The sequence below is a fragment of the Paenisporosarcina sp. genome (assembly GCF_057785155.1).
Genome location: NZ_JBYNRN010000023.1, coordinates 172598 through 229382, shown reverse-complemented (window position 1 = coordinate 229382; position 56785 = coordinate 172598). Strand labels below are relative to the sequence as shown.

General features: G+C 37.1%; 68 protein-coding genes and 1 pseudogene (2 of these 69 cut by a window edge). 58 read left to right on the top strand and 11 right to left on the bottom strand.

Translation table 11 applies throughout. The features are described 5' to 3' along the window. The 5 genes from purM to pcp form a co-directional block, all read left to right on the top strand. A protein-coding gene (gene purM / locus AC3EA5_RS09980; RefSeq protein ID WP_488608197.1) for a phosphoribosylformylglycinamidine cyclo-ligase crosses the window boundary here: on the top strand, positions 1–874 show its 3' portion. Its footprint begins 191 nt before the window's first position; the window shows 874 of its 1065 coding nt (coding positions 192–1065); its start codon lies off the left edge, out of view; it ends in the stop codon at positions 872–874. Next, positions 864–1433, top strand: a complete 570-nt coding sequence (gene purN / locus AC3EA5_RS09975; protein ID WP_488608196.1) for a phosphoribosylglycinamide formyltransferase — start codon at positions 864–866, stop codon at positions 1431–1433. The genes purM and purN overlap by 11 nt, the downstream gene beginning before the upstream one ends. A 98-nt stretch (positions 1434–1531) precedes the next feature. After that, entirely contained in the window at positions 1532–3067 is a 1536-nt protein-coding gene (gene purH, locus AC3EA5_RS09970; RefSeq protein WP_488608195.1) for a bifunctional phosphoribosylaminoimidazolecarboxamide formyltransferase/IMP cyclohydrolase, read from the top strand. Between the two features lie 41 nt (positions 3068–3108). Continuing rightward, the gene (gene purD, locus AC3EA5_RS09965) at positions 3109–4365 is read left to right on the top strand and encodes a phosphoribosylamine--glycine ligase (RefSeq protein WP_488608194.1); all 1257 of its coding nucleotides are present in this window, start codon (positions 3109–3111) and stop codon (positions 4363–4365) included. Positions 4366–5173: 808 nt separating this feature from the next. Next, positions 5174–5779: a pyroglutamyl-peptidase I gene (gene pcp / locus AC3EA5_RS09960; protein ID WP_488608193.1), complete on the top strand. Its 606-nt coding sequence runs from the start codon at positions 5174–5176 to the stop codon at positions 5777–5779. A 59-nt stretch (positions 5780–5838) separates the two neighbouring features. On the opposite strand, the gene AC3EA5_RS09955 is transcribed toward pcp, so the two are convergent. Then, positions 5839–6012, bottom strand: coding sequence for a hypothetical protein (locus tag AC3EA5_RS09955; protein WP_488608192.1), 174 nt, complete (start codon positions 6010–6012; stop codon positions 5839–5841). Between the two features lie 381 nt (positions 6013–6393). Here AC3EA5_RS09955 and AC3EA5_RS09950 point away from each other — a divergent pair, with 381 nt between their 5' ends. After that, entirely contained in the window at positions 6394–6708 is a 315-nt protein-coding gene (locus AC3EA5_RS09950; RefSeq protein ID WP_488608191.1) for a putative quinol monooxygenase, read from the top strand. A gap of 34 nt (positions 6709–6742) precedes the next feature. Here the strand turns inward: AC3EA5_RS09950 and AC3EA5_RS09945 are convergent, their stop codons facing one another. After that, positions 6743–6925, bottom strand: a complete 183-nt coding sequence (locus tag AC3EA5_RS09945; protein WP_488608190.1) for a DUF4083 family protein — start codon at positions 6923–6925, stop codon at positions 6743–6745. 566 nt (positions 6926–7491) lie between these two features. Here AC3EA5_RS09945 and AC3EA5_RS09940 point away from each other — a divergent pair. Then, positions 7492–7936: pseudogene (locus tag AC3EA5_RS09940) on the top strand (YciI family protein). A gap of 50 nt (positions 7937–7986) precedes the next feature. Continuing rightward, positions 7987–8271 carry a DUF5316 domain-containing protein gene (locus AC3EA5_RS09935; RefSeq protein ID WP_488608189.1) on the top strand — a complete coding sequence of 95 codons (285 nt, stop codon included), beginning with the start codon at positions 7987–7989 and terminating at the stop codon, positions 8269–8271. A gap of 328 nt (positions 8272–8599) precedes the next feature. On the opposite strand, the gene AC3EA5_RS09930 is transcribed toward AC3EA5_RS09935, so the two are convergent. After that, on the bottom strand, positions 8600–9151 hold the full coding sequence (locus AC3EA5_RS09930; RefSeq protein ID WP_488608188.1) for a YgaP family membrane protein: 552 nt from the start codon (positions 9149–9151) through the stop codon (positions 8600–8602). A gap of 189 nt (positions 9152–9340) precedes the next feature. Between AC3EA5_RS09930 and AC3EA5_RS09925 the strand changes: the two genes are divergently transcribed. From AC3EA5_RS09925 to AC3EA5_RS09875, 11 genes are all read left to right on the top strand, one after another. Beyond that, on the top strand, positions 9341–11074 hold the full coding sequence (locus tag AC3EA5_RS09925; RefSeq protein WP_488608187.1) for an adenine deaminase C-terminal domain-containing protein: 1734 nt from the start codon (positions 9341–9343) through the stop codon (positions 11072–11074). 13 nt (positions 11075–11087) lie between these two features. After that, entirely contained in the window at positions 11088–12152 is a 1065-nt protein-coding gene (locus AC3EA5_RS09920; protein ID WP_488608186.1) for a DUF3048 domain-containing protein, read from the top strand. 26 nt (positions 12153–12178) lie between these two features. Beyond that, on the top strand, positions 12179–12499 hold the full coding sequence (locus AC3EA5_RS09915) for a YerC/YecD family TrpR-related protein (protein ID WP_394189312.1): 321 nt from the start codon (positions 12179–12181) through the stop codon (positions 12497–12499). A gap of 104 nt (positions 12500–12603) precedes the next feature. Further along, positions 12604–13296, top strand: coding sequence for a heptaprenylglyceryl phosphate synthase (gene pcrB / locus AC3EA5_RS09910; protein ID WP_488608185.1), 693 nt, complete (start codon positions 12604–12606; stop codon positions 13294–13296). Positions 13297–13354: 58 nt separating this feature from the next. Then, positions 13355–15586 (top strand): DNA helicase PcrA, encoded by a 2232-nt coding sequence (gene pcrA / locus AC3EA5_RS09905; protein WP_488608184.1) that lies wholly within the window; start codon positions 13355–13357, stop codon positions 15584–15586. 69 nt (positions 15587–15655) lie between these two features. After that, positions 15656–17662: an NAD-dependent DNA ligase LigA gene (gene ligA / locus AC3EA5_RS09900; protein ID WP_488608183.1), complete on the top strand. Its 2007-nt coding sequence runs from the start codon at positions 15656–15658 to the stop codon at positions 17660–17662. 16 nt (positions 17663–17678) lie between these two features. After that, positions 17679–18818: a CamS family sex pheromone protein gene (locus AC3EA5_RS09895; RefSeq protein ID WP_488608214.1), complete on the top strand. Its 1140-nt coding sequence runs from the start codon at positions 17679–17681 to the stop codon at positions 18816–18818. Positions 18819–19027: 209 nt separating this feature from the next. Beyond that, positions 19028–19318, top strand: coding sequence for an Asp-tRNA(Asn)/Glu-tRNA(Gln) amidotransferase subunit GatC (gene gatC / locus AC3EA5_RS09890; protein WP_394189304.1), 291 nt, complete (start codon positions 19028–19030; stop codon positions 19316–19318). Positions 19319–19340: 22 nt separating this feature from the next. Next, positions 19341–20807, top strand: coding sequence for an Asp-tRNA(Asn)/Glu-tRNA(Gln) amidotransferase subunit GatA (gatA, locus tag AC3EA5_RS09885; protein WP_488608182.1), 1467 nt, complete (start codon positions 19341–19343; stop codon positions 20805–20807). Continuing rightward, positions 20807–22237, top strand: a complete 1431-nt coding sequence (gene gatB, locus AC3EA5_RS09880; protein ID WP_488608181.1) for an Asp-tRNA(Asn)/Glu-tRNA(Gln) amidotransferase subunit GatB — start codon at positions 20807–20809, stop codon at positions 22235–22237. The genes gatA and gatB overlap by 1 nt, the downstream gene beginning before the upstream one ends. 293 nt (positions 22238–22530) lie before the next feature. Next, positions 22531–23370: a hypothetical protein gene (locus AC3EA5_RS09875; protein ID WP_488608180.1), complete on the top strand. Its 840-nt coding sequence runs from the start codon at positions 22531–22533 to the stop codon at positions 23368–23370. A 333-nt stretch (positions 23371–23703) separates the two neighbouring features. On the opposite strand, the gene AC3EA5_RS09870 is transcribed toward AC3EA5_RS09875, so the two are convergent. After that, positions 23704–25032 carry a TrkH family potassium uptake protein gene (locus AC3EA5_RS09870; RefSeq protein ID WP_488608179.1) on the bottom strand — a complete coding sequence of 443 codons (1329 nt, stop codon included), beginning with the start codon at positions 25030–25032 and terminating at the stop codon, positions 23704–23706. A gap of 200 nt (positions 25033–25232) precedes the next feature. Here AC3EA5_RS09870 and AC3EA5_RS09865 point away from each other — a divergent pair, with 200 nt between their 5' ends. The 3 genes from AC3EA5_RS09865 to AC3EA5_RS09855 all read left to right on the top strand — a co-directional run bounded on the left by AC3EA5_RS09865 (position 25233) and on the right by AC3EA5_RS09855 (position 27334). Beyond that, positions 25233–26171, top strand: coding sequence for a hypothetical protein (locus AC3EA5_RS09865; protein ID WP_488608178.1), 939 nt, complete (start codon positions 25233–25235; stop codon positions 26169–26171). Positions 26172–26275: 104 nt separating this feature from the next. Beyond that, positions 26276–26938 (top strand): aminoglycoside adenylyltransferase domain-containing protein, encoded by a 663-nt coding sequence (locus AC3EA5_RS09860; protein WP_488608177.1) that lies wholly within the window; start codon positions 26276–26278, stop codon positions 26936–26938. A 12-nt stretch (positions 26939–26950) separates the two neighbouring features. Further along, entirely contained in the window at positions 26951–27334 is a 384-nt protein-coding gene (locus AC3EA5_RS09855; RefSeq protein ID WP_488608176.1) for a hypothetical protein, read from the top strand. A gap of 117 nt (positions 27335–27451) precedes the next feature. Here AC3EA5_RS09855 and AC3EA5_RS09850 read toward each other — a convergent pair whose 3' ends face one another. Then, positions 27452–27820: a DUF5412 family protein gene (locus AC3EA5_RS09850; protein WP_488608175.1), complete on the bottom strand. Its 369-nt coding sequence runs from the start codon at positions 27818–27820 to the stop codon at positions 27452–27454. Between the two features lie 156 nt (positions 27821–27976). On the opposite strand from AC3EA5_RS09850, the gene AC3EA5_RS09845 reads away from it, so the two are divergent. From AC3EA5_RS09845 to AC3EA5_RS09810, 8 genes are all read left to right on the top strand, one after another. Continuing rightward, on the top strand, positions 27977–28702 hold the full coding sequence (locus AC3EA5_RS09845) for a hypothetical protein (RefSeq protein ID WP_488608174.1): 726 nt from the start codon (positions 27977–27979) through the stop codon (positions 28700–28702). Between the two features lie 23 nt (positions 28703–28725). After that, positions 28726–29463 (top strand): hypothetical protein, encoded by a 738-nt coding sequence (locus AC3EA5_RS09840; protein ID WP_488608173.1) that lies wholly within the window; start codon positions 28726–28728, stop codon positions 29461–29463. Positions 29464–29490: 27 nt separating this feature from the next. Further along, entirely contained in the window at positions 29491–30258 is a 768-nt protein-coding gene (locus AC3EA5_RS09835; RefSeq protein ID WP_488608172.1) for an HAD family hydrolase, read from the top strand. A 2-nt stretch (positions 30259–30260) separates the two neighbouring features. Beyond that, a complete protein-coding gene (locus tag AC3EA5_RS09830; RefSeq protein WP_488608171.1) occupies positions 30261–30815 on the top strand; it encodes a hypothetical protein in 555 nt (184 codons plus the stop codon). 545 nt (positions 30816–31360) lie between these two features. Beyond that, entirely contained in the window at positions 31361–31843 is a 483-nt protein-coding gene (locus tag AC3EA5_RS09825) for a DUF4871 domain-containing protein (RefSeq protein WP_488608170.1), read from the top strand. 65 nt (positions 31844–31908) lie between these two features. Continuing rightward, positions 31909–32421: a GNAT family N-acetyltransferase gene (locus tag AC3EA5_RS09820; RefSeq protein WP_488608169.1), complete on the top strand. Its 513-nt coding sequence runs from the start codon at positions 31909–31911 to the stop codon at positions 32419–32421. Between the two features lie 16 nt (positions 32422–32437). Next, positions 32438–33253, top strand: coding sequence for an aminoglycoside adenylyltransferase domain-containing protein (locus AC3EA5_RS09815; RefSeq protein ID WP_488608168.1), 816 nt, complete (start codon positions 32438–32440; stop codon positions 33251–33253). 61 nt (positions 33254–33314) lie between these two features. Further along, positions 33315–34010 carry a hypothetical protein gene (locus AC3EA5_RS09810; protein ID WP_488608167.1) on the top strand — a complete coding sequence of 232 codons (696 nt, stop codon included), beginning with the start codon at positions 33315–33317 and terminating at the stop codon, positions 34008–34010. Positions 34011–34176: 166 nt separating this feature from the next. On the opposite strand, the gene AC3EA5_RS09805 is transcribed toward AC3EA5_RS09810, so the two are convergent. Then, positions 34177–34941 (bottom strand): alpha/beta fold hydrolase, encoded by a 765-nt coding sequence (locus tag AC3EA5_RS09805; RefSeq protein ID WP_488608166.1) that lies wholly within the window; start codon positions 34939–34941, stop codon positions 34177–34179. Between the two features lie 284 nt (positions 34942–35225). On the opposite strand from AC3EA5_RS09805, the gene AC3EA5_RS09800 reads away from it, so the two are divergent. The 7 genes from AC3EA5_RS09800 to AC3EA5_RS09770 all read left to right on the top strand — a co-directional run bounded on the left by AC3EA5_RS09800 (position 35226) and on the right by AC3EA5_RS09770 (position 39818). Beyond that, on the top strand, positions 35226–35759 hold the full coding sequence (locus AC3EA5_RS09800; protein WP_488608165.1) for a DinB family protein: 534 nt from the start codon (positions 35226–35228) through the stop codon (positions 35757–35759). A 37-nt stretch (positions 35760–35796) separates the two neighbouring features. Then, positions 35797–36747 carry a GNAT family N-acetyltransferase gene (locus tag AC3EA5_RS09795; RefSeq protein ID WP_488608164.1) on the top strand — a complete coding sequence of 317 codons (951 nt, stop codon included), beginning with the start codon at positions 35797–35799 and terminating at the stop codon, positions 36745–36747. 64 nt (positions 36748–36811) lie between these two features. Beyond that, entirely contained in the window at positions 36812–37558 is a 747-nt protein-coding gene (locus AC3EA5_RS09790) for a class I SAM-dependent methyltransferase (protein WP_488608163.1), read from the top strand. Positions 37559–37593: 35 nt separating this feature from the next. Beyond that, on the top strand, positions 37594–38388 hold the full coding sequence (locus AC3EA5_RS09785) for a class I SAM-dependent methyltransferase (RefSeq protein WP_488608162.1): 795 nt from the start codon (positions 37594–37596) through the stop codon (positions 38386–38388). Between the two features lie 7 nt (positions 38389–38395). Then, the gene (locus AC3EA5_RS09780; protein ID WP_488608161.1) at positions 38396–38764 is read left to right on the top strand and encodes a hypothetical protein; all 369 of its coding nucleotides are present in this window, start codon (positions 38396–38398) and stop codon (positions 38762–38764) included. Between the two features lie 32 nt (positions 38765–38796). Continuing rightward, positions 38797–39405, top strand: coding sequence for a hypothetical protein (locus tag AC3EA5_RS09775; protein WP_488608160.1), 609 nt, complete (start codon positions 38797–38799; stop codon positions 39403–39405). Positions 39406–39593: 188 nt separating this feature from the next. Further along, positions 39594–39818: a hypothetical protein gene (locus tag AC3EA5_RS09770; RefSeq protein ID WP_488608159.1), complete on the top strand. Its 225-nt coding sequence runs from the start codon at positions 39594–39596 to the stop codon at positions 39816–39818. Between the two features lie 265 nt (positions 39819–40083). On the opposite strand, the gene AC3EA5_RS09765 is transcribed toward AC3EA5_RS09770, so the two are convergent. Next, positions 40084–40341, bottom strand: a complete 258-nt coding sequence (locus tag AC3EA5_RS09765) for a hypothetical protein (RefSeq protein WP_488608158.1) — start codon at positions 40339–40341, stop codon at positions 40084–40086. A gap of 188 nt (positions 40342–40529) precedes the next feature. Between AC3EA5_RS09765 and AC3EA5_RS09760 the strand changes: the two genes are divergently transcribed. The 11 genes from AC3EA5_RS09760 (at position 40530) to AC3EA5_RS09710 (ending at position 46309) form a co-directional block, all read left to right on the top strand. Further along, positions 40530–41003: a hypothetical protein gene (locus tag AC3EA5_RS09760; protein WP_488608157.1), complete on the top strand. Its 474-nt coding sequence runs from the start codon at positions 40530–40532 to the stop codon at positions 41001–41003. 21 nt (positions 41004–41024) lie between these two features. Then, entirely contained in the window at positions 41025–41423 is a 399-nt protein-coding gene (locus AC3EA5_RS09755) for a hypothetical protein (RefSeq protein ID WP_488608156.1), read from the top strand. Between the two features lie 48 nt (positions 41424–41471). Then, on the top strand, positions 41472–41882 hold the full coding sequence (locus tag AC3EA5_RS09750; protein WP_488608155.1) for a hypothetical protein: 411 nt from the start codon (positions 41472–41474) through the stop codon (positions 41880–41882). Between the two features lie 45 nt (positions 41883–41927). Further along, on the top strand, positions 41928–42122 hold the full coding sequence (locus tag AC3EA5_RS09745) for a hypothetical protein (RefSeq protein WP_488608154.1): 195 nt from the start codon (positions 41928–41930) through the stop codon (positions 42120–42122). Between the two features lie 11 nt (positions 42123–42133). Further along, positions 42134–42487: a VOC family protein gene (locus AC3EA5_RS09740; RefSeq protein ID WP_488608153.1), complete on the top strand. Its 354-nt coding sequence runs from the start codon at positions 42134–42136 to the stop codon at positions 42485–42487. A gap of 61 nt (positions 42488–42548) precedes the next feature. After that, on the top strand, positions 42549–42905 hold the full coding sequence (locus AC3EA5_RS09735; RefSeq protein WP_488608152.1) for a hypothetical protein: 357 nt from the start codon (positions 42549–42551) through the stop codon (positions 42903–42905). A 349-nt stretch (positions 42906–43254) separates the two neighbouring features. Further along, complete coding sequence (locus tag AC3EA5_RS09730) at positions 43255–44289, top strand: serine hydrolase domain-containing protein (RefSeq protein WP_488608151.1); 1035 nt, start codon at positions 43255–43257, stop codon at positions 44287–44289. A 57-nt stretch (positions 44290–44346) separates the two neighbouring features. After that, positions 44347–44808 carry an SRPBCC family protein gene (locus tag AC3EA5_RS09725; RefSeq protein WP_488608150.1) on the top strand — a complete coding sequence of 154 codons (462 nt, stop codon included), beginning with the start codon at positions 44347–44349 and terminating at the stop codon, positions 44806–44808. Positions 44809–44838: 30 nt separating this feature from the next. Next, the gene (locus AC3EA5_RS09720; protein ID WP_488608149.1) at positions 44839–45324 is read left to right on the top strand and encodes a tetratricopeptide repeat protein; all 486 of its coding nucleotides are present in this window, start codon (positions 44839–44841) and stop codon (positions 45322–45324) included. 138 nt (positions 45325–45462) lie between these two features. Next, positions 45463–46125: an NUDIX hydrolase gene (locus AC3EA5_RS09715; protein WP_488608148.1), complete on the top strand. Its 663-nt coding sequence runs from the start codon at positions 45463–45465 to the stop codon at positions 46123–46125. Further along, positions 46118–46309 (top strand): hypothetical protein, encoded by a 192-nt coding sequence (locus AC3EA5_RS09710; RefSeq protein ID WP_488608147.1) that lies wholly within the window; start codon positions 46118–46120, stop codon positions 46307–46309. Before AC3EA5_RS09715 ends, AC3EA5_RS09710 begins: the two co-directional genes overlap by 8 nt. 121 nt (positions 46310–46430) lie before the next feature. On the opposite strand, the gene AC3EA5_RS09705 is transcribed toward AC3EA5_RS09710, so the two are convergent. Then, the gene (locus AC3EA5_RS09705) at positions 46431–46613 is read right to left on the bottom strand and encodes a hypothetical protein (RefSeq protein WP_488608146.1); all 183 of its coding nucleotides are present in this window, start codon (positions 46611–46613) and stop codon (positions 46431–46433) included. 224 nt (positions 46614–46837) lie between these two features. Here AC3EA5_RS09705 and AC3EA5_RS09700 point away from each other — a divergent pair, with 224 nt between their 5' ends. Together AC3EA5_RS09700 and AC3EA5_RS09695 are read left to right on the top strand one after the other, a co-directional pair. Further along, positions 46838–47407, top strand: a complete 570-nt coding sequence (locus tag AC3EA5_RS09700) for a thioredoxin family protein (protein WP_488608145.1) — start codon at positions 46838–46840, stop codon at positions 47405–47407. 144 nt (positions 47408–47551) lie between these two features. Then, positions 47552–48463 (top strand): diacylglycerol kinase, encoded by a 912-nt coding sequence (locus AC3EA5_RS09695; protein WP_488608144.1) that lies wholly within the window; start codon positions 47552–47554, stop codon positions 48461–48463. A 49-nt stretch (positions 48464–48512) separates the two neighbouring features. Here AC3EA5_RS09695 and AC3EA5_RS09690 read toward each other — a convergent pair whose 3' ends face one another. Continuing rightward, the gene (locus AC3EA5_RS09690) at positions 48513–48938 is read right to left on the bottom strand and encodes an NUDIX hydrolase (RefSeq protein ID WP_488608143.1); all 426 of its coding nucleotides are present in this window, start codon (positions 48936–48938) and stop codon (positions 48513–48515) included. A 289-nt stretch (positions 48939–49227) separates the two neighbouring features. On the opposite strand from AC3EA5_RS09690, the gene AC3EA5_RS09685 reads away from it, so the two are divergent. The 8 genes from AC3EA5_RS09685 (at position 49228) to AC3EA5_RS09650 (ending at position 55369) form a co-directional block, all read left to right on the top strand. Beyond that, positions 49228–50574 carry a cytochrome ubiquinol oxidase subunit I gene (locus AC3EA5_RS09685; protein WP_488608142.1) on the top strand — a complete coding sequence of 449 codons (1347 nt, stop codon included), beginning with the start codon at positions 49228–49230 and terminating at the stop codon, positions 50572–50574. Continuing rightward, entirely contained in the window at positions 50571–51602 is a 1032-nt protein-coding gene (locus AC3EA5_RS09680) for a cytochrome d ubiquinol oxidase subunit II (RefSeq protein ID WP_488608141.1), read from the top strand. Before AC3EA5_RS09685 ends, AC3EA5_RS09680 begins: the two co-directional genes overlap by 4 nt. Before the next feature lie 14 nt (positions 51603–51616). After that, on the top strand, positions 51617–51724 hold the full coding sequence (gene cydS / locus AC3EA5_RS09675; RefSeq protein WP_394189220.1) for a cytochrome bd oxidase small subunit CydS family protein: 108 nt from the start codon (positions 51617–51619) through the stop codon (positions 51722–51724). 475 nt (positions 51725–52199) lie between these two features. Continuing rightward, the gene (locus AC3EA5_RS09670; protein ID WP_488608140.1) at positions 52200–52598 is read left to right on the top strand and encodes a hypothetical protein; all 399 of its coding nucleotides are present in this window, start codon (positions 52200–52202) and stop codon (positions 52596–52598) included. Positions 52599–52902: 304 nt separating this feature from the next. Beyond that, complete coding sequence (locus AC3EA5_RS09665) at positions 52903–53298, top strand: sporulation protein (RefSeq protein ID WP_488608139.1); 396 nt, start codon at positions 52903–52905, stop codon at positions 53296–53298. Positions 53299–53327: 29 nt separating this feature from the next. After that, positions 53328–54110, top strand: coding sequence for a TerC family protein (locus AC3EA5_RS09660; RefSeq protein ID WP_488608138.1), 783 nt, complete (start codon positions 53328–53330; stop codon positions 54108–54110). 379 nt (positions 54111–54489) lie between these two features. Continuing rightward, positions 54490–55089, top strand: a complete 600-nt coding sequence (locus AC3EA5_RS09655) for a protein kinase (RefSeq protein ID WP_488608137.1) — start codon at positions 54490–54492, stop codon at positions 55087–55089. A gap of 118 nt (positions 55090–55207) precedes the next feature. After that, positions 55208–55369: a hypothetical protein gene (locus tag AC3EA5_RS09650; protein ID WP_488608136.1), complete on the top strand. Its 162-nt coding sequence runs from the start codon at positions 55208–55210 to the stop codon at positions 55367–55369. Between the two features lie 692 nt (positions 55370–56061). Here AC3EA5_RS09650 and AC3EA5_RS09645 read toward each other — a convergent pair. After that, the gene (locus AC3EA5_RS09645; protein ID WP_488608135.1) at positions 56062–56577 is read right to left on the bottom strand and encodes a DinB family protein; all 516 of its coding nucleotides are present in this window, start codon (positions 56575–56577) and stop codon (positions 56062–56064) included. Between the two features lie 38 nt (positions 56578–56615). Continuing rightward, positions 56616–56785, bottom strand: the end of a protein-coding gene (locus AC3EA5_RS09640) for an SRPBCC family protein (protein WP_488608134.1). Its footprint extends 304 nt past the window's final position; 170 of the gene's 474 nt are visible here — the last part of the coding sequence; its start codon lies off the right edge, out of view; the stop codon is at positions 56616–56618.

The following is a 56785-nucleotide window of genomic DNA, read 5'->3' as shown; positions in this document are numbered from 1 at the left end:
CGGAACGAAACTGAAATTAGCTTTTATGACGGATACGCACGATACAATCGGCATTGATTGTGTCGCGATGTGTGTAAACGATATTGTCGCTCAAGGCGCAGAGCCAATGTTTTTCCTCGACTATTTAGCAGTTGGAAAAGCGGAACCTGCCAAAATCGAGCAAATTGTTAAAGGTGTAGCAGATGGATGTGTACAGTCTGGTGCTGCTTTAATCGGTGGAGAAACGGCTGAAATGCCAGGACTTTACGAAGAAGATGAGTATGATGTTGCTGGCTTTGCAGTTGGAGTTGCTGAGAAGTCTCGACTAGTGACTGGCGAACGAATTCAAGCGGGTGACGTTTTAGTCGGTCTTGCATCAAGTGGAATTCATTCCAATGGATTTTCGTTAGTGCGTAAAATCGTATTTGCAGACCAAGGTTATGAAATCGATTCGTATGTTGCGGGTTATGAAGAACTTGGCCGTATTGGTAAGGGGCTTCTTGAACCAACGAAGATTTATGCAAAACCAGTTCTTGATATTCATCAAAACTTAGATGTCCATGGAATGGCTCATGTTACAGGTGGCGGTTTCTATGAAAACTTGCCACGTATGATGCCTGCAGGGCTTGGCGTTGAAATCAATCTTGGCTCATGGCCAGTGCTTCCTGTCTTCCAAATGTTGAAGGATAAAGGTTCTTTATCAGATCGAGATTTATACAATGTCTTCAATATGGGCATTGGGTTTGTTATTGCGCTTCCTGCTGAACAAGCGAAGAATGCGATTCGATTAGCGCTTCAACATGGTGAAAAAGCTTATGAAATCGGACAAGTAGTGGATGTCACAGGTGTTCATTTCAACGGAAGACATGACGGGAGTCTAGGCGATGAAAAGTAAGCCGAAAATTGCCGTTTTCGCTTCAGGAAACGGCAGCAATTTTCAAGCGATAGTTGACGCATCTAAAAAGCATGATTTACACGCGGACGTCGTTGCAGTAGTAACCGATCGCCCTCAAGCGTATGTAGTTGAGCGTGCAGCAGCAGCGGGAGTTCCTGCGATTGCCATTCGACCAAAGGACTTTATTTCTAAAACGGAGTATGAGCAGGCAATTTTAACTGAATTGACCAAACTAGATGTTGAATGGTTGATATTAGCTGGATACATGCGTCTTATTGGAGAAACATTGCTTGAGGCTTATGCGAATAAAATCGTCAATATCCATCCGTCGCTCCTTCCTTCATTCCCAGGAAAAGACGCCATTGGGCAAGCACTTGCTCACGGTGTCAAAGTAACAGGTGTAACGGTTCATACGGTTGATGCCGGCATGGATACTGGTCCGATTTTAGCGCAAAAAGCCGTCGATATTGAAGGCTGTAATCGAGAACAAGCAGAACAACGCATTCATTCCATCGAGCATGAGGTTTATACAAAAACGTTACAACAACTATGGAGTTAACGGCCCGCGTGTTGTGGGTCATGAAGGCATTGCGAAACGGTATCGCGAACTTAGTCTTCGTTCCTTTATAAAATCTTTTCTAAAATGGAGGTCTTTGGGTGTCGAAACGAGCGCTTATCAGTGTATCAGATAAATCAGGAATTCTTGACTTTGCAAAAGAGCTTGAACAGTTAGGCTATGAAATTTTATCAACAGGTGGAACGAAAGCTTATTTACAAGAAAATGGGGTAGCTATTACACCAGTTGATCAAGTAACAGGTTTTCCTGAAATTTTAGGTGGGCGTGTCAAAACGTTGAACCCGATGATTCATGGTGGTCTTCTTGCTAAACATGACGACACCGATCACCAAGCACAAATGCTTGAACATGGCATTCAACCTATCGAAGTAGTCTGCGTGAATTTATACCCTTTCCGTGAAACGATATCTAAGCCAGATGTCACGGCAGAAGATGCCATTGAAAATATCGATATCGGTGGCCCAGCAATGCTTCGTGCATCCGCGAAAAACCATGCCTACGTAACGGTCATCACAGATGCAACAGACTATCCTGCAGTTTTGGCTGAATTAAAATCGGATGGCAAAACAACGATTGAAACCCGTCGACGTTTAGCGGCGAAAGTATTCCGTCATACCGCTTCTTACGATGCCTATATTTCAGGCTTTTTAACAGATCTTGCTGGCGAAGAATTTCCAGAGCAAGTTACATTTACATATGAATTAAAACAGCCACTACGTTACGGTGAAAATCCACATCAAAAAGCGGCGTTTTACAAGCGAGCTCTAGGTTCGGATTTCTCCATTGCATCAGCTCAGCAGTTACATGGGAAAGAACTGTCTTACAATAACATTCAAGATGCCAATGCGGCGATTCAAATCGTAAAAGAATTTGACTTAGCAGCAGCCGTTGCTGTCAAACACATGAATCCATGTGGCGTGGGAACGGGGCGTACAATTTCTGAAGCATTCGCGAAGGCGTATGAAGCGGATAGCATGTCCATTTTCGGTGGCATTGTGGCACTAAATCGCGAAGTCGATGTGGAAACGGCGGAACAACTTTCAGGCATTTTCTTAGAAATTATTTTAGCGCCTTCATTTACAGAAGAAGCACTATCGATTTTAATGAAAAAGAAAAACATCCGTTTGTTAACGATTCCTTTTGAACAAAATAAGCAAGATCAATGGAACACAGTGTCCATTGAAGGTGGTTTATTGCTACAAGAACCTGATCGCTATGGATTTGCTGAAGCTGACGTGCGAGTAGTAACGGATCGCGAACCGACTGAAGAAGAGTGGGCAGCATTAAAACTTGGATGGAGTGTCGTCAAACACGTGAAATCCAATGCTATTGTGGTAACGGATGCTCAAATGACTCTTGGAATCGGAGCGGGTCAAATGAATCGCGTCGGTGCAGCCAAAATTGCGTTAGAGCAAGCGGCGAATAAAGCGCAAGGTGCCTCACTCGCATCCGATGCCTTTTTCCCAATGAATGACACAGTAGAAGCTGCAGCTAAAGCTGGAATCACGGCTATTATTCAACCAGGTGGATCTGTGAAAGATGACGATTCCATTCAAAAAGCAAATGAGTATGGAATTGCGATGGTGTTTACTGGCGTTCGTCATTTCAAACACTAAAGTACGTCCGATTTAGCTTAGGTCTGAAGGAGGAAACACGAATGAAAGTATTAGTAATTGGTAGTGGTGGACGTGAACATGCAATCGTTCGTCAATTTAACAATTCTCCGTCTGTAACAGAGGTATTTGTAGCACCAGGAAATGACGGCATGAAACAAGACGCTACTTGTGTAGCGATTGAAGCGTTAGAGTTTGATATGCTGGTTGCCTTCGTTCAAGAAAATGCGATTGATCTTACATTCGTCGGACCTGAACAACCACTCGCTGCAGGAATCGTCGATGTTTTTGAAGCTGAAGGATTGCGCATATTTGGTCCTACAAAAGCAGCTGCTCAAATTGAAGGAAGTAAATCATTTGCGAAAGAACTTATGAAGAAATACGGAATTCCTACAGCAGGTTACGAAACATTTACGCATGTTGAAGAAGCGAAAGCATATATTCGTGAAAAAGGTGCACCTATCGTTATTAAGGCAGATGGCTTAGCGGCAGGCAAAGGCGTAATCGTTGCCATGAACATGGAAGAAGCATTGAATGCAGTTGAAGATATGATCGGCAATCAAAAATTTGGTGAGTCCTCTTCACGCGTGGTGATCGAAGAGTTCCTTGAAGGTGAAGAATTTTCATACATGTCATTTGTCCACAAAGGACAAATCTACCCAATGGTCATCGCACAAGATCACAAGCGAGCATATGACGGAGACCGTGGGCCAAATACAGGCGGCATGGGGGCATATTCACCAGTTCCACATATCTCAGAAGATGTGATTAGAGAAGCTTATGAGTCTGTCATCGAACCGACTGTAGAAGCAATGGCAACAGAAGGTCATGCCTTTACGGGCATTTTATATGCCGGTTTAATTTTGACTGACGAGGGTCCAAAAGTGATCGAATTCAATGCACGTTTTGGCGATCCGGAAACACAGGTTGTCCTTCCTCGTATGGCATCCGATTTCGGTGAATTCATGGACGCTCTTCTGAATGAAAAACCATACGATTTAAATTGGTCGGATGATGAAATGTTAGGTGTTGTGATCGCTGCAGATAACTATCCAAACGATGTGAAAAAGGGTGCAGCATTGCCTGATTTATCGAAATTCGATAGTAGCTTGCAAATTTTCCATGCCGGAACGAAAGAAGTCGATGGGAAATTTGTCGGAAACGGTGGTCGCGTACTTTTAGTCACCGCCAAGTCACCATCTCTACAGGAATCACAAGAAAAAGTATACAAAGCGTTATCTGAAATATCATGGGATGGATTCTTCTATCGTCACGATATTGGCTGGCGTGCTTTTAAATAAAATATGGAGACCCTTGAAAAACGATTGTTTTTCGAGGGTCTTTTTGGTGAGTGGGTGAGTGGCCGCTCAGTTAGAATTTTGGGATTCTTGGTAAAAATTATGGCGATCTCAGTTAGAATAATCGCCATCTCAGGTGTAATTACGTAAAAGTAGAACATCGGCTCGTCACAGAAAACGGCTGCGAAAACGAAGTGTGCAGCCCAAATTATGTTTTTAAATGCCTGGAATGCCCCGCACGCTGTCGCTATGCGGGTGTTGCTGTTGGTGAGGGGCCGCTCAGTTAGAAGAAATGGAGTCTTGGTTAGAATTATGGCAATCTCAGTTAGAAAAACAGCGATCTCAGTTAGAATAATCGCCATCTCAGTTGTAATTACATAAAAGTAGGACAACGGCTCGTCACAGAAAACGGCTGCGAAAACGAAGTGTGCAGCCCAAACTATGTTTTTAAATGCTTGAAATGCCCCGCACACTGTCGCTAAGCGGGTATTTCTGTTGGTGAGTGGCCTAGGAAAATTCTTTGGTAGCACTATTAAGAGTTGCTATATGGAAAATAATTGTTAATCTTAAAGTATCTATAACAACTGAAATAGGTGAGCGGTATAAAAATAAAAAAATTGCCATTTAGATTAGGAATAACCTTTTTGATGTTTTTCCAAATGTACATCATCATAACAAATTGGAATGATGATTTTCAGACAACCTTGTTTGCGATTATTATCCTTGTAGCATGTGTGTTGTTGTTTCTGTTCGATCTTTTCTTTATTGGAAATCCAAGTGAATAATAGATTAATTTGATGAGGTGTTTAAGATGAAAACATTATTATTAACAGGTTTCGAACCGTTTCTTTCATTTACGATCAATCCTACAATGAAAGTTGTCGAAGAATTAGATGGTCAAACGATGGGGGAGTATCGAATTGTTGGAAAGACAATGACTGTAGATTTCGCTCGTTCTGGCAAACAGTTACTTGAATTTATTCGAGAAATCAAACCCGATGCTGTTGTTTCACTTGGTCTTGCGGGTGGTCGGACGAAAATTACGCCAGAACGTGTTGCCGTGAATGTGAAGGATGGCGATGCAGACAACGAAGGACATAAACCCGTCGATGAACCGATTCAAACGGACGGTCCTGTTGCGTATATGTCGACGTTGCCGATTCGTGAGATGGTAGACAAATTAAATGAGTCTGGATTCCCGGCAGCTATTTCGAACACTGCTGGCACATACTTATGCAACAACGTCATGTACGAGGCGCTTCACTATGTACAGACAAATAATCTAGCGATTCCCAGTGGGTTCATTCATATCCCTGCATCTCACGAACTTTCGATTGAGCATGGCAATGTTGCTAGCTGGTCACACAAAGATTTATTGGAAAGTATCTCGATTTGTATTTCAGTTCTTTCAAAGTAACTTCTAACAAATAAAACGGTTTCTCCCGCATTGGAGTAACCGTTTTTTTAAGAATGTAATTAGTCATTATCTAAGTCTTTATCTAGAAATGAAGATTTCTTGGTTTCAACAATACCTAACTTTGCCTTAATCTCAGATAGCTCTCTGAGTATAATTTGTGTATTTAGCCAAGCTGCAATTGATGCAAAAATAGCCAAAACTAAAGCGATGGTAATAATAATGTTAATTGTCATGTGTTGTGCCCCCTTGCTGCTTATTGTTTCATATAACCAATGTATATGTGGAATTTATACTTTGAAACCTTTCTGCGATTGAAAGCGTATTCTATTCAAACATTAAATGAATCTTCTAGTGGAAGAAATATATTTAAATAAAAAAAGAACTACGAATCTAAAAAAGGAGATTAAATAATTTACTTTATCTAATATTGCTATATTCAGTAATTGCAGTTCTATGGTTTTTGAATCTAGTGACATTGTTAGAGAAAATGAAAGATGGTAAGAATAATCATAACCAAAAATTACTTGGAGCTGTCTACTCCTTTTTCCTAGCGGTACCCGTACTCATGATTTTGATTAGAGTTAATGAATAAAGAAAATATGAGGAGGATTATTATGAAATTCGGTTTATATGGGAAGTTCGTTATAAAAGAAGGCGAGCGTCACACGATGGTGAATATATTGTTAGATGCAGCGAAATCAATGGAAGATTTGGATGAATGTGAAGTTTACCATGTGCACATTTCCGAAGATGAGCCAAATTCTGTATTTGTATACGAAGTGTGGAGCAATGAATCAGCTCATCAAGCATCTTTAAACTTGGAATCCACCAAAACCTTAATTAAACAAGCGATGCCACTCATTACGGGAATGGAAAGAATTAGTACCTTAACACCAATGGGCGGAAAAGGTTTTGCGAAGTTTGATTGAAATAAGAAAAGACATCAATAGATGCCTCTATAAACTACTTAGAATCTTTTTCGAGTAGATCAATGATTCGATCTAGTTTTAGTTCAATTTCTTTCGAATGATTGTTTCGCAATGTTGCATTTATTAATAATCTTTTAATAAATAGTGTAAAAGAAATTATCCCGATTACTGATACTGCTAATAAAACGATTATGTAGAAAAATGAAAGTATGTCCATATGCGCCTCCTAAAAAGTGGATTTACTAATTATACCATATTTATAAAAATTAATTTTTAATTCTTGATATAATGAAGCAGCTGACTATGTTAAAAAAGATATCTTTATTCCAATCATAATCTATTTAATAGCACACAGTATTATTAATTCCGGAAATTATTAATCTCTTGAAATGACGAACAAGGTATCATCATTTGCACTAATGACATGGGATTGTGGGTGATTAAGTGACTGAATTATTTTTCATTTTAATTTTCATTGGACCCTTAATTGGAATTCTGATTTGGAGTTACAGAAATCCCAAGGAAAGTATTTTATGGGGAAGACGATGGGCTTATAAAGAAGAACCGAAAATAACTGAAGGTGCAATAAGTTATGTAAAATTCACTTCGATGATTGGTATTGGAGTATTGATATCTATGATATTTATTATTTTGATTGAGAGCAGAAGATAAAGTTGATTAGCGGGGCTTTAATGAAATTAATGATTTTGATTCAATAAATTAGCAGAACATTGAGAGAATATTCAAAAGGGGATTTGCCTCTTAAAAAAGGAGGGAATTATTATGCTGTTTATGATGATTGTCAACGCCTCGAAAAATTCGGAGGCCGGAAAGCTCCCGAGCTCTGAGCTCATTGAAGCCATGACGAAGTACAATGAAGAATTAGTTAAGGCTGGTGTGCGGGTTATGGCTAAAGGGCTTCATCCAAGTTCAAATGGGATTCGCATTTCGTATCCGAATCCTGGGGAAAAGCCAGTGGTTACGGAAGGACCATTTAAGGAATCGAAAGAATTGATTGCCGGGTTCTTTCTAATTGATGTGAAGTCAAGAGAAGAAGCCATCGAGTGGGCCATGCGTGTACCGGATCCGCAAGGACATGGGGAAGGTCAGATTGAATTGCGTCAAGTATTTGAGTGAGCCGGAGCTGACCGAGAATCCGGAACCTTTTAGGCAACTAACTAATGCTACTGTTGAATATAGAAAAGCTTGTTTTCATCCGAATAAATGAAACGAATTCCCATTCAATATCGTATAGCAATATATGGGAGGTGAGTTCGGATGAAGTACTTTTTAGTTGGCGTCATTGTTGCTGTGGTTGCTTTATTTATTTCATACATCACGTTGGGCAGAGACATGGCTTATATAATTCCAGGAGGAATAGGACTTTTCTTTATTGTCATTTCATTGCTGTTTTCGGGGTTGATGGTAAATGGTGATAAAATGAGAGCAAATTTCGCCACTGAATCTGATGTTGATCGTCGTGAAAGAACTCAGACAGCTGTTCGAACAGGCTTAATTGGGCTACCAAATATACTTTTAGCAGGATTTCTATATTTTTTATGAAATGAAAGCGAAAAACAGCTACTCCTCGAAAAATTAGGAGTGGCTGTTTTCTTTTTATTGGCGATACATGTGTATAATTTGGCGCTAAAAGTAGATAATTTGGCGTTACGCGATCATAATTTGGCGTTACAGCCAATTTTTTTGGCGCAACTCATCCATATTTTGGCGTTAGGCATTCAAGAGCAAGAAAATCGATCATCAACATCAATCCATTTCGAAAACAACCACTCCTCGAAACTTTGGGAGTAGCTGTTTACTTTTTATTGGCGAAACATGTTTATAATTTGGCGATAAAAGTAGATCATTTGGCGTTACTCCGCAGCCACCATCAAGAACTCGACCAGCCAGCTTTCGTTCCAACTACACCAGTTCCATTACCCATACCGGTGTTGTTTGTTGATGAACCATTCGACTTATTAGCAGTAGAATTCCCATTGTTCCCTCCATTGCTCCCCGATCCCATGCCAGTCCCAGTAGAAGTATTGCCGCTCATAGCGTCAGCAGCCATACCAGCTACGCCCATGGCAGCATTCGCCATTGTTCCACCAGCCATGCCACCACCAGATCCACCTGTCGTCCCACCAGCCGTGCTTCCACCGCTAGCCATATTCATTCCTTTGTTTGCGAAATCTTTCATTAGTTGGCCGACTTCAGGTACGCCAGTATGACCTGTCATGCCACTTTGTTGCATCATGGCTTTCATTGGACAATATTTGACGGTGCCTTCTGCGGCTTTCATTGCGCCTAGAGCTACCATTAAGCGACCTTTGTTGCATTGTGGGTTTCGAGAGAGTTTAGCTGTGCCATAAGCGAGCATACTAAGACCCATCGTAAGTCGTGCGAGTGCGTTGCGTGTGCTGATGTTTTGAGATTGTGACATTTTCGTGTTTCCTCCTATCTGAATTTTCAAAATTGTGTCCTTGCCGTCTGTATTTTCCAATATTGCTATGCTAAGATAAAGGATATACAGCTTGTCCGGAACTTAGGATGGGCTGCTATCTTTTCTAATACGGATAATCGATTCGTATGGAATCCTTAAAATCCGGCACATGAAAGGAGAATGGAATCGTTGCAACATCCATTGTGGAAAATCGAAGAAATTCGTCATCAACTTAAAATTGTTGATGGAAAAGCTTGTCCTGATAAGGTCATTACAAATGCAACATACTTACATAGTGTTTTTAAAAAATGGGTACAAGGGAATATTTGGATTTCCAAAGACCGAATTGTTTATGCTGGACCTGAACTCCCAGCTTCAACTGATGGGGCGGAAGTGATTGATGCCAGTGGACAATATATTGTGCCTGGTTATATCGAGCCTCATGTTCATCCATTCCAGCTTTATCATCCCCAATCTTTTGCTGATTATGCGTCGCAATTAGGAACGACTACTTTTCTATCAGACAATTTAATTTTATTTTTATTGCTTGAAAATGAGAAAGCGTTTTCAATTTTAGATCAGTTAAATGAAATGCCATTTTCGTTTTATTGGTGGGCTCGGTTTGATTCGCAAACGGAACTCGAAAATGAAGATGAGTTGTTTACCACGAAATCAATTGGTGAGTGGTTAGAGCGACCTGAAGTGTTGATGGGCGGCGAATTAACCGCGTGGCCACGACTTTTAGCTGGAGATGACCAGATGCTGTATTGGTTACAATCAGCGAAAATGAAAGGCAAGAAAATCGAGGGTCATTTCCCAGGTGCATCTGAGCGAACTCTTGCACGCATGCGCTTACTTGGTTCAGATGGTGACCATGAAGCCATGACGGTTGAGGAAGTGGAACGCCGTTTGCTTCATGGATATGCGGTTACGTTAAGACATTCATCGATTCGTCCAGACTTGCCAAATCTATTAAAAGAAATGGTCGAGAAGGAAATGAACGTCTTCGATCATGTGATGATGACAACAGATGGTTCGACACCATCATTCCATCTAGATGGCGTGATGGATAAGTGTATTCAAGTGGCGCTTGAAGCTGGGGTAAAACCAATTGATGCGTATTTAATGGCTTCATACAATGTGGCGAGGTATTACAATATGTCCAATCTACATGGTTTTATTGCCACAGGTAGATTTGCCACGATGAACTTCCTGGAATCAGAAACAAATCCAGTGCCAGTGAGTGTTCTTTCAAAAGGTGTTTGGTTAAAACGTGATGGGGAGAGAGTGATAAATCTTCCGAAAATCGATTGGTCTGGGCTTGGTGAACTTGAGCTGCCGTTTGATATGCACGAAGGCGATTTCGAATTCTCGATGCCGTTTGGAATTGAGATGGTCAACGATGTGATTACGAAACCGTATAGTGTTTCTATTCATATTGGGGAGGATCGATTAAGCAGTGATCATGATGAAAGCTTTTTAATGCTCGTGGATCGACAAGGCAAGTGGCGTGTAAATACGATGATTAAAGGGTTTGCCACAGCTGTGCAGGGGTTTGCCTCGTCTTACTCGAATACAGGGGATATCATTCTGATCGGAAAGAGTCGAAGAGACATGCTGACAGCTTTCAATGAAATGAAACGTCGCAAAGGTGGAATAGTGTTAGTTGAAGAAGGCGAAGTGGTAGCAGATATTCCTCTGACGATTGGTGGGGGTCTTTCATCAGAGAGTGTTGAAGTACTGATTGAACAAGAATTAGCCTTGAAAAAAGCACTTTCAGAAAGAGGCTATAAATATGGCGATGCCATCTACACTTTGTTGTTCTTACAATCTACGCATCTACCATACGTTCGGATTACACAACGTGGCATTTATGACGTAATGAAAAAATCAGTATTGTTCCCTTCGTTTATGAGATCGTAAGGGGGATGGGGAAATGAAGAAGTATTTAATAGCTGTGTTCGCGGTGTTACTTATTTCAGGTTGTTCAAAAGACAAAGAAGAATCAACCGAAATAGCAAAAGACGATGAAGAAAAAGAAATTGAAGTCGTCGACATGACAGATGAAGAAGAAAAAGAAGTCGAAGTTGTTCTTCCCTATCAAGCGCCATTTACTGGCGTTCGCGGAGAAGAAGAGTTCACGAATCGTCCAGTCCTAGTCACGATTAATAATCATCCACACGCTCGTCCGCAATCGGGCATTGCGCAAGCAGACATTGTCTACGAAATGGTAGCGGAAGCTAACGTAACGAGATTACTAGCTTTATATCAAAGTGAACTTCCTGAACGAATTGGACCGGTTCGAAGCGCGCGTGATTATTTCATTGAAATCGCAAATGGACTTGATGCGTTTTACGTAGCACATGGATACAGTCCGGAAGCTCGCCAAATCCTGGCATCAGGTGTCGTCGATCATATAAATGGGATGCAGTATGATGGCACGCTTTTTAATCGATCGAAGGATCGAAAAGCGCCACATAATTCATATACGACTGGGGAACACGTTTTGCAAGGGATGGAAAAAGTAGGAGCGAGCATCGAAATCGAAAAGATTCCGCCTTTTTCTTATTATGAGTCTGCAGAAGGGGCGAAAATGGGTGCGATTGCGAGTGTGATTGATGTACGGTTTGGTGTAAGTGAAGACTTCCACCATGTCTACACGTATGATACACTTACTCAACAATACTCGCGTTCTTCAGGTGGTCATTTAACGACGGATAAAGACACGCTTGAACAAGTGAGTTTGTCGAACGTACTCTTTTTTGAAGTTCCGCACCAAACCATCGATGACCAAGGAAGACAACAGCTTAACCTAACATCAGGCGGTCGTGCATATTTATTTCAAGCAGGCATTATGAAAGAAATTGAATGGCAACAAATAGATGGCATTCTCGTTCCAATGGAAAACGGATTGCCGGCCATGTTAGTTCCAGGAAAGTCTTGGGTTCACTTAGTGAAAACAAAACCGGGTATGGAACAGATGGTGACATTTAGTCCTTAAGAAACATAAGAAAGGAGGGTCCATTCATGCAAATAGAAAAAATTCGCGGACATCAAACCGAACAATTGTTTAAAGCTGTTTTAGAATTAAAAGACATCGAGGAATGTTATCGATTCTTTGACGATCTGTGCACAATTAGCGAAATTCAATCTCTTGCTCAACGATTTGAAGTGGCCCATTTACTTCGTCTGAAAAAGACATATGAAGTCATTAAAAACGAAACTGGAGCAAGTACAGCAACTATCTCGCGTGTTCGACGCTGTTTCGATTACGGCAATGATACATATGATGAGATGCTTGGAAGATTATATCCTGACGAAAAACCATTTCAATTCCCTAAAGACTGATTAGAGACCATCTCTAGTCAGTTTTTTTGTTATACTAATAAGATAGGTAAAAATTGATTTTCGTATTGGATTTTAATACCGAATTTAACGATAGGTGGCTGACCATGGACTACTTGAAATGGCGACATGTGTTTAAACTAGATCCTGCAAAAGAGATATCTGACGAAAACTTAAGTAAAGTGTGTCAGTCTGGAACCGATGCTATCATCATAGGCGGTACAGATGGAGTGACACTCGAGTTAGTTTTGGATTTACTCATGCGTGTACGTCATTATAAGCTCCCAGTCGTCCTAGAGATTTCAAATGTAGAGTCAATCTCACCAGGGTTTGACTATTATTTTATTCCCACTGTACTCAATAGCTCGAACACGAAATGGGTGAAGGAACTCCATCTGGATGCCATAAAAGCATATGGCGATTTTATGGATTGGGACGAGCTCATCCCTGAGGGCTATTGTATTTTGAATAAAGATTGTAAAGCCGCCATTGTGACGGATGCGAATACAGAACTTTCACAAGAGGACGTCGTTGCTCATGCACGATTAGCCGAGAATTTCTTCAAGTTACCGATATTCTACATGGAATACAGCGGTATATATGGAGATCCTCAAATGGTTGCAGCAGCCAAAGATGTGCTAAACCACACGCGTCTATTTTATGGTGGTGGAATTACGACCATCGAACAAGCGAAAGAAATGGCCACTTACGCAGATACAATTGTCATCGGAAATCATCTATATGACAATCTTGATGAAGCTTTATTAACAGTAGATGCAGTTAAATCAGAGGCTTTTTGACATTGATTCAAAACAGCTTATAATAGAAGAACAAATGTTTGGTAAAGGACGGTGCAAAATGGAATTACTCGTAAAAAACTTATTAAACGGGATGAATCCTGAACAAGAACAAGCAGTAAAAGCAACTGAAGGACCCCTTCTAATAATGGCAGGAGCGGGATCTGGTAAAACGCGTGTCTTAACGCACCGCATCGCTTATTTAGTTGTGGAGAAAGACGTGTATCCTTCAAAAATTCTAGCGATTACATTTACGAATAAAGCGGCTCGTGAAATGCGAAATCGGATCGATGGATTACTTGGGAATGGAACAGGCGACCGTATGTGGGTTTCAACCTTCCACTCCATGTGTGTTCGAATTCTTCGAAGAGATATTGACCGCATTGGCTATTCGAAAAGTTTTTCGATTTTAGATACAAGTGATCAATTAACCGTCATTAAAAGAATCTTAAAAGATCAAAATATCGACCCCAAAAAATATGATCCACGCTCGATGTTAAATGCCATAAGTTCAGCGAAAAACGAATGCATTGATGCGGCAACATTCCAAAGCCAAGCCAATCAATTCAATCCTTTCGAGAAAACAGCGGCGGAAGTGTATACTGCCTACGACAAACGCCTACGGAAAAACCAGTCACTCGATTTTGATGATTTGATTATGACGACGTTGACACTCTTTAAACGTGTTCCTGAAGTACTGGAATTCTATCAAAACAAGTTTCAGTATATTCATGTGGATGAGTACCAAGATACAAACAAAGCTCAGTATGATCTAGTTCAAATGCTGGCGAAAAAGTTTGGCAACCTTTGTGTAGTAGGAGATTCCGATCAATCCATATACAGATGGCGTGGAGCGGATATTCAAAACATCATGTCGTTTGAAAAAGATTATCCTCAAGCACGCGTGATTATGCTTGAGCAAAACTATCGTTCGACGCAACGCATCCTAAAAGCAGCCAATGACGTCATTGTAAATAATACGGGTCGTTACCCGAAAGAACTTCGAACCGAAAATAAGTCGGGTGAACCGATTCGAGTGTATAAAGCTTACGATGAGCAACAAGAAGCGCAATTTGTTGTGAAAACCATTCAAGAAATCATGGAAACCGATGGTCGTAAATTAAACGACTTTGCGATTCTTTACCGAACAAATGCACAGTCTCGTGTAATGGAGGAAGTTTTAGTGAAGTCGAACATGGGTTACACCATTGTCGGCGGAACGAAGTTCTACGATCGAAAAGAGATTAAAGATTTACTCGCATATTTACGTCTTATCGCGAACAATGAGGACGATTTGTCGTTGTCACGTGTTATTAACGAACCTAAACGTAATATTGGCGCTACTTCGTTTGAGAGAATGGCTCGATTTGCGATTGAACAAGATCGTTCAATTTTTGATGCACTTAGAGAAGTTGATTTCATGGGACTCCCTGCACGCGCAGCAAATGAAGCGGCCAAATTTCATGCATTAATTGAGGGTTTTTCGAAAATGCAGGAATTTTTATCGGTAACAGAGCTTGTAGAACAAGTGCTAGACAAAACCGGTTACCGTAATATGCTTCGCAATGAAAAAACCATCGAAGCTGAAAGCCGTTTAGAAAATATAGAAGAGTTCTTATCCGTAACGAAAGCTTTTGAAGAGCGCAGTGATGATAAATCGCTCGTTACTTTCTTAACTGACTTAGCTCTTATTTCCGATTTAGACAAGCTAGGAAGCGAAGAAGATGAGTCAAAAGGCAATATCGTATTAATGACAATGCATGCTGCAAAAGGACTCGAATTCCCAGTGGTCTTTATCGTAGGTATGGAGGAGAATGTGTTTCCTCATTCAAGGTCTATTGGCGATACCGACGAAATGGAAGAAGAACGTCGACTTGCTTACGTAGGTATTACACGTGCTGAAGAGCGCTTGTATTTAACATGTGCACAGTCCCGTACATTATTTGGACGTAGCGGTTACAACAACCCATCTCGATTTATCGCTGAAATTTCAGATGATATTATGGAGCAAGTGGTCTTAAAACAAAAAGCCGGGTCGAATCGCATGACGACAACAAGTCGCTCGACGGGCACCACAACACGTGCTGCCGTTCAACGTCCCGTTTATAAAACTTCTGGTGGAGACAAACTGGGATGGCAAGTTGGAAGTAAAGCACTTCATAAGAAGTGGGGAGAAGGGACTGTCGTTAGTGTTCGTGGCGAAGGTGAAAACACAGAACTAGACATTGCTTTCCCAAGCCCAACTGGTATTAAACGATTATTAGCGAAGTTTGCGCCGATTGAAAAAGTATAAATTTTAAAGGAATGGCTACTTGCAACAACCTTTAAACTTGAATTATATGATCCGAGCGGAGGAACAAAAATGGATAAAGTGCAATTGGAACAACGTGTAAAAGAATTAAATCAGCTGTTGCATGATACTGGATATGCCTACTACGTACTGGACAAACCGCTCGTGCCAGATGCTGTATATGATCAATACTTACATGAGTTGATTGAAATTGAAACAGAGTATCCGGATTTAATCTTCCCAGATTCGCCCACTCAACGAGTGGGAGGGACAATTTTACAAGGCTTCAAAAAGGTCGCACATACGTATCCAATGCTAAGTTTATCGAACGCATTTGGTCGTGATGATTTAGATGACTTTGATCGCCGAATTCGTGGAAGCATTGGCGATTCATTTTCCTATGTATGTGAGCTGAAAATTGATGGATTAGCGATCTCTCTTACCTATGAAGAGGGAGTCTTCGTTCGTGGCGCAACTCGTGGTGATGGTCGAGTGGGGGAAGATATTACCGAAAACCTCAAAACCATTCGAGCGATTCCGTTACGTTTGAAAAAACCTGTCACGATTGAAGTTCGCGGTGAAGCGTATATGCCTAAAAAATCATTTTTAGCTTTGAATGAACAACGAGTGGCCAATGAAGAAGAAAAATTTGCGAATCCACGAAATGCAGCAGCTGGCTCACTTCGTCAGTTGGATCCCAAAATCGCAGCAAGTCGCAACCTCTCCATTTTTGTATATGGGATTGGCGGAGACGGAGAAGCACTTGGACTTGATGGGCATGCTGAAGCGCTCGATTATTTAGATGAACTTGGTTTTCAAACGAATAAAGAACGTAAACTTTGCCAGTCCATTGATGAAGTGCAAGCTTACATCGAGAAATGGACAGAGCAACGCCCGAACCTTCCGTATGAAATTGATGGCATTGTAATCAAAATTAATCGCTACGTCCATCAGCAAGATCTTGGATTTACTGCAAAGAGCCCAAGGTGGGCAACTGCGTACAAATTCCCAGCGGAAGAAGTGAAAACGAAACTTCTTTCGGTAGAATTGACGATTGGTCGAACAGGTGTCTTAACACCAACGGCTATTTTGGAACCGGTTCAAGTAGCTGGTACCACTGTGGGAAGAGCTTCTTTACACAATGAAGACCTTATTCGCGAAAAAGATATTCGCATTGGAGATACCGTCATCATCCGAAAAGCGGGAGATATTATTCCTGAAGTTGTCTCTGTCGTTCTCGCTGAACGAAATGAGGAATCTATCCCATTTGAAATGCCGACGGATTGTCCGGTTTGCGAAAGTGAACTTGTTCGCATTGAAGGGGAAGTAGCTTTACGATGTGTGAATCCACAATGCCCTGCCCAAATTACAGAGGGCTTGATTCATTTTGTATCTCGTAATGCGATGAACGTAGATGGACTAGGTGAAAAAGTCGTGGAGCAATTATTCCGTGAAGGGCTTATTCAAGACGTTTCTGATTTATTTACATTAACGAAAGAACAGCTTGTTCAACTCGATCGCATGGGTGAAAAATCAGCTACAAATTTAGTGGAATCGATTGAAGCGTCTAAACAAAATTCGATGGAACGTGTGTTATTCGGTTTAGGGATTCGTCATGTCGGTGAGAAAGCAGCCAAAATTTTATCCGAAGAGTTTGGAGATATGTTCGCTTTATCAAATGCAACAAGTGAACAACTCGTTTCGATTCATGAAATTGGCGATAAAATGGCGGATTCCGTTATTCGTTATTTTGATAATGAAGAAGTTCAATACCTCCTAAAACGTCTACAAGAAAATGGAGTCAACCTATCTTTTACAGGTAAAAAAGTGGATACTTCTAATTTAAATCATATATTAACCGGTAAAACAGTTGTATTAACCGGGAAATTAGAACAATTGACACGTCAAGAAGCAAAAGAGAAAATAGAACAAGTAGGCGGCATTGTATCAGGGAGTGTCAGTAAAAAAACCGACATCGTCATCGCAGGTGAAGATGCTGGATCTAAACTCGACAAAGCAAATAGCTTAGATATTCCTGTGTGGGATGAAAACCGCTTAATCGAAGAACTAAACCAGTAAAGGAGTCCTTCATATGATCAAACGAATCAGCTGGATTCCGGCCATGATTTCTTTATCTTTAATAGTCGGATGTGTTCCATCCATTACCAATGATACAGAAGTGATTCAAGAAATCGATAGTGAAGTTGAAACAACCACCATTCCAAATCTTCAACTTTCTGATCAGTATTACCGTACGTTATTGCCTTACGAAAAGAGTGCAAGCCGTGGCATGATCGTTTCAAATGTCAACTCAAAGTATGATGTCAAGGAAGTAGAAAATGGGCTGACTCGTATTTCGCAGCGCTCGTATTCACCCGATAAATATTTCTTCCAAGAAGGTCAAATGCTCGATGCTGAGGTGATCAGTTCTTGGTTATCAAGAAAATCTGAAGAACAACCGCTTGGTTTAAACCCAACAGTGACTGAAGGCATGACGCCTGAACAAAGAGCTACACAAGCACCGATGTACTTGGCGCACATATTAGAACAAAATTATTTAGTTAAGACAGATGACAACAAAGTTAAACTTGCCGGAATTTCGATTGGGCTGGCATTAAACTCGATTTATTATTATCAAAAAATCCAATATGGTCCAACATTCGAGGAACCTATACCAGAAAGTGCTTTGTTGGAACAAGGTAAGAAAATGGCCAATGAAATTGTTGCGAGAATGCGAACAATGGAAGGGTTAGAGAATGTACCAATTACGATTGGTTTATTCAAACAAGAGAGTCGCAACTCGATTGTGCCGGGAACCTATATGGCATTTGGGAACGCATCTGAAGGTAAAGGCAGTATTGGAGAATGGACACCAATAAACGAGGAATTTATATTATTCCCGCAACCGATTACTGAAGAGAAATATCGTGAAATGGATAATGCTTTTAAAAACTTTAAGCAAGACATTGATGAATATTTTTCGAATTATACAAGTGTAATTGCCACTGGTTTCTATCAAGATGATCTTGTGAAAAAAGTGACCATTGATATCCCGATTCAGTTTTATGGCTCAGCAGAAATTATCGGCTTCACGCAATATATGGCCGGCTCTGTTATTAAACGTTTCCCTGATTCGATTCAGGTAGAAGTGAATGTGACGTCTATAAACGGACCCGAAGCATTTTTGATTAAAAAAGCAGGCGACAAAGAGCCGTACGTGCATATTTATGATTGATTTTTCATGAATATATCGATACTGGTTGAAGACGTTCTGTAAAAGAGGAATCATCCCAACCGAAAACAGGCTTGCGCATCTGTATGTCTAGCGAGCCGTATTGTAAGAATGGTTTTAATGCATGAGACAGCACTTGAGCTGTCTCTATTCTTTTAGGGTGAAAAATGATATGATAGTCGGTATGATTGTCGAATTCGGAGGTGTATAAAATGGCGAATATTTCAAAAGAAGAAGTGAAGCACGTTGCGCATTTAGCGCGTCTTGCCATTACAGAGGAAGAGGCTGAAAAGTTTGCAGGTCAGCTTGCAGCGATTACTAATTTTGCGGAGCAATTAAATGAGCTTGATACAACGGATGTAGAACCTACTACGCACGTTTTACCACTTGTAAATGTGTTACGCGAAGACAAATCGATTCCTGGTCTAGACCGAGAAAAAATGATGAAAAACGTTCACGAGCAAGAAGCGGGACAAGTTAAAGTACCAACCATTCTAGAATAGACCAGAGCAAGGAGTGAACCCAATGACATTATTCAACCACAAAGCATCTGAACTTCAAGCTCTACTACATAAAAAAGAAATTTCGATTGCTGATCTTACAGCTGAATCTTTCAAACGAATCGAAGCGGTAGACGCAGATGTAAATGCCTTTTTGGCTTTAAATAAAGAAAAAGCAACAGCTCAATCAAGCGAAATGGACCAAGTGCCATTTGAACAACGTGGGCCATTATTTGGTATGCCAATCGGTGTGAAAGATAACATCGTGACAGAAGGATTAGAAACAACAAGTGCATCAAAAATCCTCCAAGGATTTAACCCAATTTATGACGCAACAGTTGTGCACAAACTTCGTGCAGCTGGACTCGTAACAGTTGGTAAACTGAATATGGATGAATTCGCAATGGGCTCTTCAAATGAAAACTCTGCGTATAAAATCACTCGTAATCCTTGGGACTTAGATCGTGTACCTGGAGGATCTTCAGGTGGTTCCGCTGCATCAGTAGCTGCTGGTGAAGTACCATTTTCTCTAGGTTCAGATACAGGTGGATCGATTCGCCAACCCGCAGCATTTTGTGGTGTAGTTGGAATGAAACCAACATATGGTCGTGTTTCTCGTTATGGCCTTATCGCTTTTGCTTCTTCATTAGACCAAATCGGTCCGATTACACGCACAGTAGAAGACAATGCCTTCTTACTTGAAGCGATTTCAGGTGTAGATGCAAGTGATACTACGTCGGCAAATGTTGATGTGCCTAGTTTTGTTAAATCACTAACAGGTGATATTAAAGGACTTCGTATTGCTGTACCATCTGAATACTTAGGAGAAGGTGTTGGAGAAGCAGCGAAACAATCTGTTTTGGATGCTTTGAAAGTACTTGAAACTTTAGGCGCAACATGGGAAGAAGTTTCATTGCCACATTCAAAATATGGTTTAGCAACGTACTACTTACTATCATCTTCTGAAGCATCATCAAACTTAGCACGTTTTGACGGAATTCGTTATGGTTTCCGTGCTGACAATGTAGAATCCCTTATGGATCTTTACAAAGAAACACGCGCACAAGGATTTGGTGACGAAGTAAAACGTCGTATCATGCTTGGAACATACTCGTTGAGTGCAGGTTCTTATGATGCGTACTATAAAAAAGCACAACAAGTTCGTACATTGATCAAAAATGATTTCGATCAAGTATTTGAAAAGTATGACGTTATTATTGGACCAACTACTCCAACTCCAGCATTCAAAGTGGGCGAGAAGAATGATGATCCATTAACGATGTATGCAAATGATATTTTAACAATTCCTGTTAACTTAGCGGGCGTACCAGGAATTTCGATTCCGTGTGGATTTGCTGAAGGTATGCCACTAGGCTTGCAAATTATCGGGAAACACTTTGACGAAGCGACGATTTACCGTGTTGCACATGCTTACGAGCAAGCAACAAGCTTCCACAAACAAACTCCTCAAATTTGGGAGGGAGCAAAATAATGAACTTTGAAACAGTTATTGGATTAGAAATCCACGTTGAACTAAAAACAGATTCTAAAATGTTCTCACCTTCACCTGCACATTTTGGTGCAGAACCAAATACAAATACACATGTAATTGACCTTGGATACCCAGGTGTTTTACCTGTTGTAAATAAACGCGCAATCGAATTCGGAATGAAGGCTGCAATGGCACTTAACTGTGAAATTTCAACGCATACGAAATTCGATCGCAAAAACTATTTCTATCCGGATAATCCGAAAGCGTACCAAATCTCACAATACGACAAGCCAATCGGTGAACATGGTTGGGTTGAAATTGAAGTAGATGGATACAAAAAACGCATCGGAATTACACGTCTTCACTTAGAAGAAGATGCAGGTAAACTATCTCATACGGATAAAGGCTACTCACTTGTCGATTACAACCGTCAAGGAACGCCGTTAATCGAAATCGTTTCAGAGCCAGATATTCGCACGCCTGCAGAAGCATATGCTTACTTGGAAAAAGTAAAATCAATTATCCAGTACACAGGTGTATCTGACTGTAAGATGGAAGAAGGATCACTTCGTTGTGATGCGAATATTTCTTTACGTCCATATGGTCAAGAACAATTCGGTACAAAAGCTGAGTTGAAAAACCTAAACTCTTTCAACTACGTTCGTCGTGGTTTAGAGCACGAGCAAGTTCGCCAAGCGGAAGTACTTCTATCGGGTGGAGAAATCCTACAAGAAACACGTCGTTTTGATGAGTCAACAGGGAAAACATTGTTAATGCGTGTCAAAGAAGGATCTGACGATTATCGTTATTTCCCAGAGCCAGACTTAGTGGATCTTGTGATCGACCAAGAATGGATGGACCGTATCCGTGCAGAAATTCCGGAACTACCAGATGCTCGTAAAGAACGTTATGTAAGTGAATTAGGCTTACCAGCTTACGATGCAATGGTTTTAACTTTGACGAAAGAAATGTCCGATTTCTTTGAATCAACGATTCAATTGGGTGCGGATACGAAACTTGCTTCCAACTGGATGATGGGTGAAGTATCAGCTTATTTAAATGTTGATCAAAAAGAATTACATGACACAAAACTTACACCAGAAGGATTAGCTGGAATGATTAAGCTAATCAGCGACGGGACGATTTCTTCAAAAATCGCGAAAAAAGTATTCAAAGAACTTGCTGATAACGGTGGAACTGCTGAACAAGTCGTAAAAGACAAAGGCTTAGTTCAAATCTCAGACGAAGGTGCTCTTCGTGACATCGTGACTCAAACATTGGATGCGAACCCGCAATCAATTGAAGACTTCAAAAATGGTAAGGATCGTGCAATTGGATTCTTAGTTGGTCAAATCATGAAAGCTACAAAAGGCCAAGCTAACCCACCACTTGTAAATAAAATCTTACAAGAAGAAATTGCAAAACGATAAATTTTAAAAAACAAAGTTTGTACCTGAAAATGGTGCAAGCTTTGTTTTCAAATTTCATAACTGTGAAATAAATCGACTCCTTCAATGTGGAGTCGTTTTTTAATTGTTTGAAACTCCTAAACTAGTTGAAAAAGTGCTGATAACCCTTTATTAGTAAGTGTATTGATTCTTAAGTTATATAAAATTCGAAATAAAATTAGATTCTATAGACCTATTGTTATTTTTAAAATATGAGTTTACTTATATTCAAATTAGTCAATAGACTATTAATACTAATTTGGAGGGATTTATTAATGAAAAAGGTTTTGTTATTTACAGCTCTTATTGGATTAGGTTTTGCGGGTGGAACGATTATGCCTACGGTTATGGCAGATTCAGAGGATTCAAAAAATGAAAATTGCAACTGTGCATGTGGTCATGGTGAAACAACCGTTATGCTTATGCCAACAGGAAGTGACATGTTATTAACTACTGGTTTAATCGAAGCAATCTCAAATGATAGTGACAATTCGCTTTCAAAAGAAGAGCTGGTAACAATCTTAACTGAAATACAAAATGAACAAGCTGAATTAAATGATCAAACAGCTGTCATGGGCGTTTCAACTGAATTACCAGAAAGTGAAACTACTGCGACGGTAAACTCTTATCGAGAAATGATTCAACGTTTCATTACAAGCAGCACATCAACAACATCAGAAGAAGTGATTGAAACTGAAGAAGTTACAGGGACAAATAATGGTTTAACATCAATATTAGGAATTAGTACGATTATGAATCAAGAATCTACAAAAATAACTGAGACAAAGAAAACAAAAAATAATAACGGTTTAGGAAATGGATCAGAAGAAGCGGATGGAACAAGCAGCGACGTCAAAGGTGTTGACCCTTCAAATCCAGGTAAAGCGCAAACAAAATCAAAATCTACAACAAATAGTAAGACAAGTGTAAAATCAACAAATTCAACTAAGAACAATTCAACTTCAACTTCAACAAAATCAAAAGAGAAAAAAGAAAAAAACAATAACGGTCTTGGAAATGGTTCTGAACCAGCAGATGGAACAAGTACAGATATCAAAGGTATCGATCCTTCGAATCCAGGAAAGGGAAGTTCAAAAAATAATGCAGGCAATTAATGATTGTGATTAAGACATAATATGTATGAAACAGTGCATTTCTCATTGAATTACACTGTTTTATGCATATTACAGAATATGAAGTTAGTTAGATGTTCTCGCGAAAGTGAGGACATCTTTTTTTGTGTGAGAGGAGTTGGCGCATTCTCGATTTCGAGGGGTGTATTCGAGGATTCGCTGGGTGTATTCAAGGATTCGTCAGGCGTATTCTCCATTTCATCCACCACATTCTAGCATTCAACAGTCCAATTCAAAAATTCATGATTTCCACACAATTCAAGACGATAAAAAAACGACCCATCGACAAGTTCCTTGTCAATGAGTCGTTATATATCATCCCGTAAACACTTGATCATAAGGATATCGGTAATTCACTTTTTTCGGTTTCATTAAAATAAAGAAAATCGTCAACGGACCTATGCGTCCTACAAACATGACCATGCTCAGTAAAACTTCGCCGAGATCAGAGAGTTGTGATGTAATACCCATTGATAGTCCGACTGTACCGAATGCCGATACGACTTCAAAGGCGAGCGGTAAAAATGGTAATGTCTCCGTTACAGTTAGTAAGAATATGAATGACACCACTAGCAGTAACCCAATCGTAGTAATCGCCAATGAACGTATGACCGTTTCTAATCGAATAGAACGACCAAAGATTTCGGGCTCACCACGAGAACGTAAAAATGCCATAGTGGCTAAAAGAACGACAATGAAAGTGGTTAATTTTATTCCTGAGGCGGTAGATGCACTACCAGCTCCAATGAACATGAGAAACATTGTAAATAACAAAGTTGGATCTTCCATAACCCCATAGTCTAATGTGTTAAAACCAGCAGTACGTGGAGTTACTCCTGAAAAATAGGATGCCATTATTTTTTCATACATTGGTAAATCGCCAATCGTTTGAGCATTATTAAACTCAAGAGCAAAAATAACAAGTGTCGCAAAAATATTAATAACCACGGTCCCTGCAATCATTAACTTCGTATGTAATGACCACTGTCGGAAATATTGTTTTTGATACAAGTCGATCACGACAGTAAACCCAAGACCACCGAGTATAAAGAGTGATGACAAGATCAAGTTCACGATCGGATCGCCAACAAAGCTCATTAAATTATCAGGAAATAAAGAAAATCCTGCATTATTAAATGCAGAGATGACATGAAATAAACTCAAATAAAACGAATCCTTCAAGCCAAAATCCTCAAACCAGTAAATCGTCAAAATCATGGTGGCTACCGCTTCCACTGTTAGAACAAAAGTGAGGATTAATTTAACCAAATTGACAATCCCACCAACCGAATTTTGATTAAATGACTCCTGTAAATAAATTCGATTTTGCAGTCCCACTCGTTTTCCCAATACAATCAGCAACGCGACGGCAAATGTCATTAATCCAATCCCACCACATTGAATGAGAACCAACAAAACGAGCTCTCCGAACAATGTCAAAGTTGTCCCGGGGTCGAATACACTTAATCCAGTAACAGTCGTAGCTGAAGTAGCTACAAACAACGCATCCGTCCATGATATCCAAGTAGTCGTTGCAAATGGCAGCTTCAACAACGCCGTTCCCAGTGCAATAAGGAATAAAAAACTTCCTGCAATAGCTAGCGGAGGTGAAATCGAAAAACGTTTCTTTTTAATGGTCCTCATACAGACACTTCCTAAGTTGAAAGAATTCAAAATAATACTAAACATTATGCCTCTTTTTTAATGATGTCAATAAGAATATTTATTTATGCTTTCTCGATTATTAAATTCAGATAAGTGCGAAAATATGTAAAAGTAATTACCAACATCTGTTAACATTGAGGGGAGGTAGTAATCATAAGTGTTTAAAAAGGGAGTAAATCATGGAAATTACAATACGTAATTATGAAAAGAAAGATAAAGGTCAGCTAAAGAAATTAATGACTATTTGTTCAGAAAAAAATTTATTAAATCTCGTAGATTCGTCTAATTTAAAACTTGCTATGACGGTTTTTGCGGAAGATTTACTTGTTGGAAGTATGATTGTTTGGACCAATAAATTTCATCCTTATTGCACATATTTCAAAATTTTAATTCATCCACAATATTTAGACACGGAAATTGCAGAGAATTTATTATCGAAATTTGATGAGCTAGAAGGAATGAAATTACCACTGCAAACTTCGATATGGGAATCAGCGATAAACTTGAAAATATTATATGAAAAAGAGGGATTTAATGAAATAAGACGAACGTTTTTGACAAAATTACTCACTACCGATTTTAAAGTTCATCCAATAATTAACGTGAATTTCAGAATCAAATCACTACAAGAAATCGTTACTAATGAATTACTATTTGAAAATCTAACTGGGCTCGTTAAACGTAATTATCAACAAGCTCATTTAGTCAATCCAGTTGCGGATAAAGAATTAAGTGTTTGGAAACGACTTATTCTTTCAGAAGATATAGACCTCAATGGAAGTTATGTTTTATTAAACAATGAAGAAAGCGACATATTAGCCTATTCATTTTTTCACATACATAAAGAATTAGACACTATGGAATACGGTTGGTGCGGAGCAGATGAATATCAAAATGTTGAATTGATTCAGCAATTAATAAGGAAACAATTACAATATGCAGTTCAACACAATATAAAATCAATTGTAGGTGAGTTCGATACTACAGACTTCTATGCAATGGAAATTTTTCGTTATTTTAAAATGCCTTTATTGAAAACTTTGATTACTTATCAATATGGAGAAAGAAGTTTGAGGCAAAGTAGTGTACTACATATGGGAGATTATCTTGAAAAGTAGGTGAAAAGATGTCTGTGAAACAATATCTAAATGAAATCCTTGCAGTATTTAAAGATGAATTACATGACAATTTAGTTGGTGTTTATTTGCATTGATCTTTAGCTATGGATAGTTTCAATCCAAATAAGAGTGACGTGGATGTATTGGTTGTTTGTGAAACGGAAATCTCAAATGACATCAAGATGAGCATTATTAAGAGACTGTTAGAGGTCACATCGGGAAATGCAAATCAATTAGAAATGAGTATTGTTTTAAAAAAATATGTATCTACATTTGTCTACCCTACACCGTTTGAGTTGCATTATTTCCATCCTCAATATTTAGAAGATGAAAATTACATATGTGGAGGACCAGGCTTTGAAGATTATGATTTAGCAGCACATATGATGATTACCTATCACCGGGGAAGAAAATTATTTGGAGAAGAGATAAAAACAATCTTCAAGCCGATAAAGCGAGATTATTATATCCAATCAATAATGAATGATATTGAAGATGCACAACAAGGGATTATCAAAAATCCCGTTTATTTCACGTTAAATTTATGTAGAGTTTTGCTTTATATCAAAGAAGAAAAGATATCTTCGAAAAAAGAAGGCGGGTTATGGGGGACTAAAAATCTGCCAAGTGAATTTCAGACGATTGTCAGAGAAAGTTTAGATGTCTACATAGGAAGAACTTCAGAAACAAATTTGGATAATGACGAATTACTTCAATTCGCAAATTGGATGTTAAAGGAATGCCATAAATTGAAAGTTTTAGTTTAAAGGAGTAAATCAATGAAAACTTTGGTGCAGTCTATACTTTTGATGATAACTCTACTTTTAGTCGGTTGCGGTGTCGCTGATGGAGGAAGAGTAACGCCCCGTGAGTTTTTAAAACAATATCCTGATGCGGATGTATTCCAATTTGAAGGTCGTATTTTTAGTAATGTGACTGAAGTAGAATGGGTCAAACAAAAAACAAGTTCATACACGAAGTACGAACTTTTAGGTGAAATAGAATACCAATCAACTAAAAGATTTGGATTTAAGGACTTAACAGCAACTAAATTACCTGTTGGAACAAAATTCTATTCTACAAGTGAAGAAGGATATGGTGGTTTTTTAATCGTTGAACTTGACGGGGAAGAATACTTTTACCTAGAAATGCTAGAAGGTTAAAAGATTTATTTCGGTATGGCAACGCTGTCAGAAAGTGATTTTGAATGAGTGAATAAAGACTATGATTTGATAGACAAAATAAGCACCAACACTAGATTTTTTCTCTGTGATGGTTTTTTATTCCCTTCTAAAATCGTAAGTACTATTAATATTCAATTTCTTTCCGTTTAACATTAAATGATTCTCATCGATCCAACTAACATTGAAATCCTCCCCGGGTAATAAGAAAAGTAAATGATTTTTATTTTTTTGGAGATCTTGTATTTCGCCCACATACGCGTAATCAGTGTGAAGAATGATTCCACCCCTCAAATAAACATTTAATATTTTGTTTTTAGAGGGTGAATAAAAGGTTTGAACTTTTTCGAATTCTGAAACGTCCATAGATGATAGTTTTGGTAGGTATTTATATGAATAAAACATCGAAATAAGTATTGTGGTAAATAACGTAATAAAAAAATAAATCAAAGTCTTTTGCAGATTCATTATACTAATCCCCCCTTTAATTACCTTGACGCTTAAGTAAAACACAATGTTTCGTGAGAATGAATTAAAATGAAAAAAGGTAACTTTTGTAAATGTATTTCGTCTAAACTTTAAAGAGAATTATTGTTTACAAAAATAAGTTTGAGGAGGACCCATATGAAGAGGTCACTCGTTTTTCTAATTAGTTGTATGTTCCTAACTGCTTGCAATAATCCAACTTCGTCTACAAATCCAACTTCATTTACAAATCAACATACGATGATTGACTGGGTTGATTTCATAAAAATAAATGGAACTCAATATGAGGCCATATATTCTGCTACAATTGCCGATCAATCCTACATTGGTGAAAAAGTTGGAGAAATTGACTTCAAGGTAGCGGATAATGTATCAAACACGAAATATCAGATAAAAAATGGGGATGCTGCATTTTGGGAACCGGGAACAGAAATATTTGAAGTACTCAATATGCCTGAATTGATTGCTGTGCCAGATGAAAATGAAATTAATGGCTACCGTATCTATCATGAGGAATCTATGCAAAGAGATTATAAACAGCATTTTAAAGATTTAGATTTAGACATCGTAAACAAAGTAGAATTTTATAAGGGTTATGACAAACCTCTTGTGCTCAATACATTAAACAATACGGAAGAGATTACCGAGTTTTTTGCTTTGATTGGAGATGGGGAAATTAATTCTGAGTTCAATCCTGACATGGCCAATGGTGACCCGGAACACTATCAAATGGTTTTCTATAGCGAAGAACAAATCGCTTACAAATTTAACTTATTTTTCGATTCTAAAGTGTGGTATTGGCATCCGTGGGATACTTCAATTATTTCAAATGACATTGAAAGATTCGTTCGACCAGTGCAGTAATAATGCGAAGGAGTAAAAATCAAATGAATCCAAATAAATTATTTATGACAACGTTGTCCATCTTTACGATAAGTATGCTGCTCATAGGTTGTACTAATAAAGAAGCCGATTTGGTGGAAGTCCAAGGAGATGGATTGACCTACAGTGAGTATTTTAAAAATGTCGACGAATTGGATACGAGAGAAAATGTAACCTATTTTAAACCGCTTAAGATCGACAAATTTATGAATGCTGCACCGGATTCGTTAGAAAACGGAATTCACCCTATAGATACAATGAAGCTACCATTTGAGCCAAATGAGCAATCTGTGTATTTGGTTACTTCTGAAGATAAAAAGAGTAACGTACAAAATCAAGTTCAATTCACCTATTTAAGCAATGATGTATATGAACAAGCTGAAGAGTTTTATATTGTTTCGATAACGGACGTAAATGAAAACCCTTTAGAAAAGTATGATTTTTCAAACGAAAAACAAGATACATTAGGCAATGAATTGAGAAGAGAAGTATTAATTGAAGATACTCCAATATTCCATCAAGTGAGAACGACAAATGGATCGCTCGTCTACACCTACTATCAATACAACAAAGACAAAAACGAAATAGCGACAGTCGTCACCTCTGCAAATGAATTATATACCTTCTATAAGGGACGAATTTATCATGCTGGTTACCAGATAAACAATGAAAACAACACTGAAAAATCTCGAGAAGAAATCCTAAAATTGTTTCGTGAATTTGTTTTAGGTCAAGGTAAATAGATAAATAGGAGAAAATCTTGGGAGGAAATGCACCAGAGTTTTAATATTAACCAATTTCCTACTTTCCGCGTGCCAGGCTTTCAAACAAATATATTTATTTTTTGGGGAGGGATTCATATTATTCAAGCAGTATTTTTTGATTTGTATGAAACATTGATTACTGAATGGTATGGCGATCAAAAGAAGGCCACATATTCCGTCGCTAAATTGGGATTAGGTGAGCATGTTTATAAAAAAGAATGGGCAGAAAGAATAGATCGAAGAATGACAGGGGCGTTTGAAAATCATCAATCTGCTTTAGAGGATATTTTAAAGAGTAATAATCAAACAGTCGATAAAAGTATAATTGATGAAATTCATTTACAAAGAGTTCATGTGAAAACTGTTCCATTTCTAAATATTGATAGCGAGATTATAAATACTCTTCATCTCTTAAAGAACATGAATATAAAACTTGGCTTAATTAGCAACTGTGCTCCAGAAGAAGTGGAGAGTTGGTCTCGATCTCCACTTGCAGAGATATTTGATACTACTATTTTTTCATACAAAGTGAAATATGCTAAACCAAACCCCAAAATATACTCAATTGCATGTGAAGCATTACAAGTTGCCCCTCAAGATTCAATCTTTATTGGCGATGGAGGTTCTAATGAATTACAAGGTGCTGCTGATGTTGGAATGAATTCCTATCAAGCGACATGGTTCAGGCAATCAATTTTCCAAGGGGATGTTTTTCCAAAGTTAAATAATCCAGGGGAAGTAATCGGTATAGTGAAGTCGAAATTTGAGGTGTAAAAGTGAAAAGATTCTTTCTAGTAATTGGTTTCATCATATCACTGTCATTATTAGCAGGGTGCCAGCAACCTACACAAACGGAAGATTTGAATGCCGAGGAAGATTTGAAAGATTTTATTGAGCCTGAACCATCTGAATGGGTCAAATATTCAAAGATTGTTAGAGAGTATATGTACTATCGAACACAAGCGGTCGTTAAAAATGATATTCAAATTTTGTGGAACCAATATCCGAGATTGAAAAACGATATCGATTTCAATGAAGGCGTTAACGTCGAGAAAGAAGAGATGGAATCCTTAAATAAACATTTTGACTTAATAGATGCCAATTACAATATCGAAAGTTATGGTCGAATGAAAGTCAATATGATAGACGATCAAAATGCTATCGTTCTTGTTCATGGCAGCATTGTCTATTTAAGAAAGGACTTTGATGAGTCTGGAGGAGAGTATGTAATGAAGATTTTCTTGGAAAAAACGAACAGTCAATGGACTGTAGTGAAAACAGACGAATACACGCAAGAAGAGTACAAAGAATGGTTCAATAGCCAAAATTAAGCTTATTTTTCCGAAAACTTTGGCTTGGGAAATAAACGAATATTACATGAGGGGAAGAGATAGATTGTACACCGAATTATACGGTAGTTTCAATTCAGCCATATATACTTTTTTGTTTTGGTGGGTAGTTTTTCTCGTATTTCAGAGAATAACAAATCGCTATCCTTACAATAACAGTTGGAAGAAAGATATTATTCTAACATTTATCCAAAGTGCGATTGTATTACTTTTACTACCTGTATTAGCAATTATTTTTAGACATTAGGTTGTAATCATAATGAAATTGAGTATGGATGGGCTGATATTCCGCACTAAGGAGGGATTTGAATGACAGATAAAAAACCGATGAATGATGTAATTGACCATATGAGTAATATAGAAGGAAGTGTGCCTGCCCAAATCGAATGAATAAATTGCCTAAACCGTTGCGATTCTTTGGTTATTTCGTATTCGGCTTTTTTGCCATTTCAATCGTTATCGTGATCATCGGAAATTTATTGAACTAATTACGATATAAGATTTTTCTAAAATTAGGGGGCGATTATATGAATAAACTCACTAAGATATTTGTTTTATTTTTATCTTTACTAATTGTTGCTGGTTGTACAAATCAAGAGGTGAAAATTCCTGATACTGCACCTGACTTTATTCAAAAAAGTGATTTTCAAAGCATTGATTGGCAAAAGAAAGCAGTTGAATTTGGTGAATATGGTGTCATCGGAAATGAAAATAAATCCGGTGTAATCGGTGCGGATATGCCGAGCTTAGATAGACAAAAGTGGATGTGGCACCTTTGGGATATACCGCCAAATGAAGAATTAACGATAGTGGGCTTTCATAAAGAAACCCAAAAAGTCTATCCCCTTTTACTTGAAGATTCTTGGTCTTTGATACTAAGTGGACCTAATAATGGAGCAGATTCTCATTCACCATCTTCTGTTAAAATACCAGAAAAAGGAGAATGGGCTATTTTACTTTATATAGACGATAAATTATTTGATACCTTGATTTATGAAATTAATGAGTAATAACATTTAATTACAGAAGAGTAATCAGAAAGTGTTCTCAACTATCAATGTGAGGTGATTTAAGCATGAAAATTAGAAAGGCCGATATTGCTGATGTCAATGGAATAGCTAAGGTCCACGTGGATAGTTGGAGAACTACTTATAGGGATATTATTTCTAATGAATTTTTAAACAAGTTGTCATATGAAAGCCGAGAAAAATTATGGGCATCAAATATGTCGAATATGAATGTGTATATAACTGAAAGCGATGAAGGTGACATTGTAGGGTTTTCCACTGGGGGTAAAGAAAGAAGTGGGAATTACACAGGAACTGACGGAGAACTTTACGCCATTTACATTTTAAAAGAATATCAAGGACAGGGAATGGGTAAATTGCTCGTGAAACCTGTCATTGATGAACTATTAAGCTTAAATATAAATTCAATGTTGGTACTAGTATTGGAGAAAAACAACTCTTGTCAGTTCTATGAGGCACTTGGTGGAAAACGATTAGATTGGATCGAGGTAGAAATTGATGGAGACAAACTAAACGAAATTGTGTATGAATGGGCTGATATCCGAGCCATTCAATTGTAGCGAAGGGAAAACTAATATGAAGCAACTAATACCGGAGTTAGTAACTGAAGTAATGAGTAATTATATTTCATTAATAAATAAACGATTTCCAAATCTCCTTGAAGGAGTTTATATTCAGGGATCAATTGCATTAGATGCTTATGTTAAAGGTAGTAGTGATATTGATTTCGTTACAGTAATGAGTCGACGTTTATTAGAGGTTGATATCGATGTATTATCTGAAATACATCGAGAAATTGCGCATACATACAACTCTATTGAAATGGATGGAGTCTATATTGTTTGGGATGATCTTGGCAAGGTGGCTATTCATGAAAATAGCTATCCTGTTTATAACAGTGGGGAAATCAGAATTGAATCATACATAAATCCGATCACGTGGTGGCTGTTAAAAACAAAGGGCATTTGCATTGTAGGACCGGAATGTACATCGTTCACATATGAGATAAGTCCACGTGAATTATTAGCCTATGTTAATAGCAACATGAATACGTATTGGGCAAATCGAACAACGAGTTTGGAGAGTGCTTTTGGTGAAATAAACAAATACTCGTTGGAAGAGATTGATACTACAATCGAATGGTCAGTCCTTGGATTATTACGTCAATATTATACATTGATGGAACAGGACATCACTTCAAAAGTTGATGCAGGTGAATATGGTTTAAAGCATGTACCAACTGAGTGGCATCCAATTATTAATGAAGCAATTAACATTCGTAAGGGAGTTAAAAATAACCATTACACTTCTGACGAGCAGCGAGTGAAGGATACAATCGGGTTTTCAAAGTACATAATTAGGTATTGTAACTCTCATTTATTAAAAGTGTAATTTACTAAGGGGATTTTAGGATGAACATTCAACTACATCCAACTAGAGAACAAATTGCTAGTTGCCCATTGAGTATGTCGTAGTTGCTCAATCTGATTGGATTAATAAGTTAGAACCGAAAGAAAAAGAAAAGCTTCTGCTATTACAAGTAGAAGTGGGAAGAGGCTTGATTGTACCAACCAAGTTAATTTCAGATTTAAGTATCATCCCCAAAGAACATATTGTAAAAAAAGATGAAGAACTTTACATTGTTATTCAACATGACATGTGGAATAAGCTTCCGATTACTGCTAGAGAACAAATCATAAAATCTTATGCATTGGAATGGGATAGTTGGAATTCAATAGAAGTCCCTATAGGAGTACCAAGACATATTAAGAAATATGCAAATACATTCTCAACAGATGCCGGTGCAAATTGTTTAGCAGCAACTCTATATGCAATTAGTAATTCTCCAATAAACCAGGAGTGGATAATTCACGAATGGATTCATCAACAAACATTCGTCAAGGGAATTGAAAATGCAGGGTATGTAAAAACGTACGATGAATTTCAAGACGGTGATGTCGTTACTTGGGTTAACGAAGCGGGAACTATTCAACACGCATCGTATTATTTAGGGAACAAACTGTTTTTCAATAAAAATGGACAAACCTTCTTTAACCCATGGAAAATTGTTCACTGGGATGTACTAAAGAAAGAGTGGGAAAGATACTCTGTTCAAAGTTACAGGAAAAAGGATAAATTCATTGATTAAACCACTTTTCATTTCTTTCCCAGCTGGAATTCAGTTTGTTTTTCCTAGAGTTATATCTACAACTTGAAATTCCTTGTTCAACTAATATGAACCGTTGATGCAATAAAAAAAGCTCCCTAAGAAGCACGGTAAACTTAAATTAAAATACCTGTTAGTAAGGATATATTTATTGTTTATTTGACTTATTTATTTGTTTTACACAATCTTTGATCGTATCTATGACAACTCTTGGCTCTGACAATTGCGGAAAATGTCCACTTTTTTCAGCTACAATGTGTTTGCTGTTTTTTGACAATGAAAGTAATTCTAATTGATTTTCTAGGCGCTTTATCCGAACTTCCTCTGGCATCATTCGGTTTTCTTTACCACCTGTAAGAACAAATACAGGTACTTCGGGAAAAAATTCTATTTGTTGTATTTGATTGACTGTTTCTTTGACAAAATTCACTTCATTGAATTGTTTATAAGAAGAAAAGGAATCAAATATTGTGAACATTTTATTTAATGCTTTTACAGTCTTCCCTTGATATTCGTTTAAACTTAGGTCCTTTGGGTGGCTGGATTCTAAAAAGACAATTCCTGCCACCTCCTTGGGGTAAAGTCGAGCATACAAATTTGCATACATTCCACCTAACGAATGCCCAACTAATAAGAATGGAGATTCAAACCCCACCATGTTTAATGCTTCACGAAGTGCTTTAACAATGGTTAGACCATCTTGAGGTTCTTTTGGATGATCACTACCACCAATACCAAAACGATTATAAGAAAATACAGATGCAGATTCCGAAATTTCCGGTAGTATTTTCATCCAACCTTCTATCGGTCCCATACCACCGTTAATCAAAACTATGTTTGGTTTTCCATTCCCGCTAATATTATATTGTAACTTCCCTTTTGATGTTTCAATAGTGCATTTCTTAATTTTCAAATGTTACACCTCATTTGGTTTAGTTGTCTTTAATTTGTTTCCATTTGTCATAAACTATTTTGATTAATAAAAGACCTAACAAATTTAATACATCTATTTATGAGATTACCATATATTTGATAAATCCTCTTATCATTTAAAGAGAAACTGTACGGTTTAAAAGGATTCAAATAAGGACGCATATCCAACAAAGGATTGCTTCCATTTTTAATAAAAGATTGAGTAATCCGCGGTTATTTGAAATAATTGGAATTGAGTAAATAGGTAGAAAAAGGATGGTTGATATGAAAACATTGGATAACAAGAGGTACATTGTCGAAGAAAAAATCGGTTATACACCGATGATTGGAAGACTACTCTCAATGATGGAGTATACGAGGCTGACAACATTAGAAGCAGTAAATGATTTAACGCAAGAACAGTTGGATTATCGAATAGATGGGAAGGGTAATTCAATCGGGGCCCTGTTATATCATATGGCAAGTTTGGAAGAAATCTATGTAATCACATCATTAGAAGACCGTGATCCGAATGAAGAAGAGGAGCAAAGGTTAACTGTGGGTTTAGAACTTGGTGAAAAAGCACATGAAGAATTACATGGTAAAGAAATAGAATTCTATAAGCAAAAGTTAGACGTCGTTAGGAAACGAACGCTCGAATTATTTCAGGGGATTGAGGATACTTGGTTAGACAAAGTTACGCCGCTTGGACCTGAATATTTAGCGAATAATTATTTTAAATGGTTCCATGTTTTTGAAGATGAATTAAATCATCGGGGACAAATAAACCTCATTCGAAATCATATGAAAAGGAAATAGAAGCTTCTATAGTTTCAACGAAATGGAGAATTAGTAAATGACAGATATATCAATTGTAAAAGCAGCTATTCAGGATGCAGAAAAATTAACAGAAATTATGAAAATCACTTTTGATGAAGAAGCAAAGAAATGGCTATCAGATCAAAAAGGTGTAATAGATTACAATATTCAACCCCCTGGATATTCATCAAAAGAAATGAATTTGTATATGATTAACCATTTAAACTATTTTAAGGTTTTATGGAATGAAGAAATTGTTGGTGGAATTATCGTGACGATCTCAGGGAAATCGTATGGAAGAATTGACCGAATCTTTATTGAACCAAAATCTCAAGGCAAAGGGATTGGTTCAACTGTTATTACGTTAATTGAAAAAGAGTTTCCGAATGTTAGAGCTTGGGATTTAGAAACTTCGAGTAGGCAAATCAGTAACCATCGCTTTTATGAAAAAATGGGCTATCGAACAACCTTTGAAACTGAAGATGAATTTTGTTACATCAAACGACTAGCAACTTCAAATCAACAGGACAACTTAATCGAAAATGAAGACATCTCGAATAGACAATATGAAAATTGCAACATGTCAAACACGGAAGGTTACCAAGTGAATTTGCAAGGTAGCTCTTTTAGCAATAGCAATTTAATGAGTAGTCATGTCAGTAACTGTAATCTAAGCCAATCAACGTTCAAAAATATTAACTTTAGGAATGCACTTTTTGCCGATCTTAATCTTTCTAAAAGTGAATTTATCCATGTCACATTAAGTGGAGTGCGTTTTTCCGATACTAATCTTGGAGACATAACAGATCCGATTTCATTTGAAAGGTGCAATCTTGAAGGCGGAAAACTGACTAATTGTAATCTCAAAGATGTTGAAATAACGGATAGTGAAATGAAAGGCATGAAAATAAATAATATTCCAATTGAAGAGCTTCTTGAAGCCTATACTCAATTGAAAATGAAACAATCCTTACACGGTACCGTCTAATTTATGGAAGGAGATTTCATACAGAAACAGAAGATTTACAGCGGTTAATTATGGGGGAATTGAAATGAATACAACGACACTAAAGACGAACAAGAAAAGCTGGGATGATGTAGCAGAACGATTTTTCGGGAGAAATCCTTTGCCTGAATATGGTCCAATGGCACCGAGTGAAAATGATTTGAATTTATTAGGCGATGTCACAAATCTTAAAGTTTTAGATATTGGATGTGGAAGTGGGCATTCATTACAATACATGAACCAAAGAAATGCTTCTGAATTATGGGGAATAGATCTTTCTAAAAAGCAAATTGATACAGCAAAAGTTGTATTAGAAAATTCCACTGTACCCTTGCATTTATTTGAATCGCCAATGGAAGAGAACCCAGGAATACCAGAAAACTATTTTGATATCGTATATTCCATTTACGCTTTAGGATGGACGACTGATTTGAATAAAACCATATCGAACGTCAGTAAATATTTGAAAAAGGGTGGAATCTTTGTTTTTAGTTGGGAACACCCACTATATAGCCGCATAAGTAATATAGATGGAACTCTCGTTGTGAATAAATCATATCACGAAGAAGGCGCATATGATCACCAGGCATGGAACCATCCAGCGATTATGCAGCAGTTTAAGTTAAGTACATACATGAATACACTTGTCGAAAACGGCTTTAAAATTGAGAAGGTTATAGAAGATGTATGTTGCTCGGATGAAGATCTAAAGCGACATTCAAATCGATGGTATTCATTAGAAAAGGCAAAAGTAGTACCCACTACGATTATTATTAAGAGTGCAAAGCTCTAGTGTAAATTTCATTGATGTTGTGAGAGGGTGAGCACTTGACTATATACGGAGAAGATTTATTTAAAGGAGCAGCGACCTATTATTCAAAATACAGACCCATGTATTCGCCAATGCTTATCAGGTATTTAGTTGAGAGATTTTCTCTCAATGGAGAGCAGCAAGTGATGGATTTAGGTTGTGGTCCAGGGAACCTTACAATAAGGCTAGCGGATTGGTGTAATAAGATTGTTGGTGTTGATCCTGAAAACGAAATGATAAAAGAAGCAAAACGTCTCCATAGTGAATTAAGAATTGGGGACATTCACTGGTTTAATGGAGATTTAGAACAGTATAGAGCTCAACATCACGAAAAGTTTGAGCTTGTGACCATCGCAAAGGCTTTTCACTGGATGGATCGTTCTAAAGTGTTAGAAGACTTATATGACATGCTGAATAATGGCGGTGGTATTGCAATCATTGATAATTTTGAACCTGACAAAAAACAAGCGGAATGGCAAGAAAGAATGAATGAAGTAATTGAAAAATGGTATGGGAGTAAAAGAAGAGCAGGTAATACAACATTCACACATCCAGTTTCACGACATGAAGATGTGATATCAAATTCGAGATTCAAACTCGAAATGCATGAATTCCCTTCATATGAAATCAATTGGACAATTGAATCAATACTCGGAAATTTATATTCAACTTCGTTTGGTTCTAAACGCTTTCTAGGCGATCGAGTGAAAGAGTTTGAAAGTGAACTAAAAGCAGCTCTGTTAGAAATAAATAAAACCGATGAGTTTAAAGAAAAGATGAACTTATCTATAAAGATGGCAATAAAAGCATAAGTCTCCAATGAAGAAGGAGGTACTCTTTATCAATAAAAGCAAATGGCTAATTCTGTTGATTATCATGATTTGGGTTTCAGGTTGTACTGAAGTTGAAAAAAGCACAGGATTCGAACAGAGTTATGACGACATAAGAAAAATCGCATGGGATTATTTAAATGAACAAGGTTGGAATAAAAGCGCTGGAGATTGGAGAAGTGTGGTCGTCTTGAAAACCGTTGTTAATGATGACTTCGAATTAATAGACAAAAGTTATCTAGGAAAGGAAGCATTTTCTGTTTCTTTTACAGACAAAGATCAAGTGTTGGTTGGGACACCAACCATTCTAGTCGATCCAACAACAAATAAAGTAATTGGTCATATGCCTGGGGAATAGCGGTGGGTTACTTCGAAAAGAGGGGAATTAATTTGAATAAAGGGTGGGTTAAAAAAAGTAAGAGTACTTTTTCATTAGTGTTATTGCTATCTTTTGTCTTCTTCAGTTATTCACCAAATACGAGTTATGCCTGTTCTTGTGAAGAACCTGGTTCTGTTCAAGAAGAATTCAACCAAAGTGCAGCCGTGTTCTCGGGCAAAGTGATTGGAGTCATTGATAAAAATAAATTCAATCCCATACAATCTTCGTCTGATCCCATTGGTATTGTTTTTGAAGTTGATGACGTGTGGAAAGGAATTAATCAAACACAAGTTATCGTTTATACATCAAGATTTTCAGAGAGTTGTGGTTATGAATTTACTACAACTAAATATCTAGTCTATGCAAATGAATCTGATGGAGATTTAAGCGTAAGTTTGTGTTCTCGAACAACTTTGTTATCCGCTGCTCAAGAGGATCTAAATGAATTAGGTTTGGGAGATAAGCCGACTGAAGAAGTGAAAATAGACTTAAATGATACAGAAGAGGAAAGTATATTCCCTACAAAGAGAATCATTTTTTCCATTGCCATATTAATCATGTTGATAGTATCTGCGATTTACATTATCCGTCGTGTTGAGAAAAGGAACTTGAAGGGATAATAAAATTTGAAACATAAATAATATCAATCTTCTTCAGCTAATGAATTGATGTACATCATGAAGGTATGTACTTTACATCAGTAATTAAGAAAAGAAGTGAGTAGGGGATGAGCAAAATAGATAAGTTCATAAATTGGTTTATTGCCTCGTTTATATTGGGAATATTAGGGCTCGTAGCAGTATTCTTCGTGGAAGATATAGCAAGGATAACTGGTGAATTCAATCGAGCCATTTTATTAATTGGCACTATAACTGTATTCATTTTAATTCTAACTTCTTTATTTAGCCTTATTAAAGCAAATTCAAATAGAATTAAAAGAGAATTAGTTATTTCTGCATTATTTGCGCTAATTCCTTTATCAGCATTAATATTTAATGGCTTAATTTTTACTGTCTATTTTATAGGGAAGTAAAGTGCTCTTGTGAAGAATTTACTAAAAGTACCGGATGCTTCAGTTGAAGAAGGACAGCTTTACGCTAAACAAGTTGTTTGGCGTTTTTTATATTCTTAAATAGGCACCAATATGGATGTGTAAATACCTGGTCGATACCTAGTATGGAATTGAAACAAGTGTTGTTATAACAATAAAAAATAGACATCCAATTGATTTAATAATTGGATGTCTATTTCAAGTTCTAATAGCAAGTTAGTGCCTAAAAATTGAACGGTTTCCCGTTTTAAGAAGAATATTTTTTATTCAATTTCTCAATATTTCGCCAGCGGTCTCGTTGGAAATAGGTAACGATAAAAACGACCCATAAAATTATAGTTGAAAATAGGATGATCCAAAAAAGAGGATGGTCCAAAAAAGCAATTCTTACGATAACTGTATGAAGTAATACTAAGGAAAAACTAACACCTGGCCAACCTTTCTCCCCAACATAAGACATAGCAGTGCCAAAAATAAGAATCAATAATACCGGTAGCCAAAACACAGATATCCCCCTAACTATCCCCCACAATAATTTCTAATTTATCCACAACTCTAATATTAAATTTGTTATATTTAGAATATACAAAAATAACATATTTTACAATCTGATGAATTAAATTGAAAATCTCCTATGAAGGACGAAACCTTGTTAGAAAATAAAAGTCTAATGAAGAAAGGGAGGTTTGATTGATGAAATGTAAGAAATGGTTGTTCATATTGTTCCTGTTTTCTTCATTAGCATTATCGGCATGTACCAGTGGGGCTGCCAAAGATGAAGAATTCCCCCCAACTATGAATGGAGTCGTTCTGATTAACAATCAAGAATACGACATGAAAAGAGGCGGTTATAGATGGACGAAGGAAAGTGGCAATGATACACAGACTATAACTACTGATGCTGCTTCACCCAATCAAATTGCAGAGGAACTAACAGCTATCCAAATGAAAGATGGTTCAAATATTACTGTAGAGGTAGAGGAAAATCCAGAGTTATCCGTTTACCAATGGAATGAAAATGAAAGGATTAATAACATTCCATTAAAGAATAATAAATTCTCTCCCCGATCAACCAAAGGACGATATATTTATGAAGTAATTGCAGATTGGTCAAATGGTCATGTAAGAGGTGAAGTATCCTACACGTTTGTAGTTGAGATGAAATAATTAGAAAAAAGGTGAACGACTTTGAGTAAATTCCAACCAGAATCGACTGATCCAAGAGGGAAAATGAATCTAAAAACAATCACTTTCATACATCTTGTTATGGGGTTAATTGGAGTAATGCTATTCTTCTGGACGACAGTTTATAAAGGAATTTCAATCTATTACATGATTCATTTCTTTATTATCTACATCGTATTGACGGTCATTTCTTTAATCTTTTGGAAATATAAATTATTCATATCTTACTTTATATCACTATTATTGTATTCCTATTATTTATTAATGGTAATAGATACAGAGGATGAATCTTTTTGGTTGTATTATCTTTTTTTATTAATGCCTATGGCCGTCATATTTTTAGCTCATGTCGTACTCATAGATATTGTAGTGAAAGGTTTTAGAAAAGAATTCAAGCTTTAACAAATTTCTGTTTACAGCAATTTGAAATAGTATTTATGGGGTGTTTATATGTCTTTTATCGGTTTACAAAGACTCGCAATACTGAAGGTTTCACGAGACGAAATTGGGAGATATGTGAAATTCAAGGCAAATCTATCAGTTGGTACATTGGAATTCCGATGCGAATTAGATGCACCAACGTATAAACATCTTAGAAAAGCAGTTGATACTAAATATTTTGATTCACTTGCTACCGAATATCACTACGATTTAATACTAACCTATCAAAGAAATGAAATGGTCGATTCTGATTCAACTGGTTTACCGTTTAAAGGCGTAATTAGATGCACTCAAGGCGATCGAGCAATTCAAATGGAGTTCCCCTGCTCAGAGCGATTTGCCGGTAATATGGAGTGGTTCAGAAAAGAAGTAGAAAGTATCGAAGACATTCAACATCTTGCATGGGCAAATTTTTCTTAGTTTTGATTTAGTATGAGATTTTTAATAAAGAATTTGGAGGGTAATATGAAATATTTCATCATGTTTTTATTGTCATTGGTTGTCTTTCTAATCATCTTTACATCATTAGGATATTTAAAAAGCGATTTATGGTTTTTATTTATTTATGGATTCCAATGGGTTACTGAATTTATACTTCCTTGGTTAATTGTATTCCTACTAATATTCATCGCAAAAAATACGGTCAACGGTAAAGAATAGGAGGAGTTTTTTTGAAGAGTCCAATATTAAATCAAATCGGCACTGTTTTTATTCCAGTAAGTGAAATTGATAAAGCGAGGGACTGGTATTGTGACCTACTAAGTATACCAGCTAACGGAAACATCCAGTTTGGACATATTTATGTGATACCCATGAATGGAACGGGGATCGTATTAGACAGCAAAATTTATTCGCCAGATAAGGTAATAAAAACGCCGTTGTTTCATTTCAACACAGAGAATATTGAAGAAGCATATAAGTATATGAAGGAGAAGAACATTAATTTACTAACTGAGATTGAACATGAACACTATTTTAATTTTGCCGATCCAGACGGAAATCATTTGATGATCTGTAAATGTTAATAGTTTTTGAAGCAGTAAATGGTCAGGAATTAAAATTCAATAATTATGCTCTTTAGGGGAGTTGAATATCATTAACTATTTCAAATGGATTTTAATATCAATCTTGTCACTCTTCATCATATGGTACACATTCGAATTTATTAGATATAGCCAGTATGATATGAAGAAACAAATTGAGGAAGTTAATGACGATATCTTGGTATTAGCTGTATTAAAAATTAAGCCAGATGAAAGTTATATGCTAGTAGAGGCAAAGATTACAGATAAAACAGTCATTACTGGATTGGGCGTTAATCGTTTTTTGATCGACGACATTACGGATTTAAAACATGGTCAAAAAGTGAGAGTTTGGGTTTCAGAGGATGATAAGAACATTGCTGAAAAAGTGGTCGTATATAATCTTATCAATTTCAATTAACTAATGAAGTAAAAAGGGAGTGAAGTGATGGATCGGTTTTTACTAGCTTTCGGTTTAATAGTATTTGTGATTAGCTTCATCTTCTTGGTGATGAATTTTGTTGTAGAATATGATGGACAGACTTTTATTGTATCAGTATTGGGAATACTTAATGCCAGTATAGCCATTTGCGTTTCTGAAATTTTGAATAAAGTAAATAATATAAGTAAGGCTTAATTTTAAAAGGATCCAATACTTATAAATTGATGTATTAATGAATTAATTAGTAGACAAATACAAGATGAATTCAATCGAGGATTAGTCAGAACTGTAAATCTAATGGAGATAATTTTGAAGGAGTAAAATTCAAATGCAATTAAATAATATCGATATTAAAGAACGAATGAAATATTATAACGTTGCAGGTTTAAGTCTAACTTTAATAAATGATGGTCAAATTAGCGATAGCAGTAGTTTTGGTGTACTTGAAGCGGAAACTAGTAAAAAGGTTGACGGCAATTCTATATTTAATGCTTGCTCAATTAGTAAGTGCTTAACATCGATTCTCGTTTTAAAGTTATCCGACCAAGGATTACTCGATATCAATGACAACGTGAATAATAGATTAACATCATGGAAGGTTCCTGAAAATGAGTTTACACAAACGAAAAAGATAACGATACGAAACCTTCTTAGTCATGAATCAGGAATCGTTGATCCAGAAGGTAGTTTTAGTAATTTGAACACTACGCATGGTGTTCCAAACATGATTGATTTATTAATGGGAAAAACTTCGTATTGTAATGATCCTATTGAGGTAAAGTTTATACCAGAAACCGACTTTCAATATTCGGACGCAGGATTTTGCATCATTCAACAACTGATTGAAGACATTTATGAAATGCCGTTTGGGGAAATAATGAAAGAATATCTATTTGCTCCTTTACAAATGAATAGCAGTACATACGAAATAATACTTTCTGATGCTATCAAAGGGAAAGTTTCTTGTGGCCATAATAAAGACGGGAATGTAGTGAAAGAGAAATATCCGATATATCCGTACGCGGCAGCATCTGGACTGTGGACTACCCCTACAGATATAGGTAATTTAGTTTTGGAGCTAATGAGTTCTCTTCAAGGCGAGAGTAAACTTGGTCTCTCGAAAAACAGTGTCAAAGCATTATTTGACTCAAAAGGTTGTAAGGGCTGGAATGGTCTAGGGATGTTTTTAGATGGATCAGAACAAGTACTTGAAATTTCTTCGTTAGGTTGGGGTGTTGGTTTTCAATGTATGATAGTCGCATTCCCATATTTAGAAAAGGGAGCAATCATTATGACGAATACAGACTTAGGTGTTCATCAACTAAAAGGAATTATTGGAGAAATTTATTCATCTTTGAAGTAAATTAGCTTAAGTTTAGCAACGCATATTCATTCAATAAAATGAAGAGGAAACAATAATATGCCATTAATAAAACACGAAATTTATATAGAAGCACCTATTCATGTTTGTTTTGATTTAGCGAGAAACATTCAAATACATATGGAAACCACATCAAAGACTAAGGAAAGAGCAATTGGTGGAGTAACTGAAGGATTGATTGAGTTAGGTGAAAGCGTTACGTGGGAAGCGGTGCATTTAGGAATAAAACAAAAGTTGACTGCGAAGATTACTGAAATGGAAAAGCCATACCGATTTACGGATGAAATGGTGAAAGGCGCATTCCATTCGTTTAAACATACACACGAATTTATTGAAAGTGGTCCGGGTACTGTCATGAAGGATGAATTTGCATACATTTCACCGCTAGGCTTGTTAGGCAGACTAGCCGATAGACTATTCCTAGAGAAATACATGCAGGCATTTATTGTGAATCGAGCTTTAGCATTAAAAGAAATAGCAGAAAAAATGCAAGCAAATTAATTAATTAATTGCATAGGTGAGGTGATCGCTATGAATGAAAAATTAAATCACGCAATAAAACTTAGAGAGTCTGGGCAATTAGAGAAGTCAAATAGTGTTCTAACTGAGTTGGTTCAAAGCTTTCCAACCGATGCCTATATTAATTACCAATGTGCATGGAGTTTTGACGTCATGGGCGAGGAATCAAAAGCGGTTCCTTATTATGAAAAGGCAATTGAATTGGGTCTATCAGGAAAAGATTTAGAGGGAGCAATTATAGGTTTAGGAAGTACATATCGAACACTTGGACAATATGAAAATTCACATGGTATTTTTATAAAAGGATTGGAGCTTTTTCCAGACAATCAAGCAATCAAAGTATTCTTTTCGATGACATTATATAACTTACAAAAACATAGTTCAGCTATGGAGATTCTTTTAAATTCTTTAGTAGATACTTCTGCTGATCAAGATATTCATAAATACAAGAAAGCAATCACATTCTATGCAGATAAGTTGGATGAAACATGGGAGTAACTTTCCATTCCATCCTTTCAGAACTCAATTCTAATAAATTCCCTAACAAATTATTAAAAGATATTAAAAGTAAACATATGAGCGGAAAATCTTCAAACGAATAAATTGGATGGAATATAAATAGAGAGAAGGAATCCTATGAATAATCGTGAAGATGTAAATAAAAGCAATAAGAATAAATTCACATCTTTTTTTTTCGATTCGGTTCCTAAAATTATTACTTCCGGTGCCTATGTTTATTATAAAAGATATTTTGTTTTCCAAGTTGGACCAACTAAAAGTAGAGATATGCTAGGTGTTGTTCGACTAGGGGGACATTTAGAAGGTAGTGAAACAGCGTTAGAAGCGGTACAACGAGAAGTATTCGAAGAGTCTTCTCTTCTTATTAACCCTGTAGAAACATCGGCAATGTATATGATAAATCTAGGTGTGGAAGAACCAGTAAGAATTGAAGTCAAAAATGAATTGTTACCTATATTACTCATGGAACGCCCAGATGAATTTTATTCCGTAATGTATTTATCTCACGCCATAAATAACCCAAAGCCATCTTCAGAAACAAAGGGACTCATTTTTCTTACTCCAAATCAGGTACATCAAATCTGCGACAGTCGTATCACCTTAAGAGATTACCTTAATAACGATGGTTTAGTCATGTTAAGAACTGATATAAATGAAGAACTAGTACTTGAACCCTTTCCACAATTGCGTTTTCTATCCTTTCTTCTAAAACAGGAAAGTAAATTAATGAATGATTTTATGAAATCTAAAGTAGAACTGGGGGAGGATGTTTATGAATGACCATGAAAATTCAAGTCAACGTCATAGCAGAGAGAAAAACCCATTTCCTCACTTATCTGATTCCATTAACCGTTCCATGGTAGGCGATTTAACAGCATTCACAAAAGGTGGATGTATGGAGAAAATCATATTTATTGTTATTATCATAATAGGATTTTTGATTCTATCTAAGTGTTCTACATAGTTAGCTTTTACAAATAAAAAAGGTACTGCCACCAACCCTAAAGTTAGTAGAAGTACCTTTCATATGAAGCGTAAAATGAATTCAGTATACGAAGTATTGAATAGAAAAGCTATTCTACGACTTACTCTTCGCCTTCTTCGCCTTCTGTTTCTTCATTTTTGTTTTCATCATCCACATCGTCCATCTCTTCACCGTCGTCTACGCCGTTGTCTTGGTCAACACCGTCGCCACATCCAGTTAATCCTGCTAATACTAATCCGCCTGCAAATCCACTAGCTAATAATTTCTTTTTCCACTCTGCCATTTTTGTTTCCTCCTCAAATTTATTGTTTTTGTTTTGCTTGTGTTCTAGTTGAAATTTACCCCTAGAAAATAAATCTAAAACATAACAATTGAAAATATTTTTAAAAAACTGTTTTTTGGACAATAACTTATTCGACAAAATCCTTACAGCCAAAAGGATTTGAAGCTCAAAATTGATTCCTATATTTTTTATGAGTAAACTGTAAAAAAGGAGTTGGAAACCGAATGAAAACCGAAAAACAATACTTCGATGAAGCCATTTCGCTGCAAACATATATGGAGAAAATGGATCAACATAAAGAAAATAGTGAGCGTGTATATGAGCAATTTCATGTCCCTCAAGATGATGAATTTATTTCATTATTAAAAGAAAAAGGACCAAGCATTTTAGCGATTACTGAAGATTGGTGTGGCGATGCAATGATGAATAATGCGATTTTACGTCGAATAGCAGAAGCAGCAAGTATCGATGTGAACGTCGTATATCGTGACCAAACATTGGATTTAATGGATCGATACTTAACAAATGGTGGCCGTTCAATTCCGATCTATTTGCTTTTGAATAAAGATGGCGAAGTCATCAGCCAATGGGGACCACGAGCACCTAAATTGCAAGAATACGTGATGAAGTTGAAAAAAGAATTACCATCTACTGAAGATCCAACTTTTAAAGAAAAACAACAAAAATTCATTAAAAACATTACGGATGAATATGTTTCGACACCAGAATATTGGTTGTGGGTATATGAAGACATCCGAAAAGAATTTACAGCAGCCCTGCAAAAACAGTCATAATTGTTCGATTGCATGCATTGGTTTATAATAAAGAAAATGAAGCCGGCAGACTTTGCACGGCTTCTTTTCGTGGGATATGCAACTTTTTGTGAAGAAGCAGAGTCTTATGAATTGATGAATATGTAAAGCAGGAAGGAAATGTGTATGAAACGTGCACGCATTATTTATAATCCGACTTCGGGACGTGAGTTATTTAGAAAACACTTACCAGAAGTATTAGAAAAACTAGAAATTGCTGGATACGAAACGTCTTGTCACGCAACAACTTGTGAAGGCGATGCAGTAGAAGCTGCAAAACATGCAGTAGAACGCGGGTTTGACCTGGTCATTGCAGCAGGTGGAGACGGTACCCTAAATGAAGTAGTTGCCGGAATTAGCGGTTTTGAAAAGCGGCCGAAAGTTGGTCTGATTCCAATGGGCACGACCAATGATTTCGCACGTGCTCTTCGAATTCCACGTGATATTGAAAAAGCTGTCAATATAATCATTGCGAACGATTCGATTCCTGTAGACGTTGGTGTTGTTAACAATCGTCATTTTATTAACATCGCAGGCGGCGGTAAAATGACAGAGCTAACGTATGATGTTCCGAGTAAATTGAAGACCGTTCTTGGTCAACTTGCCTATTACTTAAAGGGAATAGAGATGATTCCATCGATTCGTGCGTCAAGACTGCGTATTGAATACGATGATGAGGTATTTGAAGATGAAGCGATGATGTTTTTAATCGGTCTAACGAATTCAGTCGGAGGATTTGAAAAACTAGCGCCTAATTCAAGTATTAATGATGGAAAATTCACGTTGATGATATTGAGAAAATGTCATATTGGGGAATTCATTCGTTTAGCAACTTTAGCTATTGGCGGTAACCATCTGGATGATCCTTTAGTTATTTACAAAAAAGCGAGTCATATTAAAGTGACAGCAGAAGACCATGTTCAATTGAATCTCGATGGAGAATACGGCGGAAATCTGCCTGCGGTATTTGAAAACTTACACCGTCATATTGAGATTTTCGTACCAATCGATGATATTCGTGAACAAGATCGCCCATAAAATGCAAAAAAGCGTTTCCTTTAAAAATGGGGAAGCGCTTTTTCTTTCTTTACAACAATTCCACCGCTTTATCTTGTTCGCCAGCAAGCTTCGGTAACAACTCAATTGGCTCCCAGCGGAATTGGAACGTAAGCCCATTATCTAGACCATCACTAATGACTTGATGATCCCAAGTTTGTTGCGTGCCTTCATAATTTAAATGGAAAAAGTTTCGTTCATACGCCGTTTGTTTGCCATTTGGATAGAAATTATATTTATGAATTTTACCAATGAAGGAAAGGTCATTTTTCACGATGCCCGTTTCTTCCGCAATCTCTCGATATAAGGCGTCGATTAACATTTCGTTTTCTTCAATTGTTCCTCCTGGTACTTGAAGACCTGCTTCAGGATGATTCTTATGCACGAAAACGAGTAGTTCTAAATTTGGTTCTTGACCTCTTGTAATATAAGCGAGCACTTTACGCTTTGTTTTCATCGCATGCACCTCTAAACTAAAGTATGATTTATTAAGAATACAAAATACTCAAAACTTTCGCAATCTATTTTTTTTACAGGTATTCACAGTTCCTTCACAACTGTGCAGGAAATGAACCCGTCACGTTTTTTTAAAGCACCCCAAATGAGGTATGATAGGAATTAAGGAAGGTGACGTTATGTATAAGAAGCAAGAACGAATACTCATGTGGATTGTGATTATTGTCGCCGCAATCATGCTGTTGTCGATACTGGGTCGTATTTTCGGCCGTTAATAGGGGGGAAGTCAAATGGGCAATGAAGAGGCTTTATTTTTTAGTCGAGTTTTAACTGAATTGACGCTTTCATTTCATATTATTTATGCCACCATTGGCGTAGGTATTCCACTTATGATCATGATCGCACAATGGGTTGGTATAAAGAAAAATGATGAACATTATATTTTACTAGCTAGACGTTGGGCACGCGGCTTCGTTATTACGGTTGCTGTTGGTGTTGTAACCGGTACCGCAATTGGACTTCAACTTTCACTATTGTGGCCGAACTTTATGGAACTCGCAGGGAATGTAATTGCCTTGCCTTTATTCATGGAAACGTTCGCCTTTTTCTTTGAAGCAATTTTCTTAGGCATTTACTTATACACGTGGGATCGATTTGAAAATCAGAAAAAGCATTTATTATTATTAATTCCCGTGGCTATTGGGGCATCTTTCTCTGCAGTCTTTATTACCATCGTGAATGCGTTTATGAATGCACCTCAAGGGTTTGACCTAGTAAACGGGGAGTTAATCAACATCAATCCATTGCTAGCAATGTTTAACCCAGCAATGCCAACGAAAGTGGCTCACGTTGTAGTTACTGCATACATGACCTCGGCATTTGTGTTGGCGTCAATCGCGGCATTCCGTTTGTTAAAAGGCTCGAATCATGTCTATCATAAGAAAGCTTTATTCTTAACAATGAAGCTTGGTTTAATCTTCTCAATTGCAGCAGCAATTATCGGAGATTTCTCGGGTAAATATTTAGCTGAGTATCAACCAGAAAAATTAGCAGCAGCTGAATGGCATTTTGAAACAGAAGAGAACGCTTCTCTCATCATGTACGGAATTTTGGATGATGGTGAAGTGAAATATGCCATCGAAATTCCTTATGCTCTAAGTATACTGGCTCATGGCAATCCGTTTGAAGAAGTAATTGGCTTAGACCAATTCTCTGAAGATGAAATTCCTCCATTATACATTCATTACTTATTTGACCTTATGGTGACCATTGGAATGTGGTTAGCATTCTTGTCAGCTTTGTATGTATTTGCAAAATGGAGAAACTGGTCATTTGTACAAACCAAGTGGTTTAGATGGTTAATCGTAGCGGGTGGTCCGTTAGCTATGATTGCGATCGAAGCGGGTTGGTGGATGGCTGAAGTCGGAAGACAGCCTTGGGTACTTCGAGGGATCATGCGTACAGAGGATGCAGCAACTTCGAGTGGCCAAGTCGATATCATGCTCGTCTTATTTGCAGGACTGTATTTAATACTGGGCGTTGGTAGTGTGGTTGTCCTTCGACGCATGTTCAAGAGAAATCCAGTTGAGCAGGAAATTGAAGACCGACGTAAAGAACAGGGTGGTGGCATAAAATGACACTAACACTTGAGATTATCGGAATTTCGGTTTTATGGATGTTTTTATTTGGTTACGTGATTGTTGCGTCCATTGACTTTGGCGCTGGCTTCTTTAATGCTTACAATACATTAACGAGACGTGAACATATTTTAACGAATATTATTCAACGTTATTTATCGCCAGTTTGGGAAGTAACCAATGTCTTTCTTGTGTTCTTCTTCGTCGGCGTTATTGGGTTCTTTCCGAAAACAGCATTTTACTACGGGACAACTCTTTTAGTGCCAGCAAGTATCGCGATTATCTTGCTAGCACTTCGCGGCTCGTACTATGCATTTGCAACTTACGGAACGAACGGTCACAAAGGATATACATTCATGTATGGGATCACAGGGTTATTCATTCCTGCATCACTTTCAACAGTGCTAACGATTTCTGAAGGTGGATTTATTTCCATGGTCAACGGCAATCCCGTGCTCGATTACTGGGCTCTGTTCACAAGCCCCTTAACATGGAGCATCGTGGTGTTAAGCATTGTTGCAGTTCTTTATATATCCGCTGTTTTCTTAACATGGTATGCCAATAAAGCCGGAGACCAATCAGCAACCGAGTTGTTACGAAAATACGCTTTGATATGGGCGTTGCCAACAATGGTTACAGCTTCAGGCATTATTTTCGAATTAAGGGGGCATAACCCGGAACATTATAATCGAATCCTCGATTTATGGTGGGTATTCGGATTGTCATTCCTACTATTCGTAGGTACCGTATGGCTGATCTGGAATCGACAGAAATATGGATTGGCATTTGGTTTATTAGCCGGACAATTTGCACTCGCATTTTTCGGTTATGGCATTTCACATTATCCATTCTTGTTGTATCCGTATTTAACGATTTACGACAGTTTCACGAATGAAGCGATGGCCATTGCCTTAATCGTGGCGTTCATCGCGGGACTAGGATTGTTATTACCATCCCTATATCTATTATTACGTCTATTCTTGTTTAATAAAGACTATGTCAGTGGTAAAAAAGACAATCACGCCTAAAGGAGGCAGAACTCATGACAGATTTTATGATCTTTTACGCACCGTTCATTGTCTTAATTGGTGCCATCATTACGGCATTTGTGTTCGCACCTAAAGACGGTCCCGTTCGAGACAAAGAATAACGTTAAAACGCTTGAATCATTTTTATTGATTCGAGCGTTTTTTTATTGGTGAAAAATTAATGTTTTTGATATCAGTTTAGGATAAGAAGTGACTGATTTTCATTGTGCCGGACGCTTTCGGGGGGGGGGGGAGCACGAGGCCAACAGGATGTTGGAAAGACGTTGCCACACGACATGTCGTTCTTAGTCTTTGTTCCTCTAAAGTCCGCTCCAGGGTCTAAAACTCGTGCTGATTCCCCCTGGAGTCGCCGGCTTCATTTCAATCAGTAGAATCATGAAAAAACATTTTCTATAAAAACTAAAATACATTGGACGAGCACTATAAATAAAATCAAATCAATTAAAAGAATATCGAACATTTCTCTCTACCTGATATTGTGAAATACGACTGAACTTCACACATTTAATTAAATTTAGGTTGAAACCAATTTCTTCCTTATACGTCTAAGTGAGTAGAAAAGAAGGTGACTCATTCATGAATAAAAAAGCTTTGGTTTTGGTATTCCTTTTCGTTTTTCTATTGGTTGGATGTCTTGGAGGAACTGGTGAATTGACAAGAATCGATGTACTGGCTGTTGATCAAGAGATGCATATTCAAGATGCAGAAAAGATTAATAGGATTAAGTCCATTATGAAAGAAGTCAATTGGAATCCAAATAAGATATACGATATGTCTAGTGAAGAAGATGTTAAGGCTATTTTTTTCTTTGACTTTGATAAGAATTTGCCAGAACGATTAGTTGAGTATGAAATTTGGTGGAATCAGTCAAATGGATCAGCCATTATTGGGAGTAATGAAAAAGAAGAAGGGTATGGAACGCTGGATAAAGAGTATAGTGAAGAATTAGAAAAAGAATTAATGGAAGATAATTAACTTATAAATTTTGTTTGTCTGTTGACATTTCATCTAATTATCAGATATATTATGAGTAACTAGTTGAATCGTATCTCCTAAAGGGGAGTAGCTTTTACAGCAAAGTCGTCATTTCGAAGAGTTAATCTTCCGGCTTTGTTGGCAACGTCTTCGTTGTTAGCAAGACCTTTACCAAATTGGTAAAGGTCTTTTATTTTTTCAAAAACCTTTGCCGTTTCCGGTAAAGGTTTTTTTCTGTTTATCCTCCGGAAACGCACCGATTACGATGCTGAACCTCAACTAAAAATTTAACTGGAGGAAACACATGATACTTAGAAAATACATGGCAATGTTAGGCGTAGGATCTGCACAAATTGACTTGATTCTCGAGAAAGACACGTATAGGCAAGGTGAAATTGTTAAAGGAAACTTTATCGTGAAAGGTGGATTAATTGAACAAAGACTGAACAGAATAGACTGTGATTTAATGATGTGTACTGAGGCGAATGAAAGTAAGAACGAAAAGTTACTTGATTCGATTACGATATATACGACGAAAGTTATTGAGTCAGCAACCACTAATCACATTCCCTTTTCATTTCAATTGCCACATTCAATCGATTCAGCATGTAATCCATCCTATCGTTTTAAGTCAAAACTGACATTTAAACAAGGGATAGAAAGTGTTGATCATGATGAGATATACATTTTAGAAGCTTAACTAAAACTATTTATTAGGAGGAAATTAATTTGGATGTTTCAATTTTATTAGAATATGGTTGGGTTTTACTTTTATTAATTGGTTTAGAGGGTTTATTAGCGGCAGATAATGCACTCGTTTTAGCCATCATGGTGAAGCATCTACCAGACGAAGAAAGAAGAAAAGCATTATTCTACGGACTTGCAGGTGCATTTGTTTTCCGTTTCGGATCATTGTTCATCATTTCATTCCTGGTGGATGTGTGGCAAGTACAAGCAATTGGTGCCCTTTACCTATTGTTTATAGCGATTAATCATATCGCAAGGAAGCTGTACTTTAAAAATAAAGGGGAGCAAACAGAAGGTGTAGAAAAGAAAAAAGCAGGTTTCTGGGGAACTGTTTTCAAAGTTGAATTAGCTGATATTGCCTTCGCAGTAGACTCTATTTTAGCGGCTGTAGCATTAGCCATGACGTTACCAAACACAAACCTTCCTCCGATGGGTGGAATGGACGGAGGTAAGTTCTTAGTTATTTTTGCAGGTGGATTAATTGGTTTAATAATCATGCGTTTTGCTGCAAACTTCTTCGTGAAATTACTACATTCAAAACCTGGTTTAGAAATCGCTGCCTTCGCCATTGTTGGATGGGTTGGGGTGAAGCTGGCTGTATTAACTCTAGGACATCCAGACGTTGGTGTTATCTCATATGATTTTGCACACTCAACAGAGTGGAAGCTCATTTTCTATACCGTCTTAATAGGAATTGCTTTAGCTGGTTGGTTCCTGACGAAAGAGAAGAAAACCGAATTGCCTGAAGAAGATCTTCCGTTATAAACAAGGTGCTCAACTTGGTGTAGAGTTCTCTTCTGAGGTGCAAAAACAAAAAACATAAACAAAGGACTTTCAATTCGCAATCGAATTGGTAGTCCTTTATTTGTTGTTGTATCAGATATTCACAATCTAAATATTACTGTATAACTAGCAGCCTATTTAGTTACAGTACAAAAAAGTTATCTAGTAACTTAGATATTTAAAGTTTTTATCTACTGCTATTCAATCAATTCCATACCTAGATAATTTAAGTGGATAATTGGATATTTATGTTAAAGTATAATAGGATTTGTGAAAGTTTTTATTAAACTAACACTTCATGTTATTAGGAAATGTAGATTTTGGAACAGTGAACTATATTTTAAAAAGGAAGTGAAATCCGATGAGTCAGATTAATGAATTAGTGAATAAAGTTTCGGAAATCATGAGTAGTCAGAATTTTGTTGGTATAGGATCTACCAGGAAAGTTTTTAAATTCGAAAGTTTTGTGGTTAAGAAACATTTACATAGAATAGGATACTTGCAAAGTGTGAAAGAACAAGAAATTTATAATAAATTGAACCAGAAAGGGATGGCTCAATTTGTTGCACCAATCCTATATGTAGATGAAAGAATTGCAATTCAACCATTTTTTCGATCCTTACCACTAAAAAACGGAGAAACATATAATGTTGACCTTGATCTTGATAAACGATTAACGCAGGAGTTAAGAACAGCAATAGATGAAATAGACAAAAAATATGATGGTTTTGATCTTCTTGACAGCGGTAATTATGGTTTAAATCAAAACGGTAAACTTATATTAATTGATTATGGAATGACAAAAATGCTCTATGAAAGTGAATGGGTTCCTTTAGCAACAGCTGGGATTCTTCCTCAAATTTTTTTTGAAAAATGCCAAGTTTGCAGACAAGACAAGGAACTAAGAATTTATGGTGAAAATGATAAGGATCGTAGGTGTATAGGATGTGGAAAGGAATGATCGTTTTTAATCTTTTCTAGGGAGTTAGGTAAAGGTGAACCTAATAAGAGAGTGGCTTTTCATAGGTGGAAAATAAGAAATTATCTTTTAAATATTCAATGAAGGAGGTTACAGTAATATGGCAGATCCATCTGAAATGTTTGTAGGAACACCTTTATGGAACGTTATTAATAAAGGAATTAATGACCTAATAGAAAATAAGGACATTGAGGAAACAACTAATAGAGAATATATTGTAGGCTATCTCTGTAAGTTAATAACGGAGTCAGAAAATGATTAATTAGAACTGAACTAACATCGGGCTCTTTGAATGGAATATGTTTTATTGAAATTTAGGGTGAGATGAAGACGTCAAATAAAACTGTTTTATTGATATATGACGATAAATAATGAAAAGGAGGGATAATCCATAATGGAATTCAAATTTGGGAGCGGAGTTATTATGCTACCCCCTTTACACATTTCGATTCTCGCAATAATTGTTATTTTCTTTTTAGTCAGGTGGAGTAAGCAGTTAGAAACTCGACGTCACACGGTATTTATTTACTTTATCATAAGCACTTTTATTACTCCGATTTATTCAAGTAGTTCAGAAGAAGGTAACTTTCAACTATGGTTTCCGTTAGGATTTGTGTTGATTTTCTTTTACTTGTATCGCAGTGAAAGGTACCATTCATCTAAAATGAAAGCGAGTCTTTTAGGACTTTCCATAGCAATATATCAACTAATTCGTCATTATATCATCTAAAAATGAAGAAAATCTCCAATACTACTCACATGTTACATTGGGATAACCCAGATGTGGTAGTCGATGTAATAAGAAAAAGTTGGTCGGGTTTTTAATCTGCAAGTAGAAAATGAAAAAAGAGACTTAACCAAAACAAAAAGCTTTATAGGTCCGCTGCATTATTATTCAATTAAAAAAGAGCTGAACCTTTTAGGAGTTAATTCCCTTAGGTTTCAGCTCTTTTATTAGATAAGATACTTCTCTTCAATAATTCTTCTATGATGCAATTCATGTCCTGCAATTATGTAAGCCAGTGCAGCAACTGAAATTTCTCCGTTATTCGCAATTCCCTTTCTGTTCCAACATTTTTTAGGGAGGCATTTTATCAAGCTGATCGTTGAATGTCTAACAGCTGTAAATTCTTCAAGAAGGTCAGGTATGGAACGGCAATGAAATGCGGCTTCTAATACATAAGAATTGTCATCATAGCCGGCTAACGCAGTTTGATCACCTCTCGCAAAACGAAGTAGACGATAAGCCATAATTCGTTCAGTATCCGTTATATGACCAATTACTTCTTTCAAAGTCCATTTCCCTTCGGCATACCGATAGTTTGCCTGTTCTTCATTGACTTGAGAAATCATAGCAGTCATTTCCTCAAGTTGTTTAAGAAGAATCTCTTGCAAAGAACCTTCTTCGATCAAGTTAATATAATTCGCGTAGTAAGCCGGATAGTCACCGATTGCTGGTTTAATGTCCATTTTGATCACTCCAATTTTGCTGGTAATAAAACCTTTGATTAAGTTGCAACTAGTGGAATACCTAATCTATTGGCAATTCCTTTTGCACCTTCGTCCATCACTTGGTTGTGATTCCAAACGAAAAAAGGGCGTAGCAAGGGGGCTGCGAAATTCATCCATTTCTTGTTCGTGTTAACCTCCCAAGTATATCGTACATGAGTGATTTCAC

What these genes read in the sequence shown, in the direction of transcription:
- AC3EA5_RS09850 (WP_488608175.1), bottom strand. Translation starts at nt 27,820, where the DNA reads ATGAATCTGCAAAAGACTTTGATTTATTTTTTTATTACGTTATTTACC.
- cydS (WP_394189220.1), top strand. Translation starts at nt 51,617, where the DNA reads ATGACAGATTTTATGATCTTTTACGCACCGTTCATTGTCTTAATTGGT.
- AC3EA5_RS09790 (WP_488608163.1), top strand. Translation starts at nt 36,812, where the DNA reads ATGAATACAACGACACTAAAGACGAACAAGAAAAGCTGGGATGATGTA.
- gatB (WP_488608181.1), top strand. Translation starts at nt 20,807, where the DNA reads ATGAACTTTGAAACAGTTATTGGATTAGAAATCCACGTTGAACTAAAA.
- AC3EA5_RS09690 (WP_488608143.1), bottom strand. Translation starts at nt 48,938, where the DNA reads ATGAAAACAAAGCGTAAAGTGCTCGCTTATATTACAAGAGGTCAAGAA.
- AC3EA5_RS09845 (WP_488608174.1), top strand. Translation starts at nt 27,977, where the DNA reads ATGAAGAGGTCACTCGTTTTTCTAATTAGTTGTATGTTCCTAACTGCT.
- AC3EA5_RS09645 (WP_488608135.1), bottom strand. Translation starts at nt 56,577, where the DNA reads ATGGACATTAAACCAGCAATCGGTGACTATCCGGCTTACTACGCGAAT.
- AC3EA5_RS09705 (WP_488608146.1), bottom strand. Translation starts at nt 46,613, where the DNA reads ATGGCAGAGTGGAAAAAGAAATTATTAGCTAGTGGATTTGCAGGCGGA.
- AC3EA5_RS09685 (WP_488608142.1), top strand. Translation starts at nt 49,228, where the DNA reads ATGGGCAATGAAGAGGCTTTATTTTTTAGTCGAGTTTTAACTGAATTG.
- AC3EA5_RS09700 (WP_488608145.1), top strand. Translation starts at nt 46,838, where the DNA reads ATGAAAACCGAAAAACAATACTTCGATGAAGCCATTTCGCTGCAAACA.
- pcrA (WP_488608184.1), top strand. Translation starts at nt 13,355, where the DNA reads ATGGAATTACTCGTAAAAAACTTATTAAACGGGATGAATCCTGAACAA.
- purD (WP_488608194.1), top strand. Translation starts at nt 3,109, where the DNA reads ATGAAAGTATTAGTAATTGGTAGTGGTGGACGTGAACATGCAATCGTT.
- AC3EA5_RS09825 (WP_488608170.1), top strand. Translation starts at nt 31,361, where the DNA reads ATGAATAAACTCACTAAGATATTTGTTTTATTTTTATCTTTACTAATT.
- pcp (WP_488608193.1), top strand. Translation starts at nt 5,174, where the DNA reads ATGAAAACATTATTATTAACAGGTTTCGAACCGTTTCTTTCATTTACG.
- AC3EA5_RS09720 (WP_488608149.1), top strand. Translation starts at nt 44,839, where the DNA reads ATGAATGAAAAATTAAATCACGCAATAAAACTTAGAGAGTCTGGGCAA.
- purN (WP_488608196.1), top strand. Translation starts at nt 864, where the DNA reads ATGAAAAGTAAGCCGAAAATTGCCGTTTTCGCTTCAGGAAACGGCAGC.
- AC3EA5_RS09665 (WP_488608139.1), top strand. Translation starts at nt 52,903, where the DNA reads ATGATACTTAGAAAATACATGGCAATGTTAGGCGTAGGATCTGCACAA.
- AC3EA5_RS09870 (WP_488608179.1), bottom strand. Translation starts at nt 25,032, where the DNA reads ATGAGGACCATTAAAAAGAAACGTTTTTCGATTTCACCTCCGCTAGCT.
- gatA (WP_488608182.1), top strand. Translation starts at nt 19,341, where the DNA reads ATGACATTATTCAACCACAAAGCATCTGAACTTCAAGCTCTACTACAT.
- AC3EA5_RS09725 (WP_488608150.1), top strand. Translation starts at nt 44,347, where the DNA reads ATGCCATTAATAAAACACGAAATTTATATAGAAGCACCTATTCATGTT.
- AC3EA5_RS09865 (WP_488608178.1), top strand. Translation starts at nt 25,233, where the DNA reads ATGGAAATTACAATACGTAATTATGAAAAGAAAGATAAAGGTCAGCTA.
- AC3EA5_RS09715 (WP_488608148.1), top strand. Translation starts at nt 45,463, where the DNA reads ATGAATAATCGTGAAGATGTAAATAAAAGCAATAAGAATAAATTCACA.
- AC3EA5_RS09820 (WP_488608169.1), top strand. Translation starts at nt 31,909, where the DNA reads ATGAAAATTAGAAAGGCCGATATTGCTGATGTCAATGGAATAGCTAAG.
- AC3EA5_RS09670 (WP_488608140.1), top strand. Translation starts at nt 52,200, where the DNA reads ATGAATAAAAAAGCTTTGGTTTTGGTATTCCTTTTCGTTTTTCTATTG.
- AC3EA5_RS09920 (WP_488608186.1), top strand. Translation starts at nt 11,088, where the DNA reads ATGAAGAAGTATTTAATAGCTGTGTTCGCGGTGTTACTTATTTCAGGT.
- AC3EA5_RS09730 (WP_488608151.1), top strand. Translation starts at nt 43,255, where the DNA reads ATGCAATTAAATAATATCGATATTAAAGAACGAATGAAATATTATAAC.
- AC3EA5_RS09750 (WP_488608155.1), top strand. Translation starts at nt 41,472, where the DNA reads ATGTCTTTTATCGGTTTACAAAGACTCGCAATACTGAAGGTTTCACGA.
- AC3EA5_RS09950 (WP_488608191.1), top strand. Translation starts at nt 6,394, where the DNA reads ATGAAATTCGGTTTATATGGGAAGTTCGTTATAAAAGAAGGCGAGCGT.
- AC3EA5_RS09800 (WP_488608165.1), top strand. Translation starts at nt 35,226, where the DNA reads ATGAAAACATTGGATAACAAGAGGTACATTGTCGAAGAAAAAATCGGT.
- AC3EA5_RS09930 (WP_488608188.1), bottom strand. Translation starts at nt 9,151, where the DNA reads ATGTCACAATCTCAAAACATCAGCACACGCAACGCACTCGCACGACTT.
- pcrB (WP_488608185.1), top strand. Translation starts at nt 12,604, where the DNA reads ATGGACTACTTGAAATGGCGACATGTGTTTAAACTAGATCCTGCAAAA.
- AC3EA5_RS09935 (WP_488608189.1), top strand. Translation starts at nt 7,987, where the DNA reads ATGAAGTACTTTTTAGTTGGCGTCATTGTTGCTGTGGTTGCTTTATTT.
- AC3EA5_RS09695 (WP_488608144.1), top strand. Translation starts at nt 47,552, where the DNA reads ATGAAACGTGCACGCATTATTTATAATCCGACTTCGGGACGTGAGTTA.
- ligA (WP_488608183.1), top strand. Translation starts at nt 15,656, where the DNA reads ATGGATAAAGTGCAATTGGAACAACGTGTAAAAGAATTAAATCAGCTG.
- AC3EA5_RS09855 (WP_488608176.1), top strand. Translation starts at nt 26,951, where the DNA reads ATGAAAACTTTGGTGCAGTCTATACTTTTGATGATAACTCTACTTTTA.
- AC3EA5_RS09745 (WP_488608154.1), top strand. Translation starts at nt 41,928, where the DNA reads ATGAAATATTTCATCATGTTTTTATTGTCATTGGTTGTCTTTCTAATC.
- AC3EA5_RS09760 (WP_488608157.1), top strand. Translation starts at nt 40,530, where the DNA reads ATGAAATGTAAGAAATGGTTGTTCATATTGTTCCTGTTTTCTTCATTA.
- AC3EA5_RS09680 (WP_488608141.1), top strand. Translation starts at nt 50,571, where the DNA reads ATGACACTAACACTTGAGATTATCGGAATTTCGGTTTTATGGATGTTT.
- AC3EA5_RS09875 (WP_488608180.1), top strand. Translation starts at nt 22,531, where the DNA reads ATGAAAAAGGTTTTGTTATTTACAGCTCTTATTGGATTAGGTTTTGCG.
- AC3EA5_RS09795 (WP_488608164.1), top strand. Translation starts at nt 35,797, where the DNA reads ATGACAGATATATCAATTGTAAAAGCAGCTATTCAGGATGCAGAAAAA.
- gatC (WP_394189304.1), top strand. Translation starts at nt 19,028, where the DNA reads ATGGCGAATATTTCAAAAGAAGAAGTGAAGCACGTTGCGCATTTAGCG.
- AC3EA5_RS09840 (WP_488608173.1), top strand. Translation starts at nt 28,726, where the DNA reads ATGAATCCAAATAAATTATTTATGACAACGTTGTCCATCTTTACGATA.
- AC3EA5_RS09815 (WP_488608168.1), top strand. Translation starts at nt 32,438, where the DNA reads ATGAAGCAACTAATACCGGAGTTAGTAACTGAAGTAATGAGTAATTAT.
- AC3EA5_RS09945 (WP_488608190.1), bottom strand. Translation starts at nt 6,925, where the DNA reads ATGGACATACTTTCATTTTTCTACATAATCGTTTTATTAGCAGTATCA.
- AC3EA5_RS09915 (WP_394189312.1), top strand. Translation starts at nt 12,179, where the DNA reads ATGCAAATAGAAAAAATTCGCGGACATCAAACCGAACAATTGTTTAAA.
- AC3EA5_RS09780 (WP_488608161.1), top strand. Translation starts at nt 38,396, where the DNA reads ATGAAGAAGGAGGTACTCTTTATCAATAAAAGCAAATGGCTAATTCTG.
- AC3EA5_RS09860 (WP_488608177.1), top strand. Translation starts at nt 26,276, where the DNA reads ATGGATAGTTTCAATCCAAATAAGAGTGACGTGGATGTATTGGTTGTT.
- AC3EA5_RS09710 (WP_488608147.1), top strand. Translation starts at nt 46,118, where the DNA reads ATGAATGACCATGAAAATTCAAGTCAACGTCATAGCAGAGAGAAAAAC.
- AC3EA5_RS09835 (WP_488608172.1), top strand. Translation starts at nt 29,491, where the DNA reads ATGCACCAGAGTTTTAATATTAACCAATTTCCTACTTTCCGCGTGCCA.
- AC3EA5_RS09955 (WP_488608192.1), bottom strand. Translation starts at nt 6,012, where the DNA reads ATGACAATTAACATTATTATTACCATCGCTTTAGTTTTGGCTATTTTT.
- AC3EA5_RS09655 (WP_488608137.1), top strand. Translation starts at nt 54,490, where the DNA reads ATGAGTCAGATTAATGAATTAGTGAATAAAGTTTCGGAAATCATGAGT.
- AC3EA5_RS09650 (WP_488608136.1), top strand. Translation starts at nt 55,208, where the DNA reads ATGGCAGATCCATCTGAAATGTTTGTAGGAACACCTTTATGGAACGTT.